Annotated in this window: 51 protein-coding genes and 15 pseudogenes (1 of these 66 cut by a window edge); 34 read left to right on the plus strand and 32 right to left on the minus strand. The window is 68.5% G+C overall.

Going from position 1 to position 56665, the window contains the following annotated elements:
• Positions 1-741: 741 nt before the first annotated feature.
• Together E5082_RS29955 and E5082_RS32535 are read right to left on the minus strand one after the other, a co-directional pair.
• A complete protein-coding gene (locus E5082_RS29955) occupies positions 742-1356 on the minus strand; it encodes a hypothetical protein (protein ID WP_135794395.1) in 615 nt (204 codons plus the stop codon).
• A 502-nt stretch (positions 1357-1858) separates the two neighbouring features.
• Positions 1859-1996, minus strand: coding sequence for a hypothetical protein (locus E5082_RS32535; protein ID WP_167514181.1), 138 nt, complete (start codon positions 1994-1996; stop codon positions 1859-1861).
• A gap of 260 nt (positions 1997-2256) precedes the next feature.
• Between E5082_RS32535 and E5082_RS29960 the strand changes: the two genes are divergently transcribed.
• Complete coding sequence (locus tag E5082_RS29960; RefSeq protein WP_135794396.1) at positions 2257-2748, plus strand: hypothetical protein; 492 nt, start codon at positions 2257-2259, stop codon at positions 2746-2748.
• Positions 2749-3772: 1024 nt separating this feature from the next.
• Here the strand turns inward: E5082_RS29960 and E5082_RS29965 are convergent.
• Positions 3773-4097, minus strand: a pseudogene (locus E5082_RS29965) (helix-turn-helix domain-containing protein); the annotation flags it as partial.
• A gap of 132 nt (positions 4098-4229) precedes the next feature.
• On the opposite strand from E5082_RS29965, the gene E5082_RS33140 reads away from it, so the two are divergent.
• On the plus strand, positions 4230-4733 hold the full coding sequence (locus E5082_RS33140) for a glycosyltransferase (protein WP_350884932.1): 504 nt from the start codon (positions 4230-4232) through the stop codon (positions 4731-4733).
• A gap of 69 nt (positions 4734-4802) precedes the next feature.
• Here E5082_RS33140 and E5082_RS29980 read toward each other — a convergent pair whose 3' ends face one another.
• Positions 4803-5552 carry a hypothetical protein gene (locus E5082_RS29980; RefSeq protein ID WP_135794397.1) on the minus strand — a complete coding sequence of 250 codons (750 nt, stop codon included), beginning with the start codon at positions 5550-5552 and terminating at the stop codon, positions 4803-4805.
• Between the two features lie 191 nt (positions 5553-5743).
• Between E5082_RS29980 and E5082_RS29985 the strand changes: the two genes are divergently transcribed.
• The 6 genes and pseudogenes from E5082_RS29985 (at position 5744) to E5082_RS30000 (ending at position 11477) form a co-directional block, all read left to right on the plus strand.
• A complete protein-coding gene (locus E5082_RS29985; RefSeq protein ID WP_244321645.1) occupies positions 5744-6055 on the plus strand; it encodes a peptidase inhibitor family I36 protein in 312 nt (103 codons plus the stop codon).
• A 545-nt stretch (positions 6056-6600) separates the two neighbouring features.
• Positions 6601-6738 (plus strand): transposase family protein, encoded by a 138-nt coding sequence (locus tag E5082_RS33145; protein ID WP_244321658.1) that lies wholly within the window; start codon positions 6601-6603, stop codon positions 6736-6738.
• Complete coding sequence (locus E5082_RS33150) at positions 6710-6913, plus strand: transposase family protein (protein WP_244321660.1); 204 nt, start codon at positions 6710-6712, stop codon at positions 6911-6913. The genes E5082_RS33145 and E5082_RS33150 overlap by 29 nt, the downstream gene beginning before the upstream one ends.
• Before the next feature lie 62 nt (positions 6914-6975).
• Positions 6976-7506 (plus strand): annotated as a pseudogene (locus tag E5082_RS33155) (ISAs1 family transposase); the annotation flags it as partial.
• Between the two features lie 538 nt (positions 7507-8044).
• Positions 8045-8503, plus strand: a complete 459-nt coding sequence (locus E5082_RS29995; RefSeq protein ID WP_135794399.1) for a hypothetical protein — start codon at positions 8045-8047, stop codon at positions 8501-8503.
• Complete coding sequence (locus E5082_RS30000) at positions 8496-11477, plus strand: tetratricopeptide repeat protein (protein WP_135794400.1); 2982 nt, start codon at positions 8496-8498, stop codon at positions 11475-11477. The genes E5082_RS29995 and E5082_RS30000 overlap by 8 nt, the downstream gene beginning before the upstream one ends.
• 297 nt (positions 11478-11774) lie before the next feature.
• Here the strand turns inward: E5082_RS30000 and E5082_RS30005 are convergent.
• Positions 11775-11972: pseudogene (locus tag E5082_RS30005) on the minus strand (site-specific integrase); the annotation flags it as partial.
• Between the two features lie 340 nt (positions 11973-12312).
• On the opposite strand from E5082_RS30005, the gene E5082_RS30015 reads away from it, so the two are divergent.
• The 3 genes and pseudogenes from E5082_RS30015 to E5082_RS30025 form a co-directional block, all read left to right on the plus strand.
• Positions 12313-12945 carry a DUF6461 domain-containing protein gene (locus E5082_RS30015; RefSeq protein WP_135794402.1) on the plus strand — a complete coding sequence of 211 codons (633 nt, stop codon included), beginning with the start codon at positions 12313-12315 and terminating at the stop codon, positions 12943-12945.
• Positions 12946-13084: 139 nt separating this feature from the next.
• Positions 13085-13585: pseudogene (locus tag E5082_RS30020) on the plus strand (PP2C family protein-serine/threonine phosphatase); the annotation flags it as partial.
• 60 nt (positions 13586-13645) lie between these two features.
• Positions 13646-13864, plus strand: a pseudogene (locus E5082_RS30025) (IS110 family transposase); the annotation flags it as partial.
• Positions 13865-14010: 146 nt separating this feature from the next.
• Here E5082_RS30025 and E5082_RS30030 read toward each other — a convergent pair.
• On the minus strand, positions 14011-14706 hold the full coding sequence (locus E5082_RS30030) for a DUF4190 domain-containing protein (RefSeq protein WP_244321647.1): 696 nt from the start codon (positions 14704-14706) through the stop codon (positions 14011-14013).
• A 440-nt stretch (positions 14707-15146) separates the two neighbouring features.
• Between E5082_RS30030 and E5082_RS30035 the strand changes: the two genes are divergently transcribed.
• From E5082_RS30035 to E5082_RS30055, 5 genes and pseudogenes are all read left to right on the plus strand, one after another.
• Entirely contained in the window at positions 15147-15734 is a 588-nt protein-coding gene (locus E5082_RS30035) for a hypothetical protein (RefSeq protein ID WP_135794404.1), read from the plus strand.
• A 288-nt stretch (positions 15735-16022) separates the two neighbouring features.
• Positions 16023-16223 (plus strand): hypothetical protein, encoded by a 201-nt coding sequence (locus E5082_RS30040; RefSeq protein WP_135794405.1) that lies wholly within the window; start codon positions 16023-16025, stop codon positions 16221-16223.
• Between the two features lie 69 nt (positions 16224-16292).
• Positions 16293-16412: pseudogene (locus E5082_RS30045) on the plus strand (IS110 family transposase); the annotation flags it as partial.
• 215 nt (positions 16413-16627) lie between these two features.
• Positions 16628-17371, plus strand: coding sequence for a hypothetical protein (locus tag E5082_RS30050; RefSeq protein WP_135794406.1), 744 nt, complete (start codon positions 16628-16630; stop codon positions 17369-17371).
• Between the two features lie 395 nt (positions 17372-17766).
• Positions 17767-18012 carry a hypothetical protein gene (locus tag E5082_RS30055; protein WP_135794407.1) on the plus strand — a complete coding sequence of 82 codons (246 nt, stop codon included), beginning with the start codon at positions 17767-17769 and terminating at the stop codon, positions 18010-18012.
• A gap of 9 nt (positions 18013-18021) precedes the next feature.
• Here E5082_RS30055 and E5082_RS30060 read toward each other — a convergent pair whose 3' ends face one another.
• From E5082_RS30060 to E5082_RS33170, 5 genes are all read right to left on the minus strand, one after another.
• Positions 18022-18396 (minus strand): fic family toxin-antitoxin system, toxin component, encoded by a 375-nt coding sequence (locus E5082_RS30060; protein WP_135794408.1) that lies wholly within the window; start codon positions 18394-18396, stop codon positions 18022-18024.
• Positions 18393-18629, minus strand: coding sequence for a UDP-N-acetyl glucosamine 2-epimerase (locus E5082_RS30065; protein WP_135794409.1), 237 nt, complete (start codon positions 18627-18629; stop codon positions 18393-18395). Before E5082_RS30065 ends, E5082_RS30060 begins: the two co-directional genes overlap by 4 nt.
• Positions 18630-18848: 219 nt before the next feature.
• Entirely contained in the window at positions 18849-19220 is a 372-nt protein-coding gene (locus E5082_RS33160) for a helicase associated domain-containing protein (protein WP_244321648.1), read from the minus strand.
• Positions 19221-19236: 16 nt separating this feature from the next.
• Positions 19237-19635: a helicase associated domain-containing protein gene (locus tag E5082_RS33165; protein ID WP_244321649.1), complete on the minus strand. Its 399-nt coding sequence runs from the start codon at positions 19633-19635 to the stop codon at positions 19237-19239.
• A complete protein-coding gene (locus E5082_RS33170) occupies positions 19524-20051 on the minus strand; it encodes a hypothetical protein (protein ID WP_244321661.1) in 528 nt (175 codons plus the stop codon). The genes E5082_RS33165 and E5082_RS33170 overlap by 112 nt, the downstream gene beginning before the upstream one ends.
• Here E5082_RS33170 and tpg point away from each other — a divergent pair.
• From tpg to E5082_RS30090, 4 genes and pseudogenes are all read left to right on the plus strand, one after another.
• Positions 20010-20217, plus strand: a pseudogene (gene tpg, locus E5082_RS33175) (telomere-protecting terminal protein Tpg); the annotation flags it as partial. The gene E5082_RS33170 and the pseudogene tpg sit on opposite strands and share 42 nt — an antisense overlap.
• A 98-nt stretch (positions 20218-20315) precedes the next feature.
• Positions 20316-20735 carry a PPOX class F420-dependent oxidoreductase gene (locus E5082_RS30080; RefSeq protein ID WP_135794410.1) on the plus strand — a complete coding sequence of 140 codons (420 nt, stop codon included), beginning with the start codon at positions 20316-20318 and terminating at the stop codon, positions 20733-20735.
• Between the two features lie 253 nt (positions 20736-20988).
• Complete coding sequence (locus E5082_RS30085; protein ID WP_135794411.1) at positions 20989-21201, plus strand: hypothetical protein; 213 nt, start codon at positions 20989-20991, stop codon at positions 21199-21201.
• Complete coding sequence (locus tag E5082_RS30090; RefSeq protein WP_135794412.1) at positions 21198-21395, plus strand: hypothetical protein; 198 nt, start codon at positions 21198-21200, stop codon at positions 21393-21395. Before E5082_RS30085 ends, E5082_RS30090 begins: the two co-directional genes overlap by 4 nt.
• A 90-nt stretch (positions 21396-21485) precedes the next feature.
• On the opposite strand, the gene E5082_RS30095 is transcribed toward E5082_RS30090, so the two are convergent.
• Positions 21486-23318 carry an AMP-dependent synthetase/ligase gene (locus tag E5082_RS30095; protein ID WP_135794413.1) on the minus strand — a complete coding sequence of 611 codons (1833 nt, stop codon included), beginning with the start codon at positions 23316-23318 and terminating at the stop codon, positions 21486-21488.
• Positions 23319-24137: 819 nt separating this feature from the next.
• On the opposite strand from E5082_RS30095, the gene E5082_RS30100 reads away from it, so the two are divergent.
• Together E5082_RS30100 and E5082_RS30105 are read left to right on the plus strand one after the other, a co-directional pair.
• Positions 24138-24461, plus strand: coding sequence for a peptidase inhibitor family I36 protein (locus E5082_RS30100; RefSeq protein WP_244321650.1), 324 nt, complete (start codon positions 24138-24140; stop codon positions 24459-24461).
• Complete coding sequence (locus tag E5082_RS30105) at positions 24455-25354, plus strand: hypothetical protein (protein WP_135794415.1); 900 nt, start codon at positions 24455-24457, stop codon at positions 25352-25354. Before E5082_RS30100 ends, E5082_RS30105 begins: the two co-directional genes overlap by 7 nt.
• Positions 25355-26119: 765 nt before the next feature.
• Here E5082_RS30105 and E5082_RS30115 read toward each other — a convergent pair.
• Positions 26120-26656, minus strand: a complete 537-nt coding sequence (locus tag E5082_RS30115; protein WP_135794416.1) for a GNAT family N-acetyltransferase — start codon at positions 26654-26656, stop codon at positions 26120-26122.
• Positions 26657-27007: 351 nt separating this feature from the next.
• On the opposite strand from E5082_RS30115, the pseudogene E5082_RS33185 reads away from it, so the two are divergent.
• Both E5082_RS33185 and E5082_RS33190 read left to right on the plus strand, forming a co-directional pair.
• A pseudogene (locus E5082_RS33185) lies at positions 27008-27145 on the plus strand (lamin tail domain-containing protein); the annotation flags it as partial.
• A gap of 865 nt (positions 27146-28010) precedes the next feature.
• Positions 28011-28355 carry a hypothetical protein gene (locus tag E5082_RS33190; protein WP_244321651.1) on the plus strand — a complete coding sequence of 115 codons (345 nt, stop codon included), beginning with the start codon at positions 28011-28013 and terminating at the stop codon, positions 28353-28355.
• 310 nt (positions 28356-28665) lie between these two features.
• Here the strand turns inward: E5082_RS33190 and E5082_RS30130 are convergent, their stop codons facing one another.
• The 10 genes and pseudogenes from E5082_RS30130 to E5082_RS30185 all read right to left on the minus strand — a co-directional run.
• Positions 28666-29208 (minus strand): phosphatase PAP2 family protein, encoded by a 543-nt coding sequence (locus E5082_RS30130; RefSeq protein WP_135794418.1) that lies wholly within the window; start codon positions 29206-29208, stop codon positions 28666-28668.
• A 35-nt stretch (positions 29209-29243) separates the two neighbouring features.
• Positions 29244-29456 (minus strand): annotated as a pseudogene (locus E5082_RS30135) (IS982 family transposase); the annotation flags it as partial.
• A 73-nt stretch (positions 29457-29529) separates the two neighbouring features.
• Positions 29530-30039, minus strand: a complete 510-nt coding sequence (locus tag E5082_RS30140; protein WP_135794419.1) for a DinB family protein — start codon at positions 30037-30039, stop codon at positions 29530-29532.
• Between the two features lie 139 nt (positions 30040-30178).
• Positions 30179-30703 carry a hypothetical protein gene (locus E5082_RS33195; protein ID WP_244321662.1) on the minus strand — a complete coding sequence of 175 codons (525 nt, stop codon included), beginning with the start codon at positions 30701-30703 and terminating at the stop codon, positions 30179-30181.
• Positions 30704-30875: 172 nt separating this feature from the next.
• A pseudogene (locus tag E5082_RS30155) lies at positions 30876-31028 on the minus strand (Tn3 family transposase); the annotation flags it as partial.
• A gap of 63 nt (positions 31029-31091) precedes the next feature.
• On the minus strand, positions 31092-31952 hold the full coding sequence (locus E5082_RS30160; RefSeq protein WP_135794420.1) for an alpha/beta fold hydrolase: 861 nt from the start codon (positions 31950-31952) through the stop codon (positions 31092-31094).
• A 9-nt stretch (positions 31953-31961) separates the two neighbouring features.
• Positions 31962-32396 carry a hypothetical protein gene (locus tag E5082_RS30165; protein ID WP_135794421.1) on the minus strand — a complete coding sequence of 145 codons (435 nt, stop codon included), beginning with the start codon at positions 32394-32396 and terminating at the stop codon, positions 31962-31964.
• A 310-nt stretch (positions 32397-32706) separates the two neighbouring features.
• Positions 32707-32829 (minus strand): annotated as a pseudogene (locus tag E5082_RS33810) (DUF6879 family protein); the annotation flags it as partial.
• The gene (locus E5082_RS30175; protein WP_135794423.1) at positions 32786-33064 is read right to left on the minus strand and encodes a hypothetical protein; all 279 of its coding nucleotides are present in this window, start codon (positions 33062-33064) and stop codon (positions 32786-32788) included. The gene E5082_RS30175 and the pseudogene E5082_RS33810, both read right to left, overlap by 44 nt.
• 396 nt (positions 33065-33460) lie before the next feature.
• Positions 33461-34069: pseudogene (locus E5082_RS30185) on the minus strand (phage integrase central domain-containing protein); the annotation flags it as partial.
• Between the two features lie 291 nt (positions 34070-34360).
• Here E5082_RS30185 and E5082_RS30190 point away from each other — a divergent pair.
• Positions 34361-35682 (plus strand): annotated as a pseudogene (locus tag E5082_RS30190) (MFS transporter).
• An 872-nt stretch (positions 35683-36554) separates the two neighbouring features.
• Here E5082_RS30190 and mscL read toward each other — a convergent pair.
• Positions 36555-36998, minus strand: coding sequence for a large conductance mechanosensitive channel protein MscL (mscL, locus tag E5082_RS30205; RefSeq protein WP_135794424.1), 444 nt, complete (start codon positions 36996-36998; stop codon positions 36555-36557).
• Positions 36999-37833: 835 nt separating this feature from the next.
• Here mscL and E5082_RS30215 point away from each other — a divergent pair.
• From E5082_RS30215 to E5082_RS30240, 6 genes are all read left to right on the plus strand, one after another.
• Positions 37834-39036, plus strand: a complete 1203-nt coding sequence (locus E5082_RS30215) for an ATP-binding protein (RefSeq protein WP_135794426.1) — start codon at positions 37834-37836, stop codon at positions 39034-39036.
• Entirely contained in the window at positions 39033-39434 is a 402-nt protein-coding gene (locus E5082_RS30220) for a roadblock/LC7 domain-containing protein (protein ID WP_086694231.1), read from the plus strand. Before E5082_RS30215 ends, E5082_RS30220 begins: the two co-directional genes overlap by 4 nt.
• A complete protein-coding gene (locus E5082_RS30225) occupies positions 39431-39808 on the plus strand; it encodes a DUF742 domain-containing protein (RefSeq protein WP_135794427.1) in 378 nt (125 codons plus the stop codon). Before E5082_RS30220 ends, E5082_RS30225 begins: the two co-directional genes overlap by 4 nt.
• Positions 39783-40370 carry a GTP-binding protein gene (locus E5082_RS30230; RefSeq protein WP_135794428.1) on the plus strand — a complete coding sequence of 196 codons (588 nt, stop codon included), beginning with the start codon at positions 39783-39785 and terminating at the stop codon, positions 40368-40370. Before E5082_RS30225 ends, E5082_RS30230 begins: the two co-directional genes overlap by 26 nt.
• A gap of 121 nt (positions 40371-40491) precedes the next feature.
• Entirely contained in the window at positions 40492-41802 is a 1311-nt protein-coding gene (locus tag E5082_RS30235) for a cytochrome P450 family protein (RefSeq protein WP_135794429.1), read from the plus strand.
• Positions 41803-42230: 428 nt separating this feature from the next.
• Positions 42231-44102 (plus strand): acyl-CoA dehydrogenase family protein, encoded by a 1872-nt coding sequence (locus E5082_RS30240; protein WP_135794430.1) that lies wholly within the window; start codon positions 42231-42233, stop codon positions 44100-44102.
• A 793-nt stretch (positions 44103-44895) separates the two neighbouring features.
• On the opposite strand, the gene E5082_RS30250 is transcribed toward E5082_RS30240, so the two are convergent.
• A complete protein-coding gene (locus tag E5082_RS30250) occupies positions 44896-47511 on the minus strand; it encodes a fibronectin type III domain-containing protein (protein ID WP_135794431.1) in 2616 nt (871 codons plus the stop codon).
• 806 nt (positions 47512-48317) lie between these two features.
• On the opposite strand from E5082_RS30250, the pseudogene E5082_RS30255 reads away from it, so the two are divergent.
• Positions 48318-48629 (plus strand): annotated as a pseudogene (locus tag E5082_RS30255) (4-hydroxy-3-methylbut-2-enyl diphosphate reductase); the annotation flags it as partial.
• Positions 48630-48763: 134 nt separating this feature from the next.
• Here E5082_RS30255 and E5082_RS30260 read toward each other — a convergent pair.
• Entirely contained in the window at positions 48764-49162 is a 399-nt protein-coding gene (locus tag E5082_RS30260) for a VOC family protein (protein WP_135794433.1), read from the minus strand.
• A 93-nt stretch (positions 49163-49255) separates the two neighbouring features.
• On the opposite strand from E5082_RS30260, the gene E5082_RS30265 reads away from it, so the two are divergent.
• Positions 49256-50245, plus strand: a complete 990-nt coding sequence (locus tag E5082_RS30265) for a helix-turn-helix transcriptional regulator (protein WP_135794434.1) — start codon at positions 49256-49258, stop codon at positions 50243-50245.
• Between the two features lie 58 nt (positions 50246-50303).
• On the opposite strand, the pseudogene E5082_RS30270 reads toward E5082_RS30265, so the two are convergent.
• Positions 50304-51584 (minus strand): annotated as a pseudogene (locus tag E5082_RS30270) (IS701 family transposase).
• A 722-nt stretch (positions 51585-52306) separates the two neighbouring features.
• Between E5082_RS30270 and E5082_RS30280 the strand changes: the two are divergent.
• Positions 52307-52948 (plus strand): carbonic anhydrase, encoded by a 642-nt coding sequence (locus tag E5082_RS30280; protein WP_135794435.1) that lies wholly within the window; start codon positions 52307-52309, stop codon positions 52946-52948.
• Positions 52949-53388: 440 nt separating this feature from the next.
• Here E5082_RS30280 and E5082_RS30285 read toward each other — a convergent pair whose 3' ends face one another.
• The 5 genes from E5082_RS30285 to E5082_RS30305 form a co-directional block, all read right to left on the minus strand.
• Complete coding sequence (locus E5082_RS30285; protein ID WP_135794436.1) at positions 53389-53760, minus strand: STAS domain-containing protein; 372 nt, start codon at positions 53758-53760, stop codon at positions 53389-53391.
• A complete protein-coding gene (locus E5082_RS30290) occupies positions 53760-55022 on the minus strand; it encodes a PP2C family protein-serine/threonine phosphatase (RefSeq protein WP_135794479.1) in 1263 nt (420 codons plus the stop codon). The genes E5082_RS30285 and E5082_RS30290 overlap by 1 nt, the downstream gene beginning before the upstream one ends.
• A 143-nt stretch (positions 55023-55165) precedes the next feature.
• Positions 55166-55411: a hypothetical protein gene (locus E5082_RS30295; protein WP_135794437.1), complete on the minus strand. Its 246-nt coding sequence runs from the start codon at positions 55409-55411 to the stop codon at positions 55166-55168.
• 34 nt (positions 55412-55445) lie between these two features.
• The gene (locus E5082_RS30300; RefSeq protein WP_135794438.1) at positions 55446-56069 is read right to left on the minus strand and encodes a transposase; all 624 of its coding nucleotides are present in this window, start codon (positions 56067-56069) and stop codon (positions 55446-55448) included.
• Between the two features lie 156 nt (positions 56070-56225).
• A protein-coding gene (locus E5082_RS30305; protein ID WP_135794439.1) for a TetR/AcrR family transcriptional regulator crosses the window boundary here: on the minus strand, positions 56226-56665 show its 3' portion. It continues 127 nt past the right edge of the window; 440 of the gene's 567 nt are visible here — the last part of the coding sequence; its start codon lies off the right edge, out of view; it ends in the stop codon at positions 56226-56228.

A 56665-nucleotide genomic window follows, 5' to 3' on the forward strand; every position in this document is an offset into this window, starting at 1 on the left:
ATCACGCTCAGATCCAGCCATCGGCAGCAAGGTCAACTGCCCGAATGTGCCCGTCTTTCTGCCGTCTTGGAACGCCGCAGGAAGGAGACCCGGAAGATCGACCAGCCGTTGTGCAACAGCCTTTAGAAGCGCTCCACGTCCTGCGGGCGCTCGATCGGAGCATCCCCGCGGGCGCGGGGCCGACACGGCTTTGTCCTTCGGCTGGTGTCGGCTCTACGGACCATCCCCGCGTGCGCGGGGCCAACACTTTCTGATCAGGCAATTTACTCGGCAGTGGAGCCGTTCTCATTCAGTTGCGATGACCCCACCTGTCGACTCAGTTGGGCATGGCGACACCCTGCGCGCAGGGGCATTGGGAGCATCCCTGGAGGCGCGGGGGCGACTGCACGCGCAAGGTGGCGTCGCGCTGAGCGAGCGGAGCATACCCGCGAGCGCGTGGGCGACGCGGCGGCCGCGAGCATCACCGTGGCGGTGAGAGTCCAGATCGTGGTTCCCATGCGCTGCTCAGCGGCCCCCGGCTCCCTCGGGCAACGGGTGATGATCAGCGGCCCCGGTCACCGAGCACACGGCGGGCGGCGGCGAGACGGCGGCGCCAGCCGTGTGCTCGGCGGCGGCCGCCTGGTCGGGCCTTGACCCCGGATGTTGGACACACGAGACACTGGGTCCTGGGGACCTGAGAACAGACATCTCGTGGTCGTGAAGAACTACCCAGCCGCAGAGCCGTTGCGACTGTCGGGGCCGTCACTGCTCCCGGTTGTGCAGCTCCAGTGCGTTGCCGAGGCGAGCGCGCGATGAGTCTTCTCCCCGCATGGCGGAAACGCGGATGCGTTCACCGGGCAGCAGGACGAGGAGCGTCAAGGGGCCGGTCATGCCTCGTCTCAAGGGTGCCGATGTCTCGGGAGAGGCCGGTGAGAGGCGTTCGATCTCGATGAAGTCCACTTCGCTGCTCATCAGTAGCTCCGAGATCCGTACGAGTTCCCCGTCGTCGCCGTTCGGGTCGCGCCCGGTGTGGACCAGGGATTCCGATTCGGCGACCACGGACATCGGAGCCCCGGCAAGCGCATCTTTGACGGCGGCGGGGTCCGCCATCTCCGTGCCGACGATGCCCCCGCTGAGATGGTCGGGGCGCTCCCAGGCGCCGTCCTCGCGTCGCACGGAGTAATACAGCTCTTCCGCTACGAGACCATCGCCCCTGCGGTGCAGCAGGAGGACGAAGCCGAGGTCGCCGTTGATCCAGACATCGGCGACGAGGGGAGTGTCAGCGGGGACGGTCAGGTGGTCTGCTGTCGCCTGGGCCGTGGTTGTGCCTCCTTGTTGGAGGGCGGTTCTGGCAGCCTCAGCCAGTGGTTCTCTCATGATCCCCTTGCTTTCTCGGCGCGCTGGATTCGCCGTATCGCTCACGGCGGAGTGGCGGGTGTGGCGCGCCGCGGGTGCGCGCCACACCGTTTGGAGCGTCGGGTGTGTGGGCCGGCCGGCTCATGTCGTGCGGTCCGGCCGACCCGCACGGGGAGTTACCTGGCGGCCATGCAGGAGTTGGACATGTCGGCTACATATCCGTTCCAGCCCGAGACAAGGACCGCGCCGTAGGTCCAGATCCTGGTGCCCGGTAAGACGCGATCAGCGACCAGTAGTTACGGGACAGCCCTTAACCATGCCCCCGGGAGGTCGGCGGCTCTATCAGGGAACCACGAAGAATACGGGAACGAGGTGCTATTGGCGCCGCTTTCGAGCTACGACGATGGGAGTCACTACGCAGGCCACCGCAGTGAGGAATAGTACGATCCCCAGGGCGCCTCCTGGGGTTACGCCTCGATGCCCGAGTTCCATGACGGAATCCTTTCTGTTCGTACGCGGTGCTCTACCGGCGCTGCGATCGGAAGGAGAGCCATACGGCGACGCACAGAGCGTCCACCACCAATGCCACGAGTAGCAGGGGGCGCTCGTACGCCCTGACGGCGTCGGCGAAGTCCACGAGTTCAACAGCGGTGGTGGTCATCCGGATCGTGGACGGATCGCTCTGTCCGGGGGTCCGTCATCTCCGTCAGGTCCGCGTGCAGGGCGAGGAGGTTGATGTTATCGACGGCGGCCATCGAGGGTCTCCGCAGGTGTGTGGTGGGACTGACGGCCGTCAGCAGTTCACGGCTAGATCACGACTCGGCCGTACGTGTAGATCCCATGTACGTGTCATGCATACTCTGTGCCGCCCGACTCCTCGTGCACGACGTAGTTGCCGGTCAGGGCTCCAAGGAGGCTGTCGTGGAGAACGCGTCGCCACTTCCCCCGAACGTTCCCCCGCGACCGTCCGACGCTCCTACGGCGCGCACCACGGCCAACTCGACGGATTCGCCGGACGGCTGGCGGGACGAGTACGAGAACGACCCCGAGTACCAGCGCATCCTCGCCAGGGCGGAGATGCCGTGGTGGAAGCGGCCGGTGGCCCTGTGGGGCGGCGTTGTCGCCGTTGCTGTGGGTTCGTTCTTCCTGGGTGGTGCGGTACTCGGCTCCGGCGACAGCTCGGGCACTCCTTCCCAGGATTCCTGGGTGCAGGATCAGATGGACAACCAGTCGCAGGAAGACCAGCAGCACGACAACCAGCCGGCCGGGATATCCCCCGCCCAAAAGAGTCAGATCCTGAGCAAGTACTGCAAGCAGCAGGCTGGCGGTCCGTACAACGTGTCGGAGGCTGCGCTCCTGGCGTGTCTACAGAGCTACGAGGTGACGGATCAGGGCATGGTCATGCCGAAATAGCCCAGGCCTGACGTCAGGCAGCAAGTACTTTAGTTCCGGCGGGGCAATGGCGGGGGCCAGGCACCGGGGAACGCAGCCCATATGTCGTCCGGGAAGGGCCAACGGACTCCTCACAGCAGCCCAGGCAGTCCGGCATCGACTGGTACCTGTTCACGTACTCCCCCTTGGAGCGCGGGGGCTGACCTCTTGTGGCCAGCCCGTCACCATGCTCGTGCACTCCGAGCCCCAAATGGACGACAACGAATTGCCCCGAATTTCGCAGCAGGTCGACCGAAGGTCGTTGCCCTCACACGACACGTCGGTGCGGAGGCAGGCGCTCCGACGCCGTCCACCGGACCCTGCGGCACGACGCTCATCGCGCCGGAGAGCGACTCACAGCACTCGACATATCATCAACTATTCTGGCGCCAGTCGCATAAGCCGTATCCAAGGTCAAGGACCAAGTCCCGGCGCGTGTGTGCTAAAGGCGGTCGGCTTCGGGTCGCTGCCCCCGGCTCGAAGGTGTTTTCCCGCGAAGAGAAAGCGAGCGACCGTACGTGACGGCTTTCGGTATATCTGAGGCCCCGTCACGCGAGGACGCGGAGATCGACGCCTGCTTCCGCGACGTGGCGGACATCAGCAAGGTTGCCGCTGTCTTCCTCGCCGGCTCGCCTCGTCGCCACAGTGTCCTGGCACTCTGGCATCCCGATGCGCCCCTGCCTCCCGACCACCCTGGACGGCTCCACCCCCTCAACGTCCTTGTATGGGAAGGCGATCGACTCCGGGAAGTCACGGTGGGCGCGCAGTTGCCAGTGCCCACTGAGTTCTCCGGGTGCTCCGCCCTGTCTCCACATGGACGCCGTGGCATTGGCCGCAGCACGCCAAGGATGATCGATGCCGCGGCGGCAGTTGGCAGCTCCCCGAGAGCCCGGCGCCGATCAGCGCCGTCTGAGAGCGGCCGGACATCGGGGGCCGACGGCCGTTGCGAGTAGCACAGCAAGAAGGAAGGCGCTGGCCCGCAGAGTGATCAGCGCCCCACCGGCTCTTGGCCGTTCGGATCGGTGACCACCTGCACGTTCACCCCGTGGCGGCGGTGCTTGTGGGAGTAGTCGGCCCGTCCGTCGCCGACCCGGTCGCACTCGGCGAGCGTGCCGTCCGAGGACGAACTCCGCGTCGGCCTCACGCAGGACTTTCAGCAGATCGGGGGCGCGTTCGGCGAGCAGCGGGACGACCGCGCAGGTGTAGGCATGGGCGGTGGACTCGCTGATCCCGAATCCGGCAGCAAGCTTCGCCAGGGTGATGTGTTCGCGCAGGTACACCAGTGCCACCATCGCGCGTTGAGACGGGCGGAGCTTGCAGCGCCGGTCGCCGCTGCTTCTCGCCGCCCTCGAAGAGCCTCATCTGCTTGAGACGACTCCGAACCTCATTCTGAAACGATCAGTAAGCTGCGCGCGTGCCTCCTGCTGTTTCTGATCCAGTGGGAGGAGCCCTTTGGGACGGTGATGATCGAGGCGATGGCCTGCGGCACGCCGGTCGTCGCACTCCGCCGTGGATCGGTGCCCGAGATCGTCGAGGAAGGCTTCGCCGGCTTCATGTGTGATCATCCCGCCGAACTGGCCCAGGCAATCGGCTCGGTGGACCGGCTGGATCCCCGCGCCTGCCGAGGACGAGTCCGCCGTCACTTCGACACCGATCAGATGGCGGCCGCCTATGCCGCCCTCTACCAGCAGCTTTGCTGGGAGCACCCGCGCAGCGAACCGGCCGCCGCATGGCCCCTCGTAACGTGTGGCGACAACAAGGAAGTTCCCGAGTCAGGTTGGTGGTCCGCTCGACCTCGTCGCAACGCCGGTACCGGCGCTCGCGCAGCGTCACGCCCGCGGCCGAGAACTCCCATGCGCGCGTGGGGACCAGCGCGCCGATCGCCGCTCCGAGGCCCATCGGCTCACGCCCGTTACGGCGTACCGAACGGACCAGTTTCCCCTTCGCCTTCCGGCTGCCTCCGTTAGTGCGTGCCGCCTCCACTGCGGACCGCAGCACGAGCCGGGCCAGGTCGACGCCGGACGTCTCGCTGCCGCTCATGCCGGCCTCCACGGGGTGTAGCCGAGGTCCAGGTGACCGAGACCGGCGAGGCGCTGCACGGTCGCGACGAACGACCTGGTGAACAGGCGCTGCGCGGAGTGCTCGCCGTACCGGGCGATGTGGTCGTGGACGATCTGGTGGTCGTGCGCGGCGTGGGTGCGCCAGTCGAGGACCTGCTCGCGGGTCAGGTCCTCGATGACGAGCTCCTGGTCGTCGTCGACGCCCGCGACCTCCGGGGCTGGGGTGGCGGCGGCCGGCCGGGGCGCGGGCAGCACGACCGGGGCCACCGGCGCGGCCGGGCCCTCCGCGTCGGGCTGCGCGGCCGCGGCTTTGGCACGGGCCTGAGCTGTGGCGGCCTGCCGGGCGCGGACATGGTCCCACTCGTGCGCCTTCGCCCATGCCCTGGCCGTCACGTCCTGGTGCAGCTGCTTCTCGGTCGCCGCCCGCCGCTCCGCCTCCGAGGCGCCGGGCATGGCGGCGTCGACGGCGGCCGCGACCGCGCGGCGCTGGTCCCGGCGGTCGGCCTGCTTCTCCGCGCACCGCGGGCAGTCCTGCCCGGAGTCGAGCAGCATCCGGTCGTCGCACCGCACGTCGCCGCACTGCTGACGCTGCGGCAGACCGACGCCGATCAGCCAGCCCACCGGGTCCTTAACCGGCCCGGCCAGCCGCATCTGGTCGGCCAGGCGCCGGGCGAGCCGGTCGGCGAGGACCTGCGGCGCGTCCGCGCGGCCGACGAACCCGACCACCCTGCCCAGCTCCCTGCGAGCGGCGGCCTACCGTTCCGCCTGGACAGAGGGGTGTCATAAGACTTCCGCGCCTGGAGCGCCTCCACACCGGATCGACCTCGCTGCTCCCCGCCGTCATCACGACCGTCCTGGCCGTATCACTGGCCGACCTCTCCCCCGCCCATGCCGCCGCCCCTGCGGGGACCCCGACCGTGGCCCGGGAGCAGATCGCGTGTCCGCGCGGGTTCGTGTGTATCTACCCCGACATCAACTTCAACGGCCAGCCCTACGTCAAACGCGCCGTCGACGGGTCCGTGCGGCACTTGCCCGACTACATTCGCGGCAAGGGCAGCTCCCTCATCAACAACAGCAACCGCACCGCCCACATCTACCAGAAGGACAACTACTTCGGCCGGCACGTCTGCGTCGGACGCGAGGGCAGCACCATCGGCGACCTGCGCTCCTACCAGCTCAACGACACCACCCACAGCCTCCGCAACAACGACGCCCCCTGCGGCGCCTGACCGGCCACCAACCGATGGAGAGGAGCAGTCAGCCGGTGTGTCCGGGATGGCCCCCGGTCAGCAGGGTGTTCCCTCATGTCGTCAGGTCAGGGCGCGGTCCGGCGTGGTCGGGGCTGTGATCGGATCTGTGGTTGCCCCAACCATGGCCGTGTCCGACGTCACCCAGCTGACGAACCGGGCGGGTGCGATTGAGATTGGGCCACTAGCCTGCGAGTGCCCGGCTCTGACAGGCAGCCAGGCACCGGTGGCCCTTGCCGAGCGCTTTGGACAAGGGCCACCTCCAGGGCTTCGGCCTCGCGGCGTGACGCCCTGTTCGTGGCGATCTGCTCCTATGGGCGTCCGCGGAACCTGACAGGCAAGGCTTCCAAGATCATGGAGTTTTCTACTCCCCATGATCCGAGTGGAAGACCGTGCCTGCCGACGCATCATCGCTGATCCCGCCTGTCCTTGACCAACTGCGTGAGAGTTCGCGGGTCGGACCCGAGGAGGTTCTGGGCCTGCTGGAGCGGCTGGCCGAGGTGCCCGACCCGCGTGATCCATGTGGGATGCGCCACCGCCTGGCCGTCGTGCTCGCACTGACCGCGTGCGCGGTGCTGGCAGGAGCGACCTCGTTGCTGGCGGTCGGTGAGTGGATCGCCGACGCCCCCAGCGCACGTGCTCGAACAGGTCGGTGCTTCCCCTGATCCGCGTCTGCCCCGGCGGGCTCTGCCCGCCAAGACCACGGTCCGAAGGCTCCTGGCCCGCCTCGACGGCGACGCCCTGGACCGGGCGGTCGGGAGCTGGCTCGCGGACCGCCGGCCCAAGACGACCGGGGCCGCCGGGCTGCGCGGCCTGGCCTTGGGCGGCAAGAGTCTTTGAGGCGGGGCCAAGGCAAAGGACCGCAAGATCCATCGCTCGCCGCACTGGAGCACGCCACCGGCTTGGTTCTTGCCCAGCTGGACGTCGGCGAGAAGACCAACGAGATCACCTGCTTCCAGCCGCTGCTGGACACCGTCGCCGACCTGGCCGGCACCGTGGTCACCAGCGACGCCATGCACACCCAGCGCGAGCACGCCGACTACCTCATGGGCCGTGGCGCTCACTACATCGTGATCGCCAAGGGCAACCAGAAGAAGCTCCGCCGACAGCTCAAGTCCCTTCCCTAGAAAGACAAAGACATCCCGCTCCACGGCCGCACCAAGAACGCCGGTCACGGACGCTCGGAGATCCGCCGCGTCAAGGTCGCCACCGTGAACAACCTCCTTTTCCCCGGAGCCCGCCAGGCCGTCCAGGTAAAGCGCCGCCGCACCGACTGCAAGACCGGAAAGACCACCGTCAAGACCGTCTACGCCGTCACCAGCCTCACCGCCGAGCAGGCCACCCCGGCCCACCTCGCCCGGCTCTTCCGGGACCACTGGACGATCGAGGTGCTGCACCACGTCCGCGACACCACCTTCGCCGAGGACGCCTCGCAATTGCGGACCGGCAACGCACCCCGCGCAATGGCCACCTGGCGCAACCTCGTCATCAGAGCCCTCCGGGCAGCCGGATCGAAGAACATCGCGGCCGGTCTCCGCCACAACGCCCGCGACCCCCGCCGCCCCCTCGCACTCCTCGGCCTCAGGTGATCACAAACCGGATAGTTTATGTCACTTTCGAAGCTCTGGGTCGCGGTTGAGCGCGTCGTTGTCGCAAATAGCCTCGGGGCTCGACGTGAATGGGACCTCCTCGGCGAGGACCGGGTTCTGGATGGTCTGGGGCAGGTGGGGCGGATGATGCGCCCGGCGTCGCCCCAACAGATTTGACTCAACTCCCGTCGACATAAGTCGGGGTCGAGCCACCCTCCCACGTGCGGGGATCTTTGTGATTCGGGCCGCATTCTCATGGGCTGGTCTGCATGATGGTTGCCAGGCTGGACGGTAGGACGGCAGGTTCGAGCCCTCCTGCCGTACCGCTGTGCCGAACAGCCTGCTGGTGGCCGCTCACCCACATGCCATACGGAGACGACGCATGGACGAATCGCTGACGACGCTTGCGATGGCTGGCGCGACGACCATCATGAGTGCCATGGCCACCAGTGCCTGGGCCGCCGCCCGTGCTGGGACGATCCGGTTGTTCCGTCGCTCCGAACCGGAGGACCAGCGTGCTCTCGAAGCTCGGTTGGACCGGGAAGCGGTGCTGGTGCGGCAGGAGCCGGACCCCGACTCCGCCCGCAGGGACCTGGTGGGTGGCTGGCGGCTTCAGTTGGTCGCCCTGCTTCGCGAGCACCCAGAGGCCGAAGCGGAGATCGAGGCCCTAGTGGCGTCCGTGAATGCTCAGCTGCCCAGCGAGGGAAACACGAGCTGGATCCAGAACGTTTCCGCCAAGGACCATGGCATGGCCTTCGGCGCCCAGGGCGGCAGTATCACCGTGCACCACACACCCGCCGTACCCCAGCCGATGCCCGCTCGGGACGGAAACAGTGACTGAAGCGGACGGGAGCGACCCTGTGCCTCCGGGTTCGAGGCAGGTCGTCCACGTCGAATCCGGCTTCGGCTACGGCGCGATCGGCGCGGACATCCACGTCTTCGGGGACGGCACCCCTCTCTACCTGCTGGAGCTTTGGTGCGTGCCCCGAACACCGGAGCCGAACTGGTTGCTGGAGTCACCCAGCCGCATGCTCAACGCACGTTACGAGGTGGCGGACTTCACCGGCCGCGAGGAAGACCTGACCCAGCTGTACCAGTGGCGCGACAGCCGTCCGCGTCTGGCAGCGCGATGGCTGTACGGGCCCGGCGGGCAGGGCAAGACCCGGCTTGCCGCGGAATTCGCCGCCCGGTCCGCCGACCAGGGTTGGACCGTCATCACGGCGACCCACGGCCCCGGCACCGTCCACCCGCTACCGGGGAGCCAGGACCTGCGACTGCGCCACGCCCGCGGCGTGCTCCTCATCGTCGACTACGCCGACCGCTGGCCGCTAACCCATCTGACCTGGCTGTTCAGCAACGCCTTGCTCCACCAGCCCGGCATGCCGACACGCATCCTGCTCCTCTCCCGCACCGGCGACACCTGGCCCGCCGTGCGCGCCACCCTGGCCGATCACGAGGCGAGCACCTCCACCCACCAACTCGCACCGCTCTCCTCCGACGGCTCCGAGGAACGCGCCGAGATGTACGATGCGGCGCGGAGCAGCTTCGCGGCCTTCTACGGGATAGCCGACCCCAGCGACATCCCGCCGCCCGCGCTCCTAGACCGTGAGGACTTCGGGCTGACCCTCGCCGTCCACATGGCTGCCCTGGTCGCCGTCGACGCGCGAGCCACCGGCAGCCGCCTGCCGTCGGACATGGCGGGCCTCACCATCTACCTCCTCGACCGTGAACACCTGCACTGGGCGCGCCTGCACGGTGACGGAACCCATGAGCTGAACCCGGCGGAGCGTATCTACCGGACCTCACCGCAGGTGATGAACCAGGTGGTGTTCGCCGCCGCCCTGACGGGGACCGTCCCCGCACCGACCGGCGCGGCGATGCTGCGCGACCTCGGCCTAGCGCACGATGCGCCGCAGATCCTCGCCGATCACGGCGTCTGCTACCCACCCGTCAACCCCACGATCCCCACCGTCCTGGAACCGCTCTACCCCGACCGCCTCGCCGAGGACTTCCTCGCCCTGACCCTGCCCGGGCACACCGCTGACTACCCAGCCGCCCCCTGGGCCCCGGCCACCGCAGAGACCGTCCTCACCGCAGAAACCGTACAAACCGCAGAGGCCGCGCACACGGCGAGGACTTGGGACCCCACCGGGAACGCGCCCACGGTGGGCGAGGCCGCCCCCCCGCCCTACCTCTCCCGCGCCATCCCCACCCTGACGGCGGCAGCGGAACGATGGCCGCACGTCGGTTCCGACTACCTCTATCCGCTGCTGAAGCAACACCCCCAGCTGGCCGTCCAGGCCGGCAACGCCGCTCTGCTCGCACTCGCCATGCAGGAGAGCGCCGACACCGACGCTCTGGAGGCCATTGAAACCGTGCTGCCCACCGGACCGCACGCAGACCTCGCCGGGGGCATCGCCGCCATCACGCACCGCGTCACCGGGCCGCGCATTGAACGCACCGACAACCTCTGCCTGCACGCCATGTACCGAACCGAGCTCGCTGAACGGCTGTACCGCGCCGGCTTCCACGAGGGGGCCGCCGACGTGGCCCGTGACGGTGTAGATATCTGGCGCCAACTCGCCGATGATGAACCGTTCTTCAGCGCGCGCCTCCTGGCTTCCTCACTGAACTGGTACGGCGCCTACCTCGCAGAGCTCGGCCGGCGAGAGGAGGCGCTGGAGACGGCGGAAGAGGCCGTCGCACTGAACCGTCGGCTGATCGACGGCGACTACGCCACCTCCCACGACGAGCAGAGTCTGGGAGACGCTCTGGGCAACCTCGCCACACGGCTGTCCGAAGTGGGCAGGGGGGCCGAAGCCCTTGCCGCCGCAGAGGAGTCCGCCGCCATCAGGGACCGCCTGGGCGCCGACGGCGTCCGCTTCTATGTGAGTGAGGACGCCCGCGCTCAGCTCAACCTCGGCGCGCGTCTGGCAGATCAGGGGCGTACGGAGGAGGCCCTTGCCGCGACCGAGAAAGCCGTGATCGGGTTCCGAAAGACCGTAGAGGTCAATGCGGCAGCCCACACCTTCGACCTCGCCATGGCACTGAACAACTACGGCAGCCACCTGTTCAAGGCCGATCGGCTCGCCGACGCCATCGCCGCCGCCGAGGAGTCCGTGACTCTATGGCGTCAGCTGGTCCTCAAGTGGAGCCTTGCCCACGAGCATGGGCTCGCCATGGCTCTTTTTAACCTGGGAACCTGCAAATTAGCTGCGGGACACCAGGCCGAGGCATACGCGGCCACTGAAGAATCGGCCGGGATCTACCGCAAGCTCGCCGCCGGGAACCCTGCGGCCAATGATGAGAGGCTGGCGACAGTGTTGGGCCGCGTCACCACCCTGCTGCAGGCCGAGGAACGTTACGCCGAGGCCCTGCCGATTACCACGGAGACGGTGGCCGTATGTCGTCGGCTGGTCGCGGCCGATCCTGCGGCGCACGAAGCTGGACTCGCACATGCCCTGTTCGAGCAAGGCATGATGCTTTCCGGGTGCAACCGGGAACTGGAGGCCCGGTTTGCCGTCGAGGAAGCCGTCGACATCCGCAGACGCCTGGCCGGAGCGGACCCGGCTGCCCACCTGCCGCGCCTCGCCCAAGCGCTGTACGCCTTGAGCTTGTCCAAATACAACATGCATGACGACATGTCGGACGTCCTGAACACTCTCTCGGAGAGCATGGTTATTTACCAGCGCCTCGCCGCCGCCGATCCGGAGACCTTCGCCGACACCGCGCGGGAAGTCAGAGCCACCTTCGCAGAGCTCTTGCCGGAGGCTGAGGGGCGATCACGATCCCGCCGGTTCGGCCGAGCACCGTAAGGTCCGCACCTTAACCTCACCGTCCCGCCTTGCTGCACTGGGCAGCCGTACACCGATGGTATCGCTGTCTTGCTCTACTACGACAAAGCCGCTTCCGGGCCACCCGGAACTGACTGGGTCTTCCCCGCCTCCGGCTTGGAAGTCCGTGCCCGCTGGACGTCCAGGCTGGTCCACCAAACGCAAACCGTGACCACGCACCTCAGGTGCGTTAACCGACCATGCCACTCAGCGGAGTCTGGGGGCTGCCGCCCATTAGCTCGTGCCGGGTGATGACCTGTGGTTGATCCAGGAAGGTGGTCAGCGGCGGCTGTCGGTCGGCGCGAGGAGGCTGGTCAGCTCTGCGATCGCCTCTGACGGTTTGAAGGAGCGGCGGACGTTTTCCGGCTTCTTGTGTCGGGACTTGGCCATCAGCATCAACAGGGACGCGCCCTGCTCGCCGAGGTTAGTCAGAGCGGAGTGACGGTACTCGTGCAGGTTCCAGCCCGGGCCCGGCCCGTGCTGGTCGACCTGGACGGCTTGCCTCGATCGCGAGGCGGACGTGCTGGTGACCACAGGACGTCGTAGCCGAGCTCCTGGGCGTAGGCGACGGTGTGCGTCTGGTACCAGGCCGGGCCCGTCGGCCGGGAGCCGTCCGGCGTGAACGGCGAGGGCAGGCGCGGGTCCAGCTCGGCGGAGGAAGGAAGACTCGGGGAGGAAATGCTGGCTTCATCCCTGGCGGCGCGAGAACTTTGCGAGGACCTACAACGCCGCGGTACCAACTCTAGGACCGCTGGTGTACAGAAGCACCACGGGCTCGCGGCATCCATTGTCAGAGGCGGCGGGCAGGATGAGGGCCATGACAGACGGAACGACCTGGCTCGCTGATCGGCAATCGATCGCTTTCGGGGGCTATCACGTGGTACTCGCCCGTGGGCTCTCCCCGGAGGAACTCGCCAAGCGCCTTGCCGCGGCCCTGCGGTACGACACGGAGCACATCGTCGTGCCGGTCGGGGACCACACGGGAACTTCGCTCTTGGAGCTCATGGACGACTACGACGACGTCGGGTTGCGCCTCGGCTCTGTAGGGGACTGGACATACGCGGTTGCGTACGGCGGCTGGCAGGCCGAGTTCGGACCGTTGACACCGGTCTCGCGGGACGGCGCGCATGTCTGCCTCCTGGAGTACGAGGAGGAGAACGGCAAGCCGGTGCCGCCCCAGTTCGCCTACTTCCACGATGGCCGGCTGCTGGCCGCCTTCAACCTGCACCTGGACGGGTCATGGGGCTACGAAAAGGTCGAAGGCGACCCCGATATAGCCGCTCGACTGCAGGAGCGACTGACGGCTGCCGGTCTCCCGGACCTGGAGCGGAACCGAAGGGAGGTTCACCGTGCCGCGCTTGGTGTTGTCGAGGAGTTCTTCGGGCTCGCGCTGCCGAGGGAACCGATCGTGAGTGGGACGCTGCCGACCGTTTTGCTGGAACCGGCGTGACCCGCAACCAGACTGACACAACTATCGGGTGTTGTCGCTCCTCGACAACCGTTTCCGGTTCTCACCTGCGCAGCCAGCGGGGCGAGGTCGCCGCTGATCGCACCGATCCGGCCTGTCGGGCCTGCGCGAGCCGCACTCAGTCGTCGCCCTGATCCTGGTGGGAATCTGCCTCGTCATCTTCTGCGTGGTACGGGACCGCCGGGCGAAAGAGCTGGAACAGGTGCGGTACGTGTCCGAGACCGCCCAGCGAGTGGTCCTGCCTTCGCTGCCCCGGCGGCTCGGACCGCTGCGGGCCGCCTCCCTCTATCTCGCCGCGGAGGCCGAGGCCCGGATCGGCGGGGATCTGTTCGCGGCGGTCCGTACCACATCCGGTACGCGGCTGATAGTCGGCGACGTACGAGGGAAAGGGCTGACCGCGGTCGATGACGCAGCCTTTCTGCTCGGAGCGTTCCGTGGTGCGGCCCACCGCCAGGCCAGCCTGGGAGAACTGGTGGCCTACCTCGACCGGAGCGTGTGCTGGGACTTGATGGAGCCGGGCGAGACGAGCCGCTACGGAGAACCCTTCATCACCGCCACCATCCTGGACATCCCCGACCACGGCGGCCGCGTCCAGATGATCTCCTGCGGACACCCGCCGCCGTATCAGACACCGGCCTCGATCCGCCGCCGCGGCCGGGCCCGGCTGACAGCCTGGCTGGTGTACAGCCGCCGCCTACGACGGGTGTTCTACATGTCCGCCCAGACCAGCATCATCCGCGATGGCCCGAACCGGAACTTCTACCTGAAGAAGCGAGGCGAAGGCTGCAACCACGTCCAGGCCGTCATCGCCCTGGCCCGGCGGCGCACCAGCGCCCTATGGGCGCTACTGCGCGACAACCGGGCATTCACCAGCGCCCCGCCTGCCACGCAAGCGGCTTGACTCCATCATTGAGACTCGCTCCGCTCCGCCGGGCGCCGTAAGACGCTTGGCGGTACCTCATGGCCTCCATGATGCAGCGAGCCCCGCCGCTGCGAGGTGCGCGGCGAGGCCTGGGGGTGGTGGTCGGCGTCGCGCGCCGTCAGCGATCAGAAGTCAGTTCGCGACGCTTTGATGGTCTTGCATTCGAGCTTCTTGGCGTCCTTGATCTCGTCCGCGTTCACCAGCGCACCAGCGTTCTTGTCGGTGAACTTCTGGCCCGGGGCGAGGTTCTCGGCGGTTGACATGAAGTCGTTGACCTTCTTGCCGTCGGCCAAGACCTCGCCCTCCACGAAGTACGAGTAGCGGCGGTCACCGTTGTTGGCGTAGTCGACGTGGATGGCCATCTCCTTGATGCCGAGGTCGCCGGTGACCACGTCGCACTTAGTGATCTTGAAGTCCTTCATGACCTCGGACTCCTTGGCGCCGCCGGTCTTGGACTTACCGTCGCCGACGGTGGTGGAGTCGTACGACTTGTCCAGCTCCTTACTGGCCTTGTCGACGGCGGAGAAGAACAGGGCGTTCATGGCGAAGAACATGATGATCGCTACGGCCGACGCGACGAGGCCGATGATGCCGGCGCCCTTGCCCTTGCGGACCTTGCCCGCCTTGGAGAGGCCGATGGCGCCGAAGGTGATGCCAAGGATCGCGAGCGGCCAGACGACGACGTTGAGAACGGGGATGAAGCTGACTACGACGGCGATGATGCCGAGGACGAGTGCGGTGGTGGCCAGGCCGTTGCTGCCGGGCTGCTGGGGCTCGCCGTAGCCGGGCTGCTGGGGCTGGGGCGGGTACTGCTGGCTCATGGTGCTCCTCACGGGTTTCTGCTGTGCTTGCGCGTGGGTGACCGGTGAAGGACCTGTGTGGTTGCCTCGCAGATACCTAAAGTGATTAGTTCGTGATTGAACTTTCCTGACAGGCAAAAAATTTGGCGTGCAGGGCGTGGCTGTGGTGTTTTTGGAGGTCATCGGCGGTGACGGCGGGTTCGGGCAGGGGCCTCACCTCGGCGTCGGCGGTGGTGGGCGGCCAAGCACCTCCAGGGCGCCATCGCCGCCGAGGAGCAGATGGGCAGGGAAGACCGCACTGACGAGGTCCTGGCCCATGTCACGGAGATGTCCGTCCGGCTGCTGCCGACTACGCAAGAGGCCGGGCGCGCGGCCGCCGACGGCGGAGTGCTTCGGCTCCTGGACAGGCTTACTGGGCGGAGGGCTGGCTCCACCAGCTCACTGGCCGCACGGCCCGCCGGGTGGACAAGGACGACCTTGAGAACGTGGCGTGGCTGCTGGGTGAGATCTTCGCTGCCTGGTCGCAGCGGGCTGCCGAAGCCGTCGCCGCCTACCGCGCGAGAGCGTACGGCCCACCCACCACCGCGGACGTCACCCGAGCCCTGACCGGGGTCGTGCTCTCCTTCAAGGACGAGCTGCTGCAGGACAGCTCCCTGGCCCCCGACGCCCGCGCCTACACGGAACTGCGACTGCCCATGGTCCCGAACGGACGAGGCCGCTACGGACGAGCAGACGTCGTGGTGTGGGTGTCCGGCGGGCTGAACTTCGTGATCGAGATCGACTCCGCGCCGAACCCGGCCTCCGTCGCCTGCGCCTTCCCGCTGTGGGTCCGCTTCGGCAAGGGCGGCATCGAGAAGATCGACGGCGTGATGGTCCTCGACATCCGCGACGCTGTGCACGGTGTCCTCGGGCGTGTACGTCAAAGCCACAGGAAGGACGGACTGAACTCCGCGGGCTCCGAGAGACCTTGGCCGCCTGTGCCCCGGCGGCGTGGGCGCGTGGGCGGCGGCGGACGGCAGTACGCGTCTAGCCGTACGCCCACACAGTAGCGGCCGACACTGACAATCCGACGAGAAGGAGACAGTGCAGCCCCCCAACGGCGGCGTCGGCACCCGAGGTAGCGTGCCGGGCTATGGCAGATGTGTCCTGGGCTGGGCGCTCCCAGGCAGGAGCGCGCGGCGCTTGAGTACGAATAGAGCCGGGGGTGGCTCTCCAGGAGAACAGGAACGCGCTGCAGGTTGTTAATGGCAGCCTCGGACCGCGTCGACCAGCTCGGTTCCGTGCGGCGGCCGCCGGCCTTGTGGCATCCGGGCCGTGTACTGGGGCAGCATCGCCACATGGTCAACTACGTGCCCTCACCTGACGAGGTCGCCGCCGCGCAGACCCCCAACGGCGCCTGGACGCAGAAGCAGCTTGCGGAATGGGATGTCCCCTGGCCTCCGCCCAAGGGATGGCGCAAGCACCTCGAGGCGAAGTGGCGGGGCGAGGACGTCCGGCCGTTGCCCCGTGAGGAGCCGGACCAGGACGCCTTGTTCTGACCCTGCCCTACCAACAACGCCCGGAGTAGCCGAGGGGCCCGCCGTCGTGAAGACCGGCGGACCCCCTCCGTCCCACGCGATTCCGGCCGCCGCACCGGCAACCTGCACCGGCCTAAGCGATACAGCCGCCGCATGCGCGGAGTCTTCTACCTCTCCGCGCAGACCAGCACCATCCGCGACGGCCCCAACCATGACGGTCGCGCTGGCATCACCGGGAAACCCCCGCGACGACCTAGGATGGTCGAAACATCCTGATATGTACCTTATGGTGCTGAACAGTTCACTGCGCTGCTGAACTACATGCTGAACTCTTTAGTGGGCTGCTGAACTCTTTTGTGCTGTTCAACAGCAGTGGCGGGCCGACGGCGGCGGCGATGTCGGGCCCGTGGCCCAGGACTCTGCCGGTGACCCTCCTGTCCCGGCGCCGGGGCGCCGAACTCCCCGCCGCGCGCTGGGACGCGGGGCCGTGGCGCAACACCCCCATCGCCGCGAGCTACACCAGCTCCATCACCGCGCCGGGTGAACGCCGGGCCCTCTCGACAGCGGCCATGCTGGCGGTACAGGACGGCACAGTGGTGACGTGTGCCGACGTCCTCCTGGAAGACACCGCAGCCTGGGCTGCCGTGCTCCCGGACGGCGCGGGAACGCAGTTGGGCCTCGACGAAGTGCAGGCACTGCTGCTCGCCGCGTGGGAGACCGCTGCCGAGACATTGCCCGACGCGGTCGCGGACCCGGCCCGGATGCGGTGGTGCGCGCCGCCCACCACGGAACTGTGGCTGAGGGCCGAAGGCCCCCATGATCGGCCCTCGCCCGGTCTCGGGGCGCTGATCGACCTGGAGGCACTGGACCCCGGAGAGGACGGCATCCGGCCGGAGATGGCCGTCACGATCACCGCATCGCCCACCATGCACCGCCAGGAGCGCCGGGCCGTTCTGCGCAGGGCACTGGTCCACATGGCACGGCACTTCGGTCACTGTGGGCCGAGGAAGAACTGCTGTAGAGGGGGCGGAGACGCCGGTGCCGTGGTGTCCTCCTCCGGTCCGGTCGCGCGCCTTGCGCGGTGCTTCTACGTGCGGCCGGGGCCTTGGAAGTGCTGCCGGTGGGCGGCGGACTCCTGCTGGGCGTGGTCGTGGGTGGCCGGTCGCTGAAGCCGGAATTGTTCGATGCGCCGGTTGAGCTCCTGCGGGTCCGGCGCCATCAGCGTGTCGAACCCTTCGAAGCCCAGCGTGTCGTCGTCGGTCGGTCCGCCGCGGTTCTGCCGGAGGAACCGCTGCTCGCGCTGATGCCTGGAGGGCGGCGTCCAGTGGACGTCGACCGGGTCGGCCTCGCCGCCGGCCACGCGCCCCACCCCAACCCCGACGTACGGTCCGGGATTCGGACGGACGTGCTACATCAGGTCCTTGCCTCTGATGGCGAGCCGGGGGGCGGCCAGGGCGTCCAGGGTGGTGTCGATGTAGTCGTGGCGGGCCACGAGGAGGTGGTCGGCTGTGTGTGCCATGGCGAGTAACGGCTCGCGGACTGCAGGGTCGCACAGGACGTCGGCGTGCACGGCCAGGACGCCGGTGATGCTGCCGCCCGGCTGCAGAGCTGCCTCGTCAGCGGCGGTGACCGTGTAACGGATGCCGGGCTGCAGAGCGTCGACGAGGTCGCGGATCTCGGTGTGGAGAACCCCGGCCTCGACGATCGTCAGCGGGGTGCCGGTCTCGGCCGCCAGGCGGGCGCCGGCCGCGATGAGTGGTTCCCGGCCGCCGAAGCCGCTGTCATAAGCGTGGTCGAGGTCAGACCGTGAGCGGCCGGTTCAGCGGGTGGCCCATCCCTTGATCTCAGCCGCGACGCTCCGCACGTCCAGAGCGTCGCGGCTGATACGGGCCGCGAGAGCGGCGGCCTGCTTGGGCTGCACGTCCACGATGACGCCGCTCACCGACATGTAGGAGGCGGCGACGACCGCGCCGAACAGCTCATTCGAGTGCACCAGAGCCGGGCAGCGGATGAGCTGCACCATGAGTGCGGCCGCGCGGTGATGCGCCTCGGTGTAAACGGGGGTGTCCATGACCGAGTCGACGTGCCGGGCAGCCGCAGCAGCCAGCGTGCCGAAGTCGGACACGTCGGGATCGCCGGGAAGGTGGCGGTGCGCAAGGTCCAGCAGCCATGCGCGGTCGATACGAACGATCACGCTGCGGCCGCCGACCCGCGGTCAGGGGCAGGGGTCCCGAACTCCTCGGCGAAGGCGTCCGCGAACTCGTCTGCGAAGTGCGCGCCCGCAGCAAGGAAGCGATGCCGCAGGTCGTTGCCCTCGTCGCTGAGTACCTGCTTGGCGTACTCCGGCACGGTCAGGCCTGCGGCCTCGGCCCGCGCCGCGATTCCGGCGGCGGCCTCGTCGTCCACTCGTACATTGATCTGCTTCATGCAAGGAGCGTAGCGATCCGTACACGGCGCTACAACCGATTCCTGAAAGGTGACCCGGGTCGCGCGGCAGGCGTACAGGTTGAACGACACGCAACCCGACACGTAGGCGTCCGGAACGGACAGCAAAGGGACTGGGGCAGGCGGGCACGGGCGTCCAAGCCGTCCACCCCGACCAGTATCTCGGACAGCCTTCCGAGTCCAGGCCACCGGGGGCTGGGCTTACACCAAGACAGCCGGGACGGCGTCCTCGGCCGTCCAGTCCCCCTCGAACAGGGCTGCGACCAGGCGTACGTGATGGTCGGGGAGCTGGTCGGCGCGGTGCCGGTGGCGGGCCTTGGCGAGCCAGGCGCCGAGTTTGACGGTGTCGCCGTCGACGCGGATGGTCTCGCGGGCGGCAGGGATGCGGCCCTCGCGGTGCAGGAAAAGCTCCAGCAGCTGGACGGTCTCCTCGAACGTTCGGCGGGTACGGCGGGCGGGAGCCAGCGGGTTCGCCTCGGGGGTGAGGCCGAGCGCGGTCATCAGTTGTTGCTGGCCGTCGGCAAGGGCCGACCAGGTGGTGAGCTGGCGACCCAGCCAGGAGCCGATTTTCACGCCGGCGAGGACGGTGTCACGGGTGAGGGTGGCGGGGTCGGCGCCGGTGGCGAGGTGGGCGCGCAGGAGGTGGGATTTGCGGTGCCAGTCCGCTCCGTGCGGCAGGCGCCAGTCGGGGGCGAGTGCGGTGAGGGCCTCGGCGCGGGCGGGGGTCGAGTTCGCCCTTGGTGGCGAGGTGGCGTTGTTCGGCGAGCCAGGTGCCGACGGGGGTCGTGGCGGGGGCGGCGAGGTGGCCGTGGGCGCGGTGGTAGTCGGCTGCGGCGGCGAGGCAGGAGCGCCAGGCGGCGTCGTGCTTGTCCCAGATCATGCCGAGCGCGTCGAGTTCGGCGATCCGGTGGGCTTCGAGGCGTCCGGCCTTCGCGGCGTCGCGCATGGTGGTGATGAAGGTGCCGAGCCGGTAGCCGGTGGGGTCCACATGGTCGGCCGGGACGTCGAGGTGGCCGCATGGTCGCGGTAGGAGCGGCCGGCCGCGAGCCCGAGGCGGCGGGAGCGGGAGAAGGCCGGGTCGCGGGAGTCGAAGGAGACCAGGTCCATCGCCTGGGCGATGCGTTCGGGGTGGACGGTGAAGTCGAAGTGCCAACAGCGGGCGATGACGTCGCTGGTCTCCTTCGGCAGGCGGTTGGCCTTGTCGGGGAGGCGTTCGAGGATGCGGTGGTCGTGGCTGGCCAGCGAGCAGGCGATCGCCCAGACGGGTTCGTAGGCGGTGCCGAGGATGTTTTCGCCATCTGCGCCGGGCGGGATGTAGACGGGGACGATGAGGCTGGCGGTCTTGCCGGAGACGTCCAGGCGCCCCGCATCCGCCACCTCACCCTCGCCCTCCCCCCGCAGCACGCCGCCCGCCTCTTCTCGGCCCAGGAAGAAGGCGCCACCGAAGACCAGCTTCGCCAGATCGCCGCCGAGGCCCCTGGGCGAGGTCTACTTCCGCGACAACGGCCACCGCGCCCACGGCCTCGAAGTCGAACTCACCGACCTGCTCGACCTGGAATTCGAGCTGTAGTCGGCCACGGGACGTGGCCCGACGGCTCCGGCGAGGTGCGCCGCACCCCGTTTCAGGGAACTCGGCGGCCAACGACAGGGAGACAGGAAGGAAACCCCATGTCCAAGCCCCCGCTGCCGCCCGCGGCCGAAGAGATGCTGCGTCACCCCAACCCGTGCGTGATAGCCACCCTGCGCAAGGACGGCGCCCCGGTGACCACACCCACCTGGTACCTCTGGGAGGACGGCCGCGTCCTCCTGAACATGGACGAGGGCCGGGTCCGCCTGGAGCACCTGCGCCGCGACCCCCGGGTGTCCCTCACCGTCCTCGACCGGGACGACTGGTACACGCACGTCACCCTCATCGGCCGGGTGACCGACATACACGAGGACAAGGGCCTGGCCGACATCGACCGCCTCTCCACGCACTACACCGGACGGCCCTACCCGGACCGGGGGCGCACCCGGTTCAGCGCCTGGGTCGAGGTCGAGCGCTGGCACGGCTGGGGCGCGCACAAGGACACCGACCAGGCAGGGTGAGACCCGGTGGAGGGCCGGGATCACCGGCCCGCGCGCACCCACACGCCCCCGGCGAAGGATCGGGATCACCGGCCCGCGCGCACCCGCCCGCCCCCGGCGAAGGATCGGGATCACCGGCCCGCGCGCACCCGCCCGCCCCCGGCGAAGGATCGGGATCACCGGCTCGGGGGCACCCGCCCGCCCCGGGCAGCGGGTCCGGCACACCGCCGCTCCGCATGTCCGGGCACCCGTAGCCGAACGGAAGGCCCGACACGTGATCGACGAAACCCATGTCGCAGAGCTGCTCCCCGCGCGGGACGACGACGCCGGGCTGATCCTGCTCGAGGGCACGGCCCAGGTGGTCGACGCTGCCTCGCTCACGCAGGAGGACCACGCGGGAGCCGCGGTCCTCCTCACCCAGGCGGAGCTGGTGGACCGCCTGGGCACGGTGGACCGGAAGCAGGAAAGAGCGTCGGGAGAACTGTGACAGCAGGAGTGTTACGGACCGTGCCGCCGGCCGGGGAGCTGACCGCGTCGCTGATCGGCCGGGTCGCGGACCGCTACGGCCTGCCCGCCGCCAGCCTGATGCGGCTGTGGACGTGCCGCAGCTCCCCCGCCCGCAACGATGGCGGCGGCGTGCGAGCCGACGCGGAGATCGTGCTCAACGAAGCGCGGGGTTGAGCCGACGGTGCCGGCCCGGGCCCTGCCCGCTTTCACCGTGGATGATCCCAAGATCAGCAGCGGGGCCGTCCGACCGCCGGTGAGGGGGCCTCAGGAGCCGTACAGCGCTTCGATGTCGGCCGTGTACGCCTGCACGATCGCGGCGCGACGCAGCTTCAGCGACGGCGTCATGAGGCCGTTGGCCGTGCTGAACTCGTTCGGGATGATCCGGAACGCGCGGATCGCCTCCGCCTGGGAGACCGCCGCGTTCGCCATCGTCACGGCCCGCTGGATCTCGCCACGCAGTTCCTCGTTGACCGGCGCCTCACCGGTCCGGGCGTGCTGCTGTGCGCGAAGCCGGCACCAGTGCTGGGACGCCTCGGGATCCAGGGTGATCAGCGCCGCGATGAAGGGACGGTTGTCGCCTACGACGAGGCACTGGGAGATCAGGGGATGTCTCAGCAGCCGCTCCTCGAGCACCCGGGGATTGACGCTCTTGCCGCCATTGGTGATGAGGATGTCCTTCTTGCGTCCGGTGATGACCAGGAAGCCGTCGTCGTCCAGCCGGCCCACGTCGCCCGTCGCGAACCACCCGTCGCGCAGCACCGACCCGGTGGCCGCCGGATCGCCGAGGTAGCCGGAGAAGACGACGTCCCCGCGGACCCAGATCTCCCCGTCCCGTGCCACGTGGACGGAGCAGCCGGGCAGGGGTCTGCCGACGGTCCCGAAGCGGGGCCGGCCCGGTGGCTGGCTGGTCACGGCGGCGGTCGTCTCGGTGAGCCCGTATCCGTCGTGGATGGTGACCCCGGCTCCGGCGAAGAACAGGCCGAGTTCCCGGTCGAGACTCGAACCGCCGGAGGTGGCATAGCGGACCCGGCCGCCGAGGACGGCCCGCAGCCGCCCGTACACCAGACGGTCGAAGACGGTGTGCGATGCCTTCAGCAGCGGTCCGGGCCCCGAGCCCTCGCCCCTGTCCCGGCGCTCCACTTCCTCGGCGTAGCGCACCGCGACGTCCACGGCCCGGTCGAAGAACGCCTCCCGGCCGGCTGCTTCGGCCGAACGCCTGGCCGACTGGAAGATCTTCTCGAAGATGTACGGCACGGCGAAGACGTACGTCGGCCGGAACGACGCCAGGGCGGGCAGCAGCGCGGCGGGGGACAGGTCCGGCTGATGCCCCAGCCGGATGCCGCCGCGCATGCAGAGGACCTGCACTATCAGGCCGTAGATGTGGGAGAGGGGCAGGAAGGCCAGAACGGCCGGCTGCTCACCGGGCTCGGCGAGGACCTCCCGCCAGCCCGCGTTCAGGGTGTCGCATTCGGCCGCGGCACCGGCGTGGGTGATCAGGCAGCCCTTGGGGTGGGGGCCGGTGGTGCCGGAGGTGTAGGCGATGGTGGCGACCGAGCCCGGCTGCACTGCCCTGCGGTACTGGTGCACCACGTCGTCGGGGATGCCCCGGCCCGCGTCCGCCAGCCACTGGACGCAGTTCGCGTCCAGTTGCCATATCGCCCTCAGCAGCGGCAGTTGGTCGCAGACCGCCCCCACGGTCATGGCATGGTCCTCATGTTCCACCACGACGGCCACCACCTGCGCGTCCGACAGGATCCAGCGGACCTGGTCCGCCGAGGAGGTGGGGTAGACGGGGACCACCTGGGCGCCGATGGACCACAACGCGTAGCTGAAGAGCGTCCACTCGTAACGGGTGCGGGACATCACGGCGACGCGGTGACCGAACTGGATCCCGCCGGCCAGCAGCCCCTTGGCCAGCGCCAGGACCTCGTCGCGGAACTCGGCCGCGGTGACCGCACACCACCTCTGCTCGTCCAGGGGGTCGCGCCGCGCCAACTGCTCCAGTTTCGGGTCGCGTTCCGCCACCTCGTACACCGAGTCCGCAAGGCCTCCCGCCGACAGGGTTTCCACCAGTGCCGGAAGGCTGAAGTCGCGCACGCTACCCCCATGATGAGCCGTTCACCGTGCCCGCCTCGCAGCGGGGCAGGGGCGCAACATACCGGCCGTCATCGCGGGAGCCTAGGTGCTGTCCGCCGATTCTCGTTGCATTGGTGCGCGGTGTCCGGTGCCGGGGGTTCTCCCCCGCCGTTCAGGCCTCCCCACCACTGGTGCTGTGATCCCGGGCAAAGCGGCAGCACCTGCAGGCCGCTTGCCGGGAGGCGCGTTTGAGACGAGAAGATCGACGGCTGCTCCCCGGACGCGCGCCGTCTGCGCTTGTTCTTTCCCGGCTTGCAGGGGTTCGCCGTGAGGGAACCCCCTTTGTCCTCACCCTGTCTTCACCGTGTCTTTGATCTTGCAGTCAGAAGGGTTGCCGGATGTTCTGACTCTGGCTGAGCGTTCTAACTCAGGGCGCGGTGGGGCTCGCAGCCAGGGCCTCAATCACGGGATTGAACATGCTTTTCCGCCTGCGTTGGCGCTGTCTTAAATGCAAGATTTATCGCGTGCGTAAAAATTTGCGTGTCCGCGCACTTGAGGCCTTGTCTGACAAAACGGTCATGGCAACAGTTTTTATGACCGGAGGCCCTTGCCCCGGTTGGGGAAATCTCGGAGAGGTACTGAAGGTCGCTTGCTGCATCCAGCGATGCCCTGGCACGGTCCAAGCCACGAGGGGAAGCCCGACCGGCACACCGTGCGGGGCAGGGCGAAACACCACCTCGACGCTGCCTTTCCCATCGTGACCCGCTTAGCAGCGCGGCCACCAACCGAAGGACAGATATGCAACGGTTACTTCCCAAAGCCGGCGTCGTCCTGGGTGCTGTGGCACTGACTGCCACCACGCTGATGATCGCCAGTCCCGCCAACGCGGCGTACTCCGACTGTCCTGCCGGGGCGCTGTGCGCGTACCTGGGCACCAACGGCGCGGGAGACCCCGGGACGGTCTACGGCGACAACACCAATCTGTTGCAGTACAACAAGTTCAACAACGCCGAGTCGCTGTACAACAACGGAAACAACTGCGACGTCCGCGTCTACTCCGGCCTGAACTACACGGGTTCGGTCGCCCTGGCCCAGCGGGGCTGGTGGTACTCCCCCCTGTACAGCCCGTGGAAGGACAACGTCGCCTCTAACCGCTGGTGCTGAGCCGATACCACGGGCGGCTCACTTGCCTGGCGCTGATCACCGCGCTGGCTACGGTCGGTTGTTCCTCTTCTGAGGAGCCCGACCGCAAGCCCGCAGCCCCCGATGTCCGCCCGCTTTCGGGAGCGACCGCGTTCAGCCACGTCGACTCTGTACGCCTACACAACCGCGAGGAGCGTGCCGTCACCGCCTGCATGACCGCCCGTGGCCAGCAATACACGGCACAGCCGGCGATCGCCTCCGCACGCGGCGAGGAGACGAACCCGTACGGACTGCTCACCCCGCAGCGAGCGGCGGCGGACGGTTACGGCATCGTCGGTGAATACCTCCATCTGCGGTCCACGCCGCTACCTACAGGTAAGCCGCGTACGAAAGCCTGGCAGCAAGCCCTGACCGGAACCGCGGAGCAACGGGTGACGCTGCATCTCCCGGGCGGAACCAACGTCCAATACTCCACAGACGGCTGCATCGCCCAAGCGAACGCGGAAGTTTATGGACCTGACTGGAACACGCTGGAACCGATCACCATGAAACTGGCGAATTCGGTCCTAGCCACGGTCGAGGAAGAACCCGCCTACCGTAAGGCGCTCCAGCGCTGGTCAGCCTGTATGAGGAAATCTGGGCATCCGGCAGTGGACCTTCAGGCCGCCCGTGCGCCGTTCAACGCCCGTCTGCCCACGGCAGCAAAGGACGAAGAGGAATTGCGGGCGCTGGGTCGTGACGAGATCGAAGCCGCGAACGCCGACGCCCGGTGTCAGAGGGAGATCGGGTTGGCCGAGGCCGTCGCGGGCGTCCAGCAGAAGGTCGAGCGGAAGGTGCTCACGGCGGATAACCGGGAGACCATCGCCCGCTATCGGCAGGCCAAGGAGCGGGCGCTTAACGAGGCCGCCGAGTGAGGTGCGAGACGCTCCCTGGTGCCTACTCTTGAGAGCAGGAAGCGACCCCGGCAACCCCATGCCGGGGATCGTTTCAGCGCCCGCGAGGGCTACTCCGCTCTGGCGGCCGCCACAACCCGGATCCAAGGGGTCGCCCGCGTCGGGCGCACCGGTGCGGTGCGGAGCATCGGGTGCGGAGCATCAGCGCGCGCGAGTGCCAGGCATCGTCGGGTGGTGCGGCGCACCGGGGGCGGTGCGCACCACAGTGGAGTCCATCGTCATCCAGCGCACCAGAGGGGAGTCCACTCGGTGGAGTCCATCGGGTGGGCTCCACTCGGTGGACGACGCCCGGCATCGTCACCACAGCCAGGCGTTGGAGTGCCGCAGCCGGGACAGGGCGCGGGCGTCGCGGCGCGCGGCCGTGTTGCCGATCCGGTTCTGCCGGGAGCGGGGCCGGCGCGACTGCGAGGGGCGAGGCGGCGCTTGCCGGCGTCCTGGAGCCGTCGGCCCTGCTTGCGCAGCTCCTGCTTCTTCGCGGCCTTGGACTTCGGCTTCCGGGGGCGCTTCCAGATCGGCTGCCACCCCAGGGGCTCATCAGGCTCGGGCTCCTGGTCCTCGTGGAGCGCGGCGACCATCTTCGCGCGGGCCGCGTGGGCGCGTGCGAGGGCGTCGTCGGGGTTGGGCGTGCTTCCGGGGCGCTCATGCGACTCCCCTGCGGTCCGGCCCGGTGGGTGCTGGATGCCTGGCTGCGGGGCTGTGTCCGGGGCGGGCTGCGGCCGACGCCCATCACATAGGGAGTGAGAGCAGCCGTACTGGCCCTGAGGGCCACCGGGCATCGTCGCGCAGGGGCGTCACCATGGTCCGCAGCGGCATGGTCACGAGGCGGCCTTCGGGTTGTTCGACGAGTACGTCCTTGTCGAGCGGGTGCCATCCGAGGCGCTGGTAGAGCGACACGAGGGGAGGCCGGCAGAAGAGGAGTGCGTGTTGAGGACCCATCGTTCGGGCGTGCACCAGGGCAGCTGTGACGACGAGGCGAGCGAGGCCCTGACCTTGCATGCCGGGTGAGACGGCCACCCCGCCGACGCCCACCACCTCTGTCTCGGCGTCACCGATCGCAACAGGCAGCCGCAGCAGGCCGGCGTGTGCCACGAGGCGGCCGTGGTGCCGGATGCCGAAGTGCTCTTCTTTCGGCAGCCAGGCAAGACCGGTCCAGGCGACACCGAAGGGATCATCGCTGTTGCCAAGGATCTCCTCCTGGTCCGCCTTCGTGTACTGGGTGAGCCGCACCACCGTCGGTGCCACAGCGGATCGGTTCTCAGACATTCCCACATGATGATCTCTCCGCCGAGCACTGGCCAAGCGATTCCCCAGCCGATCTGTGCCGTCCAGAGCAGGGAGTTCAGGCCACGGGGGCATGGTTCGCTTCCGGGGCCGGAGCCCTTCCTCGGCGCCGTGATGATGGCCGAATCTTGCCGAAACTGTTATAGCCTCCGCATTCCGTCACACACTGCGGGGTTGGGCTGCAGGGTGTGGTTCGTGCCGCCGACCGGCTGCACCACCCGCACAACGCACCCACCAGCCTCGTGGTTTCGATGCACTGCGCCAGGGGCTGGTGCGCGCACGAAGGGGGACCCGCGTGTCCGCTTCCTCGCTCCGTCGTCTGACCGCCCTCGCTGGACGCTGGCCGACGAGGATGGCCACACCTATACCTTCGACCACCACCGCCTGGCAGGCCGTGCAACGGTCCGCGTACACACGGGTATTGGCCGCGACACCCGCACCGACCTCTTCCAGGACCGTCGGGCCTACGTGTGTTCCCCGGCTGCAGTGGTGCGGTTACGCGGGTACTGCCATGACCCCGCCCCCTGGAGGAATCACATGTCCGCTGTCACGCAGGCCGCCTTTACCGCCGACACCGTCCGGGCCGCCGCCGCCCGCCTGGCGCCCGGCGAGTGGCCGATCCGGCCGCCCGCTGCCCGCGCCGCGATGGATGCGGCGGTCGCCGCAGCGGCCCCCCAGACCAAGCGCATCTTCATCAGACCCACTGAGTCTGCCCCTGTGTTGCGTCAGGCCGGGTCGAAGCACGCTGACGGCGCCCATTGCGTACCTCACTAGGACTGCGGCGCGCCGAGAATGTAGCGGATTGGCTCAGAAGCCTTTGTTCCAAGGCACGGGCGCGGTCGAGTAGTTGCTGGTGAGGTATGAACTCCGTCTCGAGGGGAGAGACGGGCCCTTGTGCTTCCTCGGTCTGCCGGGCAGATCACGGACGTACTGCGCACGACCCCTCACAAAATGCCGCTCGTGGGCATCGGACTGAGTCAGCAGCTGAAGAAAGAATCGAGACGTGCATATCCGAATCGCTTGTCGCTCAGCGCTCGTCGCCGTTCTGCTCTCCTTCGCGGCCGTTCCGGCGTCCGCGGCCGGCGAGGGGACACGGGCCGACCGCTCCTGTGGCGATCTGCAGTTGACGGGCTCACTGCCCGCACCGCCCGTGGGTATGGCCGTACAGCAGGCGGTCTCGATCGGCGTGGACTGCAGGCCACGGCTCGGTGAGGTGCGGCTGACGCCGCTCGGCCGGGCCGGTGGAACCGCAGCAGGGGCCGGGACCAAAGACACCGAGAGCGGCTGGCATCGGCTCTCCAGCTGGAACGAGATGTACGACTGCTGCCATATCCGCATGACTGCCCTGTACTTAACGTCGCACTGGGCCACCGAAGGCGGTCGCGTCGTGAGCGCGGGCGCCGACGCCACCCAGCAGTGGAATCGTGAGCCGTGGGATGCGGGTTGGTCGCGGAAGTCGGCCACCGAGGGCGTCGACTGCGCCACCGGCTGCCCCGCCTCCCGCAGCGAGGCACACGCGGACTTCACCTACCGCGGCATCTTCGATGCGACCGGAGCCTGGTACGCCAACACCCACCACTCGTACGTCGACCTCAAGGCCGACGGCACCGCCTTCTGCCACTTCGAGGTGAACCTGCGTCACACCTTCATCGGCTGGAACTGGCAGCGCGGCTGCGCCTGACCGGCCCCTACGACAGCCGGAGCGCGCCTCACCCCGCAGCAATCGTCACCTGGGCTTTCGTCCCTCTTCCTGGCTCCCGTAGGACAGGGGTGCCTGCGGCACGCGCACCCCGGCCAGTGTGCCGCAGGGTGGGCGCCATCGCGGAGGCGAGGCTCGCCGGGATGAGCACACGTTCGGCGGCGGCCGCGGCCCGGCCGGCTCCACTGTGGGCAGGCCGGGGGCGGAGCCCCCACACAGCAGGGAGGGCTCGCCTACGGGCGGCCGCACTTGCTGCGTCGCCCGAGTGTCAGCCGCCCCGGTGCACGTCCGGTTACGGCCAGTGGCGCAGCACCAGACGCGGGACGCTGCGGGTGAGCCAGGCGCTGGCCAGGCCGATGACGGCGCCGGCGGCAACGTCGCTGGGATAGTGGGCACCGCTTTGCACCCGCTCCAGCGCCACCAGTCCGGCCGGCAGGGAACACGCAGCGCCGACGGCCGGCCAGGCGGGCGCGACGGCGGCAGTGAAGGCCACGGCGGCGGCGGTGTGTCCGGAGGGGAAGGAGTCGGGCCGGTCGTCGACCTCGTCGTGGGGGAACCACTCCTTCGGCGGCCGGGGCCGGTCGGCCACCTGCTTGCACAGGCCGTTGGAGACCAGCTGCGCGACCACGAGCGCGGCCATGCCGGTGACCGCCGTCCTGCGGCCCCGCCACCCGCCCAGGCACGCCATCGCTGCGGCTGCACCGCACCACAGTTTCGTGCTCTCGGCCGCCTCCTCCACCGCCGACAGCACCTTGCCGACGCCGGGTGGGATACGCGAGGCCGCCTGCTTGGTGAGCAACCGATCAATGTCACGCAATCCCGCCAGAAGCTTCATGGAGAGCGGATATCCCGCGGGTCAACGGCCTACACCCGCAGGTGAGCGCGGGCGTGCCGCAGCCACCGGGCCTCGGAGGTGAAGCCCAACATGGCTTGCATCATCGCCAGCGTCACCAGCTCCGCGTCGCTGAGCCGTAGCGCGATGCCCACGGCCGGCCGCCACGGGGCCCACTGCGGCGATTCCTTCAGCAGATCGTCGGCCTTCACATAGAGTGCGGTGGCGAGGGAGTCCCACTCTGTCTTCACACACTGACGTTGGGCTCCCTTTTTCCAGCCGCGCAGGCGATTCTCCGGAAAAGATCGGCACGCTCCTGCGGACTCAGGCGCCCACGGTCCCGTCGACACCCTCACGCAGAAAGTCTGCGTGCCCGTTGTGACGGCCGTATTCCAGGAGCACGTGCACCATCACCATCCGCAGTGAGACCTCCTGGCCCCATCGTGGCTGATACCCGGCCTGGTCCAGGGATTCAGCCTCCCGCTCGATGCGGCGCGAGTTCTCCACCTCGGCCTCCCAGGCTGTGAACGCCTCGTCCCTGGTCGACGCGCTCGCGTCGTACGCCGCCTGGAAGTCGATCTTGTCGGACCAGACCAGGGGCACGTCGTTGTCCTCGAACACTCGACGGAACCAAGCACGCTCCACCTCCGCCATGTGTCGCACCAAACCGAGCAGCGAAAGCGTGGACGGCGGCATCGACTGCTGTCGCAGCTCCTCGTCGGTAAGCCCTTCGCACTTCATTGCGAGGGTCGCGCGGTGGTAGTCGAGGAAAGCCCGCAGCGTGTCACGTTCGCTTCCAAAACTGGGCGGTCCTATGCGACTGTCGCTGGTCACTGGCCATGCTCCTTATCGGTGCCTGCATGCATGCAGGGCCAGTATCTACTCCCGTCGGCTGTCCCCAGACGAGGACCGTCAACCCGACCTGACCGTCACAGCGGAGGTCACCAGTCACAGGATCAGCAAGGCTGATCGCTCACCCGTAGCCAACCACCCCCTCGATGTGCTGCTGGAGGAGCGGGTCGCTGTCCCCCCGTGCCCACTGGTCGGTGATTGTTTCCAGCCGGACCAGAATCGACGCGCACTCGGCAGGCCAGAGGTCGTCACCGCCGTCATCTGGATGATCGAGGAGTGGCTCCAGAGCGGTGGACACCTCGCTCCACGGGCGCTTGCCGCCGTAGCCCCACAGCTGGGAGAGAACGGCTCCTTCGGCCTCGGTCAGACGCCGCCGGAACGCGGCAAAGCCGCGGTATGGAGGACATGGGGCAGCCTCGGCAACTGAGATGATCTTGCTATTGGCTGGTGGGATCACGGCGTCGGGGCTGTCCTGGATAGCGCCGTTCAGCGGGCTGAGCCCGAGGCAGTTCAGGGGGCGGACGCCGTTCCCAGCCTGGCCGGAACAGTGATCCACACGCTGTTGCACGCCTACCCCGCGATTCGGGACGATCTCATCCCCGGAACGGCTGTCGCCCCGGACTTCACCCACGCCGTCAAGCGCCACCGAATCCGTTAACGCGACGTACGGTCCGCCGCAACAAGCCAAGGAGAAGGCCTCGATCCTTAGGCGCGTAGCCAGTCGATTTCGACACTGTCCGACATCACTTTGTACAGGTCTCAGTGCAGCGTCTGCGACACCACCACCTTGTTCTCCGCGCGCGGCACGGTCAGTACTGCCAGAGCACCACGGCGCTCACGATCAGGCCGAGCGCGCCGACTTGGCCTTCCATCTCGTCCCGGTATGCCATGGCGCCCTTCCTGCCGTGGCAGATGTCCCTGGCGAGCTTATGCCGGGACGCCGGGACGGTGAGCTGCTTGTGCATCTGCCGGTGGCAGGCAAGTGCAGCGTCTTGGTGACGTGGGTGAGGGAGACACGGACGTACGCCGTGGCCTCAGGAGCCGGTCCGCTTCTCGATCCGCTCCAGGGCCTGCCCCAGGTATTGGGCGAAGCGCGGGTGGTTCTCGCTCATCGGGAAGTGGCCGATCTCCTTCATCTCGATGAACTCCGCTCCGCGGATGGCCTCTGCGGTCCGGCGCCCGTCCTCGGGGGTGGTGAGGTAGTCGTACTCGCCGGTCAGCATGATCACGGGACACCGGTCGCCGTCGATGTCGTCCAGCCGGTCCCTCAGATCGTGGTCGACGGAGTAGAAGTACAGGTCGCCCTTGAACGCCTCCGATCCCTGGGTGTAGTAGAACCAGGTGGCCCAGCGGTCCTGCTCCGGGGACTGCGGCGCCATGAGGTCCCACACGCCGCTGGCGCACACCTGGGCGGCATTGGCGTGGGGATGCTGCCACCAGTCGAGGTAGAAGCCGGGTGAGTAGTCCGCGCCCTCGACGGGGATCACCGCTTTGAACCGGTCCGGGTGCCGCAGGGCGAGTTGCAGGGCCACGTTCCCCCCGAACGACGACCCCATGAAGATCGGGGCCTGCAGTTCGAGGGCGTCGCAGAAGGTGACGATGAAGGACGTGAAGTGGTCCGCGGTGAGCCGGTACTCCTCCTTCCACCACTCCTGGTTCGACGGCGGGTCCGATTTGCCGTGCCGGGGGAGGTCATAGGCGATCACCCGGTAGCGGCCGGTGATCTCCTCGTCCTCGAGCAGGCCCCGCCACTGGTGGTTGTGGCAGCCTGCGGTGTGCTGGCACACCAGAGGCGTGCCCTGCCCGTTCTCCAGGTAGAACACCCTGTACTGTGCGTCCTCCACGTCGATGGTGACGTAGTGGCCGGTGACCGGCGAGATCCTGCCGCTGGCCATGGGGAGCTCCTATGTCTCACGAGAGGATGGGGTGGTCCCGGTCTCGTCCGTCGGACCGAGGGGGCCCGTGACGCGCAGCAGCTCCAGCTGCCGGGTCACGCAGCGCAGGTTTTGCATGAGCACGAGCAGGTCGCCCTCCAGCCGCATGCCCCTTCGGAATGTGGCCGCCCAGATGCCGTGGCACATCGGCGGAGGCGTCTGCCGGCAGAAGCCCTGCCACGTCTCCGCGTCCGCGCGGATCGCGAAGTCGTAGGCCGCCAACGGCTCGGGGTCGGTGATCAGTTCCTCCACCTTTCCTTTGTGCATCCGCACGAGGAACTGGTGGGGGTCCATGTCCAGCAGGAAGCTACACGAGTAGTACGTGCCGTGGGCCTGCAGTTCCGGATCGTCGTCGCTCAGCCGGCGGAACTCCTCTGCCGCGTCGGTCGTCGTCGCTGATGTCATGTGCCACCTCGAGACGTGTCGTCGCTGCGGTACGCCGGGGCGTCGTACCGGCACGGTGACCGGCCGGTCGCCGGCCTCCCTCCTTCCAGCCTGGGCATCCTGTCGGCGGCCTGCAATCCGGGTGCGGGGCCCCGGGCAGACCGAACCCTTTGCACCGGTCCTCTTCCTGCTCCGGGTCGAAGACCTCTTCGAAGGCCAACTGTCGCGCTCAGGCACAGCTGGTGTGACTGAGGGCCTCACTTGGCGGATGAGCGACTGGGGTGGCGGGATTCAGCGCTTCAGTTGGCGGGCGCCTAGCTCCGGTCTCGGAATCCTCGGTTTCGTCGCCGACCGCGTAGACGTCGCGCATCTCCAGATGGACCGCCGTGCGGTGGGTGTCGGCGAGCAGCTCAGCGAACGTCGCGGTGTTCAGCGCCTGCGCGTTCAGCGGCATCGCACGCCTCCCTCAGAATCGACACCATGCGGGCCGGAATCCGGATCACCCGCTCGTGCGCGAGGATCCCCGTCTTGTGGCCGGCCACCCACTCGGTGGAGCCGACCAAGTCCTGCAGGAGGTCGTCGGCTTCCTCGCCCTGGAGGACCAGGTCCGCGCTCTCCTCTTCCACCCACACCAGGGGCGATCCCTCGCCTCCGGTGTTCGGGTCGATCCCGACGAACCGCAACGTCATGGCGCTCTCCCCTGCGCCGTGGTTGCGCGTAGTTGCGCGCACGGACCGTCCCGCAGCCAGGAGGGCCGGTCAAGGGGACGTCGGTGAGGCTGACCCACGGGTCGCGGAGCAGGTCAGCCCTCGCAGGTCAGTTCTTGTCGACGGTGACCGGCCGGGCGCCCAGCGCCGTGCGCAGGCGCTCCGCGACGGCCTGGTATCGCTGGACGAAGCAGGGGTCCTTCATCGGGTCCACGGGCAGTTGCCTGTGCCGGTCGGGCCACCGGCCGACCGCGTCCAACCCAGTGGGCGCAGTCCGGCCCGGTCCATGTCCCGGTCTCCACGGGCTGCCGACGGGTACGACTGCCAGTTCCTGGAAGCACACGGCTGTCGCGCTGAAGTTCCAGCTGTTCGCGGCGTGAGGACCACGGCCACGAACTCGTCGTCGCGGCCGGACAGCAGAGCAGCACGCTCGGTCGTCAGCAGAATGCCGAGCGGGTCCGTGACGACCTTCTCCGGGCTGCGGTCGCGAGAACGGCCGGCGCGCTTGCCGCGCCCGCGGCGCCCTGGCCGCCGGGTTCGACCTGATCAGACCCTCGTCGATCGCGTCCTCGAAGATCAGGTGGAGCGTCGAGCGCCAGGTCTTGACGCTGGACGCCGCGTACAGGGCCCTCCTTCCTCTCCCCCGCCTCGACGTCCTTGCGCAGGACGCCGGCGAGCGCGTTGTCACCGAACTCGGGGAGCAGGTGCTCCTCGACATGGCGCGTGTAGTTCTGCATGGTCGACGCGGCCAGATCCTGGGCGGCGTACCAGCGGTTCGCGTACTCGCCGAACGTCTCCTGCCCGAGCGCGAGATCATGACAGTCGCCTCGCCGGTATTTGTTCTCGGCCTCGCTCGCAGCGCGCTGGGCCTCGCCCTAGGTGGCGAACTTGATCGTCTTGCCGATGTCCTGGACGACCGTGAGGTGCTTGCCGGGCGCGATCTTGTACCGACCGCGCCAGTAGTTTCCCCCGCTTCTCCGCGAAGCCCTGTTGCTTCTGCCTGCTTCCGCCGCGGTACGGCTACGCGACGGCCCCGTACTGCTTCCGACGCGGCGGCCGGGCTTGCATGCCTCCCCGCGAGGCCGGCGCCCGAGTCACGCCCGCGCCCGTGTGGACAGCCCCGCGCCCTGTGCAGGCAAAACTCACGGCGCTCAACCCGTTGACGTACATACCGTCCGGTCAGTACGTTCCCCGGAACCCGGGCCCCCGTTACACCGTTCCCTCCGATTCGCCCTGTTCCGCCTGTTCCGTCCCCGCACCCATCGGAGCGTGCACCGCATGGACACCACACCTTCCGCCCAGCCGCTCACCTCCACCACTCCCGCGGTCCCCAACCGCCGCCGGGTCGCCACGGCAGCCGCCCTGGCCTCGGCCGTCGAGTGGTACGACTACTTCGTCTTCGGCATCGCCGCGGCCCTGGTCCTCGGCGATCTGTACTTCCCGGCCGGGAGCCCCACCGCCGGGGTCCTCGCGTCCTTCGCCACCTTCGCCGTCGGCTTCCTCGCCCGTCCGCTCGGCGGCATCGTCGCCGGTCAGCTCGGCGACAAGCGCGGCCGCAAGCCCATGCTGGTGCTCGCGCTCACCCTGATGGGCGTGGCCACCATCGGCATCGGCCTGCTCCCGACGTACGAGACGATCGGGGTCGCCGCCCCGATCCTGCTCGTCCTGCTCCGCATCGTGCAGGGCGTCGCCGTCGGCGCGCAGTGGGGCGGCGCGATGCTGCTGGCCACCGAGTACGCCCCCAGGGCAAGCGCGGCGTCTACGGCAGCGTCGTCCAGCTCGGCGTCCCCATCGGCGTGGTGACCGCCAACAGCGTGTTCCTGCTGGCCGGTGCCTTCACCTCGGACAGCGCGTTCGCCTCCTGGGGCTGGCGCCTGCCCTTCCTGGTCGGGCTGCTCGTGCTCGCCCTCGCCTGGTACATCCACACCCGGGTGGAGGAGACCCCGGAGTTCCGGGAGGCCGAGCGGGCGCTGGCCGAGAAGGAGAAGGGCGAGAAGAACTCACCCCTGCGCACCATCCTGCGCGGTCACCTCGGCACCGTGCTGCTGGCCGGCGGCTCCTTCGCGGTGAACACCGCGACGTTCTACATCATCATCACCGGCGTCCTGGACTACACGACCCGTGAACTGGGCATGGACAAGGGCGCTGTCCTCGCCGTCTCCCTGTGCGTCAGCCTCACCCAGCTGGTGCTGATACCCGCCTCCGCCGCCCTGTCCGACCGGCTCGGCCGGATCAGGATCTACGCGATCGGCGCGATCGGCATCGCGCTGTGGGCCGTGCCCATGTTCCTGCTGATCGACACCGGGTCGCTGCTGTGGCTCGCAGTCAGCACGTTCGTCGCGAGCTGCTTCCTCAGCATCATGTACGGCCCCCAGGCGGCACTGTTCGCCGAGCTGTTCACCCCGGAGATGCGCTACACCGGAGCCTCCCTCGGCTACCAGATCGCCGCTGTCGCCGGCGGCGGGCTGGCACCGTTCGTCATGGTGCTGCTGCTGGAGGCGACGGGCACCTCGATGGCCGTCTCCGGCTACATCCTCGGGCTGTCGCTGATCGCCCTGGTCTCCATCAAGGTCCTCGCGGACCGGGCCCGCTCACACTGAGCCGGGCGTCCGGCTGGGCCGCGGTTCCCCTGCCTCCGTCTGCTCCGGAGCCGGGACCGCGGCCGGCCGGGCCGTCGCCCCCGACCGGGGCCGGGACCGCGACACCCGCCAGCCACAGGGTGCCGCCCACCAGCGTGAGCGGTCCCGGCACCTCGCCGAGCGCGAGCCACGACATGCCGCTATTCACGCGGCCACCGGATTCGTCGTCGAGTCCCCGCTGGACGAGGTCGACCGGCCCCGCGGTGGCACTTCGGCGAGGCTGCGGATCCCGCCGCCGGAAGGTGAGATCGCCGCGCTGTTCGGCGGCCGGCGGTGCCACGACATCATTTGTGAGGTGCTGGGCTGCACACCCGCCGACCTGGTCGTCCCGGAGAAGCGGGGCGACTGTGGGGCCGCTCCGGCAGCGGAGGCGGAGAAGCAGGTCGTCGGTGGCATTCCGATCAGTCACCAGCGGCGCACTGGCCGTTCGGGGCCGCCGCTACGAGCCGGCCTGTTCGACGCTCACGGCCTTGGGCCACCCGCAGCTGCCGGGACTGCCTGGGACGAGGCTGGTTCGACTGCCCCCGCTGCAAGGCATGCTGGGGCTTTGCCGCGAAGGCGACGAGCCAGCACTGCGACAAATGCCAACGCGACATCGCGGCGATCGAAGGCGTCTGCCGGCTCTGCCGCCGCCAGACCGGTCTGATCGCCGGCCCGGACAACAAGGTGCGCGTGCCAATGTCAGCGACGTCAGGGCTCGTCGGCGAGCGCGACCGCCGTACCGTCGGCCGTGAAGCCACGTAGCCGCAGGCGTCGGACGCCGTCGGTAACTCCGGTTATTACGGACGTGGCCCGCGACGGGCCCGTCAACGCAGGCCGGGTCATGGAGCGGGTCAGCCGGCACGCTGGGTTGTCTCTCCAGTCTGAGCGGGTACGGCGGGCAGGGGGACGGTGCAGGAAGCGCAGCGTCGGGCCTGGGCGGGTACAGGGCTGAGGCACTCGGGGCAGTCCCGTTTGGGGGCCTGGACGTCTTGGTGGGGGGCGAGGCGTTCGTGAAGCTTGTTGATCGGGAGCACGACCAGGAAGTACAGGGCGCCGGCGAGAAGGAGGAAGCTGATCGCCGCGTTGACGAAGGCGCCGTAGGGGAACGTGGTGGCGCCTACGGTGAAGGTCTTGCGACTCATGTCGCCGGTGGCGCCAGTGGCCAGCCCGACGAGTGGTGTCAGAAAGGCGCTGACGAAGCCGTTCACCACGGCGGTGAAGGCTGCCCCGATGACGATGCCGACGGCCAAGTCCACCACGTTGCCGCGCAGGATGAAGCTGCGGAAGCCCTTCACCTTCTCACCCCTAAGAGGCTCTTGACGTCGACGGGCGGCACCGGAAGCGCGGTCAGCCCACCCCTTCACCCCGGATGCCCTGCCGCCCCTCACCCATGCCGGCTCCGCCACGCTACGCGGTGTACAAGTTCACCTAGAGGCGTGACAACGGCAGACCAACATGACCTGCTGCGCCGGCCGGTGCGCTGTGACCGCTGGCGAGTACCGGGCCGGCCTGGGCAGAGAGTGTCTGGTGCTGCCTGCCGCCTGGAATCAGGCGCAGGTGTCGGGAGCAGGCGTGAGATCCTCGCGCGTGCGGGGAGCACATCACCCTCGGCATGAGCGCCGGGGTCGCCGGGGTCGCCGGGGTCGCCGGGGTCGCCGGGGTCGCCGGGGTCGCCGGGGTCGCCGGGGTCGCCGGGGTCGCCGGTGGACCATCCCCACGCGTGCGGGGAGCAGACTCGCCTGCGCTGCGGGGCCGACCCGAGCCGCGCGCCTAGTTCTCTGGTCCCCGTGCCGGTGTCCCCTCTGGTTCCCGAAGGATGTGGCATCGGGCAGCAGCGGGTTGCCAGTTCTCCAGCCGGCCCATGTCCACACGTCCACTAGACCTTCACCTGATGCAGTGTCAATTAGTGGCGCTTGTCGCGGTATTGCTCTATACCCCGCTGTTAAGATCATCTGGCTTTCAGTAGGCTGACGCTGCGTCATGCACGTGTCACGGGGGATAGTTTCTGCTCACCGCGAAGGAGTAGCCGTTGGTCCGCGTGTGAGCCCGCGGCGCGGTGTTGGGTCCGCGACTTCGGCCACCGCCGCGCGGTCCTGCATATACCCCCGCGATGCGACTGAAGAGAGTCTGATGACCTCATTGATGAAGGATCCACTACTGTGGATCTTGCTAGGAGTACTGATTGCTGCGGTACTCGCAGTGATGCTCGCCCGGAGAACCAATCTGGCGCTCCGCAAGCAGACCGCCGATCTGCAGGCAACCCAGGGCCGTCTCGAAGCGGAGCGCCAACGGCTTGCCGACGAGTGCGCCACTCTGCGTTCCGAGCACGATCGCGATCTGGCGCAGGTCCGCAGCGACGCCGAAGAGGAAACCAAGGCAGCTCTCCGTACTTGGATGCGTAGCCTGCAGGTCCTGGCTGATGAGCAGCAGGGCGTCATCAGCGATCTGGCCCGAGTCAAGTACGGCAATGACAGCGAGATCCTCGCGGATTTCATGACGATCGACCACACCAACAGCCAGTTCGGCCGGCGAGCTCAGGGCATCGCGGCTCTGTGCGGTGGCTGGCTCGGCCGACGTGACCGCGCAGCCCCTGTCCTTGACGTGGCGCGCAGCGCTCAGGGCCGCATCAAGCTCTTTGACCGGGTGAGGATTCACAGCCAGGTCAACGTCGCCGTTGCCAGCACCGCCGTGGAACCGGTGGCGGTCGTCTTGGCCGAGCTCCTGGACAATGCCACGAACTACTCGGCGCCCGGCACGCCCGTCGAGATCAACATCCAGGCCGTTCCGACCGGTGTGTGCCTGATCGTCGACGATGCCGGTCTGGGTATCAACGCAGAGGAGAGGGAGCGCGCTTCCGCCTTGCTGAACACGCAGGGCTCTGTGTCGATCACCAGCTTGGGCAGCCCGCCGCGCGTCGGCTTCGCTGTCGCAGGTGTGCTCGCTGCCCGGTACGGGTTCAAGGTTTCCGTCGATTCCGTCTCGCCGTACGGCGGCGTCCGCGCGGTCATCCTCCTACCGGAGACTCTCTTGACCCACGATGTCCCCGCACCTGAAGCCGAGACCGGCTCCACCACTGCGAGTGAGGGGTTGCCGCGCAGCGGGCCCGTCACGGCACCGGTGGCCATTGTTGGGACGACGGCTGGCGGTTTGCCCAAGCGCCGCCGTGCGGTCGCCGTGGTACCGCCTGCACCATCGCTGGCAGCCGAGCCGGACCCGGTGCCGGTGCCGGAGCACAGTGACGTGACCACCACCGCGACACGACTCACTGCCTTCGCACGCGGAACCGTCCGCGGGCGGGACACGATCATCACGGAAGGATCTGAAGACCAGTGAAGCCCGACCTGTCCTGGGTGCTGGACGACGTAATCAGCGTCCGTGGTGCCCGGCATGCGATCCTCGTCTCCGCTGACGGCCTGCTCCTGGAGCGCTCCAGCGAGATCCCCCGCGACGAGGCCGAGACCAACGCCGCGGCGATGAGCTCGATGCAGTCCCTCAGCCGCGCCGTCGCCGGGTTCGTGGCAGGCGGTAAGGGCGTCTGGAAGCAGACCCTGCTCGAGTACGACGGCGGCTGGATCTTCCTGATCGCGGCAGGCAGCGGCGCCTACATGGCGGTCTCCGCGGCCTTGGACGTCGACATGGAGGTCATGTCGATCCGCATGCAGCAGCAGGTAGCCGCGCTGGGCCGCGCACTGAGCACCCAACCGCGTCAGAGCACTGGTGCTGAGGCATGAGCGTTCCCGGCGAGGAAGCTGCTCCGGTCTCCAGCGAACTCGTCCGCTCCTACGTCATCACAGGCGGCCGGCGCCTGCCCTCCGCAGACGACCTCTCCTTGCACATGCTCGTCACCTTGGCGCCCGACCGGGAACTGCCGCTGGGTGCCAGCCCAGAAGTACGCGCCATCTGGGAGCTGTGCGCAGGGGGATACCTGGCCGTGGCAGAAGTGGCCGCACACCTGGGCCTACCGGTCGGCGTTGCCCGCCTGCTTCTGACGGATTTAACGGAACAAGGCCATCTGCTGCGCCGCTCCGCGCCGCCACCTGCCAAGTCTGAATCGAGACTCGTCATCGAGAAGGTGCTGCATGGACTCCAAAGCCTCTATGCCTAAGCCGAGCTACGTCTCGGGCTCGGTGACGACAGCCGCAAAGATCCTCGTGGTGGGGCACTTCGCCGTAGGCAAGACCACTTACATCGGCTCGCTCTCCGAGATTCCCCCGCTGCGCACGGAGGAGCGGATGACCCAGGCTTCCGCTCACGTGGACGACCTGGCGGGTGCACCGGACAAGGTGACGACCACGGTCGCCCTGGACTTCGGCCGGCTGACCCTGGGCGACGAAGTCGTGCTGTACCTCTTCGGGACGCCCGGTCAGCAGCGGTTCGTCCAACTTTGGGAGGACATGGCCCGCGGGGCGCTGGGAGCGCTGATCCTGGTGGACCCGGCGCGGCTGGCCGACTCCTTCCCGGTGATCGAGCTGGTCGAGAAGTACGGCCTGGAGTACTCGATCGCGGTCAACTCCTTCACCGATGTCCTGTATGAAGAGGCTGAGATCCGTGAGGCCCTCGACCTGCTGCCCGACACCCCAGTCTCGTACTGCGATGCCCGCGACCGCGCGTCGTCAGCAAGGTCGCTGATCACGCTCGTGAAGCATCTCCTTGTACGGACGGCCTGATCCGCCGCCCGCCCCCTGCTCCTCCACTCGCCCGGACCGCCAAAGACGCCGGGCCCAAAAAGGATCCGATCCCATGGACAGTCAGCAACCAACGGCGCCGGGCGCCCCCGCACGATGCCCGATGCACACAGCGGAGTTTGCCGCCGATCCGCATGCCGCCTACGACAAGATGCGCGCCGAGGGGCCTGCGGCTCCGGTCGAACTAGCCCCCGGGGTGGATGCCACTCTCGTCGTCGATTACCAGACGGCGCGGAGCGTGCTGCAGAACACGACCGATTTCAGCAAGGACGCGCGGCACTGGAAGGCCCTCATGGAGGGCCGCATAGCGCTGGACAGTCCGGTGGTGCCGATGATGGCATTCCGCCCCAACGCCATGTTCACCGACGGGACGGTCCACCTCCGGCTGCGTAAGGCCGTCACGGATAGCCTCGACCGCCTCAACATCGGCCGGATCCGGCGGGACGCCGAGCCCATCGCCGCCTTCCTGATTGATCAGTTCAGTGAACGCGGCCGCGCCGATCTTCTGAACGACTACGCGAAGCTGCTGCCGCTGCTGCTCTTCAACAAGCTTTTCGGCTGCCCGGCCGGTATCGGTGATCGCCTCACCACCTCCATGTCGGCGATGTTCGACGGCAGGGACGCTCTGAAGGCCAGCGAGGACATCACCACCTGCCTCATGGAGCTGATCGCTCTCAAGCGGCGCGAGCCCGGCGACGATGTCACCTCCTGGCTCATCCAGCACCCCGCCGGCCTGAACGACGAGGAGTTGAAGGACCAGCTCGTCATGATGATGGGCGCCGGCGTGGAGCCTGAGCGGAACCTGATCGGCAACGCCCTGCTCCTGCTGTTGTCCGGCTCCTCGAGCCGAGGCGCGGGCATGCTGCCCGAAGAGGCCGTCGACCACGTCCTGTGGAACAACTCGCCCATCGCCAACTACGCCACGCACTACCCCCTGCGTGACGTCGACCTCGGCGGCGTCCGAGTGGAGGCCGGCACACCTCTCATGATCAGCTTCGGGGGCGCCAACTCCGACCCCGCTCTTGGCGCGGCCCGTGAGTCCCTCAGCAAGGGGGCTCACCTCGCTTGGGGCGCCGGGCCGCACGCCTGTCCGGCGAAGTCCCCGGCGACAGTGATCTCCCTGACCGCGATCGAGGCCGTCCTCAACGCGCTGCCCGACCTGGCGCTCGATGTCTCGGCTGAGGAGCTGCAGTGGCGGCCCGGCCCCTTCCACCGGGCCCTGGCGACGCTGCCGGTACGCTTCACGCCGACCCCCGGCACCCGAGTGGCCGCACTTCGTACCCCCGCATCAACCACCCCGCGGCCGCGCACGATCGCCCCGTCCCACATCCCCGTGGCACCCTCACCACACTCTGACCTCAAAAAGGCGCGAAAGGGCTTCTGGAGCACCTTCCTCGACATTTTTCGCGTGTAGAGGTCGGCGGCGACGGGAATCGTTCTCTGCGGCATAGAGCCGAGGAGCGGAGGGTGGGCGGTAGCGGTGCCGTCCGGTTCCGTGGAGGAGCTCCACGCGACCACGGCGGTTGGTAGAGATGGTGCGGCATCATCCCAAAGCGCCGTCGCATCAGTTCCGCCGCGGGCCGAATCACCCGCTCTAGGAGGCATTACGGCACTCCGGTGTCACGGGTGACGTCGTCCCCGCCCCCTAGGGCGGGTGCTTCGTACCGGCTTGGATGCCTGCAGCCAGGTCCTGCGCGGCGGGACCTGGCTCGTGCCCGAGATCAACTTGACGATGTCGACGACCGGTGCCGGCCCGCCGTCAAGGATCACTCGATCTCTCCAACTACGTTGATCACCACGCGGTGACTTTGGGTATCTTCCACACTCCTGAACAGCCCAATCGTGTTGATCATCACGCCGTGCGGAGTAATCAACTCCTCTTCTTTCAAGTACTTTCAAGCCGTGACTGCCACTCCACTCCCCCGGACCCAAGGTATATCGGCGGACCTCGCCCGGATCCTCTTCGGGCCTCATGCAGAGCAGATCCACCAGCCCTGGAAGTCCCTGTTCAGCGATCCGCGGTTCAGCTTCCAGGAGGGCCTGAACCCGCATGAACGGACGGCGCTGTCCTACGAGCGACTGCGCCTGATCAACGAATTTGTGGCTGACCCGATCGGACTCGCCTCCGACATCGAATCCCTCACCGCGATGCACGAATGGGCCGGCGTCGTGGACGCCGGCATGGCCACCATCGCGAGCATTCACTGGAACCTCCACATCGGCAGCCTGGTGGACCATGACACGGATGGATGGGACCTGTCCGCGTACGCCCGCATGGACCGCATCGGCACATTCCTTTGCACCGAACTGGACCACGGCAACGACGCCGCGTCGCTGGAGACGACGGCGACCTTCGATCGTGAGACGAACCGTTTCATCCTTCACACCCCGAATCCCGGCGCCTGCAAGTGGATGCCGAACACGTCGTCAACCGGTGGCGCCAAGAACGCCGTCGTGGCAGCACGCCTGGTCGTCGACGATCTCGACCACGGCGTCTTCCTCTTCCTTACTCCCCTGACCGACAGTGCCGGCCACCACTACCCGGGCGTGGAAGTACGGCCCCTCCCGCAGACGGCGAGTGCGCCTGTCGACCACTGCGCCACGTACTTCCATCAGGTGCAGTTGCCGTTCGAGGCGCTGTTGCAGGGCGAGCACGGCCGCCTGTCTCGTGACGGCACGTTCACCAGCTCCCTGGGCAACCCACGCAAGAGGTTCCTCCAGTCCGTACGCCGCGTCCATACAGGCAAGCTGTGCATGACCGCCTACAGCCTCGGTGTAACCCGGCACGCCCTGGCCGTCGCGATGCGGCACTCCCATCTGCGGCTCACGTCGGGGATGACGACGGGTCGCAAAGTCTCGCTGATCGAGCACCGCAGTCACCACGCCCCCCTCCTGGCAGCTGTCGCCACCACCTATGCCGCGACGCTGCTGCACCGCGACGTCGTAAGGCAGTGGACAGGCGAGGGGGAGGCCGAACAGGAGGAGACCGAGCGCCTGGCGGCCGTGGCCAAGGCCTGGATCACCTGGCAGGCCCGCTCGGTGATGACAGAGTGCCGCGAGCGGTGCGGCGCACAGGGCCTGCTCCTCTCGAACGGCATCGCCTTCCAGTTGGCCGCGAACGAGGGGACGATCACGGCAGAGGGCGACAACCGCGTGATCTGGGTCAAGGCCGCGGGCGAGATGCTCCTCGGCGGATTCACCCCGGCACCACCCTCCGACGTGCCGCCCGCCGGCCGCACCCTCGACGACCCCAGGTATCTCCAGGACCTGCTGGCCGACATCGAACGGATCTGGCACAACCGGGCCCGCAGCCGACTGCGCGGCGGCCGCCGCGGAGACCCCCTCGCGCGGTGGAACGGCACCGTCACGCCCGCGCTGAACCTGGTCGAAGCACACGTGCACCGCCGCGCGGCACAAGCCCTCCTCGTCGCCGCCGGACGACCGTCCGACCCGCAGGCACGGGCGGTTCTCGGGCGCCTGCACGCCCTGTTCGCACTGCGCCAGGTGAAGGCACACAGCGGGGACCTGCTTGCCGCCGGTCGCCTCACACCCGACCATGTGCAGCAACTGCCGGACGTGGAGGAATCGACGATCGAGGCACTCGTGCCGTACAGCCTGCAGTTGACCGAAGGCTTCGCTGTCCTGGACGGATTCATGGGCGAGCATCCAATGCTGCGTGCCCCGTCGCCTGCGGCCGAGCTGGCCCCCGCCTAGGGCCCGTCTTCAAAGTGGTCTAAGGGGCTGCTTCCGCGAAGTCGGCCGGCCGTTTCTACCTGCTGTCCTGCGCCATTTCGTAGACAGCCAGTTCCTCTGCATTGCCGATGAAGGCCGGGCCGCAGTGCGGTGGCAAGCGATCGATGACCATCGCTACTGCAGCTTGGGCGCTGTCCACGCAGGCTGGTTCGGCTCGGCCCTTCGACGTAGTACCGGCCGTCTCCCAGCGTGCCGATGTAGGGGATGTCCCAGGTGTGGCGGATCTCTGTGCGCCTGCTGCAGCTCCCACATACCGGTCCACGGAGCGAAGAGCGGCGATTCTTCTGGTGGGCGAGGTTCGCCCGCAGTGGTCAGGATCTGGCGCCAGGCTGCTTGAACCCGCTCATGGTGCCTCCTCTCGGCTGTCCGCAGTGGCGGCCGCCGGTCCCTGCCGGCGGATGCCGGGCGTGACCGGCGTGCCGTCAGTCCGGGTGCCACTGGCCCGCTGTCGGTGTCCAACAGCGGACGCTTCCGTGTGGACGTGGTCCGCGTACACCTGGACCCGGACCGAGCGGCACGGCCGGTGCCGTGAGTAGCCCTACGTCCAGGAGGTGGAGCATGCCCATGGCGTCCACGGCCTCCGGTTGCAGTGCAGCGGCTGGCACGCGACCGGCAACTGGGCGAAAGACGTCACGGCGTCGGAGGCGGCCGCACTTCCGTCCCAGAGGCAGCGGCACCCGTTGAGTGCACCTGCGTGCCCCGGCGGCGAGCCGGGACACGCAGGGCGCGTGCTGATACGGAGGGCGGCGAGGAATTACATGTGAGGGTGTGCGGTGGGCATCGGGCTGAGGAAGGTGGTCGGGGCCTTGCGCAGCCGGGCGAGATCCTGGCCGACGTCCGGACCAGAGGCGCCGCCCGTCCTGACAGCCTTACGGAAGGCGTCGCTCGTGCCCGTGCCGGAGGCGCCGGAATTGCCGCCCCCGGTGGTCGGCGGGGCCGGGACGGAGACCGTGTCGGACCGCGCCGACTCCATCTGCCCGTTGACCGCCGTCACCGCGAACTCGAAGTTCCAGTTGCCGGGGAAGAGGAAGGCTATGCCCCGCTCGGGGGTGTCCGAGATGGTCTCGTCGGACAGCCAGGGGCCGTTCGTCGTGCGGTTGCGGTACCAGACGCGGTATCCGGCCGCCTGCTGGGAACCGTTCCAGTCGAGCTGGACTGTCGTGGCGTCCACGGACTTGATGTGCAGGTCCGTGGGGACTGGCGGAGTGCGGGCGCCGATGGTGACGGGCCGGGCAATGGTGGGCATGCCGCCGCCCACCGAGTTCCAGGTGGCCACCGCGACCAGGTAGTGATGGCCCGACGTCAGCCCGGAGATGTGCGCCGAGGTGCCGCGCACCGCCGTGCTCTGCAGGACGGCGCCCGGCGCGTCCTTGTCCCAGGTGATGATCTCGTAGCGGTCCACGCTGTCGCTGTACGGCCCCGTCGCGGGCTCCCAGGAGAGGTCCACGCCGTCCATGGTGGGGTTGGTGAGGATATGCGTGGGTGCCGCGGTGGTGTGGGGGTGTGCAGTGGCCCGGACGACCGGGGACCACGCGGAGGTGCCGTCGCCCGCGTCGTCGACACGGACGGAGTACTCCCAGTCCCAGCCGTCCTGGGTCCAGGTCGTGTCGTAGCGGTTCGCCTGGACCGGTGTCTCGGTCCAGGCGGTGGCACCCACCAGCCGGGAGCGGACCGTGTAGCCGCGCGCGCCGTAGACCCGGTCCCAGGTCACCGTGACACCCAGGTCGCTGGAGACGGCCCGGACGTTCGCCGGGACGCCCAGCGGGCGATCGGGGACCGTGGGGGGGACGTCGGGGACGGTCTGGCCGATGCCGCACCGGTCGTGGAGGGTGGTCTCGAAGGCGTGGGCGATCTGGAACTCGCCGACCGCGTTGGGGTGCAGTCCGTCGTAGCCGGAGGGGCAGGCGTCGCGGGCACAGGTGTAGTTGCCCGACCAGTTCACGAGCTCGACCGGCGATACGGGGGTGTTCCACTGCGGGACGGCCTGGCGCAGCATCAGGTCGTAGGCGGTGGTGCTGAGCGGCAGGTCGTCCCGGCCGCCGATGTAGGTGCGCTGGGGGACGTCCGCGACGGCGAACTTCACGTCGGGACGGGCGGCACGTGCCTCGTCCACAAACGTCTTCATGCTGTCGAGCGTTTCCTGCGGGCCGCTGACGAACCAGCCCAGGTCGTTGAAGCCGAGGCCGACGAGGATCACGTCCGGGTTGTACTGCGCCACCATGCCCCGGATCAGTTTCTTGTCCTGCATGGCCTGACGGCCCCAGACTCCGAAGTGGTCGCTGTCGAAGGCGGGGTCGACGCCGGCCGCGTAGCCGCCGGAGGTGTCCGGGTCGTCCAGCGAGGCGCCGGGAGTCTCGCCTTGCAGAGCGGGCCGCGCCGGGGGCTGGGGCCTGGCCTGTGCCTTGGTCCCCTTGTACGGGCCGACGAAGTCGACGTCGATGCGCTGGTCGCGGAACCACTTCCACAGGCGGTAGCGCCAGGTCCAGTCGCCCTCGTACCCCTGTGTCATGGAGTCGCCGACGACCATGACGCGCAGGGGTGCGCCGTTTCCTCCGACACCACGCTGGAGCTCGTTCAGGCGGCGCAGCAGGGCCGGCACCATCTCGTTCAGGCGGTCGCTTATGTACGTCAAGGGGTTGCCGAGGTTGCCGATCTTGGCGGCGAAGGCGCGCAGGCTGAGTTGGAGCCTGGTGACGAAGGCCCCGGCGGCGTCGCCGGCCCACTTGACCATGTAGCCCGAAGCGGCACCCGACACCGCGCCCCAGAAGGCCGCGCCGAGCAGGGCGCCCCAGGTGTCGGGGTCTCCGAAGGACACGTTGTCGAAGGCCGCGTTCATCGCTTCGGTGACGAACCCGCCGGTCGCGCCTCCCACGCCCAGGCAGACGGGGGCGGCGAGCGCGGCCCCGGGAGCCGTCAGGGCGAGGCATATGGCGCTCGCCCCGATGCTCACGGCCCAGCCGACCCCGTTCGCGATGAACTTCTGCCACCATGTGGCGCTCGTGCCGACCTCTGCCGTCGGCAGGACGAGAACGATGCTGTCGCCCGTGGCCGTGATCCGGCCGTCGTAGTCACCGGCATCGGTCGCGGGGTAAAGCCCTACCGCGTTGTCCCGCGCGTAGTCGTAGAACGCCTGGGCGAGGGTGTGCCCGGTGTCCTGGTCGGCCTGGACTGCTGCGACTGCGTCCCGGGCCAGGGTGCGGGTCTCGTCGGGGCGCTCGGGCACGTTGTAGTCAAAGGCGACGACGAGGTCGCTGTCGCTGTGGGCGAGCGTGCGCAGTGAACCCGCGTTTCCGGCGCAGCCCATGCGGATGCTGATGGCCGGGGCGTCGGCCGGGGCCTCGAACGAGGTGGCGTGCGTCGCGCACGCCACGCCGGAGTACTGTTCCCTCGCAGCGGCTGCCGCCGCGGGATCCGCGCTGAGCGCGGAACCGGTCACCACCATGGCCAGAGTGAGCAGCAGTACAACCAGGTGATCGGCGAGAGCACGGCGCGGGCCGACCCCGCGTCGCGCTCTCCCTGATCTGTGTAACGCACGCATCGTGAACCGTGTTTCCTTCCGGGTCGTCAAGAGGTAGCGCCGCCGGGGCAACCGCATGGCGGAGGCGCACAACGGGGCACACCTTGCGCGCATGGCCGGCCCCCAGGGGAGAGTCCCCAGGCTCCTTCGGGGCCACCAGTCTTCGCACGCACCCGCCCTGCGCCGCAGTGCAGAGAATGCACCGGCTGGCTTTGTGATCATCATCGCTCCTCGGAGCGGGCGCTGGAACGCTCTTACGTGAAGAAGGCACAAGCGCTGTCAGCGCTGAGCTGCGACCAGACCTCAACAGGCCACCAACGCGCAGAACAACTGGGACGTCAACACGCAGAAGACCATCCCCTCCGCCGGCAGCGGGGGCTCGCCCCGACGCCTTACAGACCCTGGGCCTCCCCCGCCCACCCTGTCCCTGACCCGCGGTGCCAAGTAGCGGGACGCTCATGCGCTGGTCTGCGTGTGCCGTCGCTCCTCGCACTCCTCCCAGAGGACCTCGTAATTGATGCCGTGGTTGGCACTGGCGCCGGAACATGCACGTGTCGCGGTGCCGCGAGCACGGTCCCTTGCCGGCGGCGCCGAAGCGGCAGCCGGGGACGGTGCAGTGTGCGAGCTCGCCCCGGCCCCGGAGCGGAGGGGTCGGCTAGGTCGGCTCCCGCAACTCCTCCAACTGCCGCCGCCTGGTGGAGGTCGCACTGGCGGCCGACGCCTGGGACGCCCGCTTGGTCGACTGCGCCGAGGACGTAGACGACGCCTGGCTCATGGATGTGACCACCGTCGGCGTGACCTCGGGCGCCTCCGTTCCCGACATCCCCGTTCAGGACGTCCTGACATGGCGGGCACAGCACGGCTGGGATGACGTGCAGACGATCATCACAGCCACGGAGTCGATCGCGTTCTCCCCGTCCAAGGGACTCCGCCGGGACCTGCGCGCCGAGACGGGGCACCGGGAAGAGTGAGCCACCCGCGGTGTCTCCCCTGCGGAACCGAGTTCGGTGGCCACCGCTACATCACCGGGAGTACCGGATACGACAGCCTCCCGTATGCAAATGGTTCGGCTGGGATGCAACGGTCTTGACGGCTGTGCGTGGCGTCAGCGTGCGAGCTTTTCGATGGCCGCCGGAGTGACGGGTGTGAAGAAGTTGACGAGGTTGCCGTCAGGGTCACGGAACAGCAGCGAACGGTTACCCCAGGGCATCGTGGTGGGCTTCGCGACGAAGTCAGTGACGAAGCCGTTCAGGTTGTTGTAAACCCTGTCCACGTCGTCGACGAGGAACTCGGTGATCACACTGTGGTTTTCCGCAGGGCGGGCAGAACCCGGGGCGAACAGCGGGACGGTGCGGGTGCCAGCGATCGCGAGGGTGGCGCCCGCGGTCCTGAGCTCGGCGAAATCTTCGGTGGCCCACATGGCGCGGGCCCCTGTGACTCGCTCGTAGAACTCGACGAGGCGCGCCACGTCGAGTGTGATGATGCGGATCGAGACGAAGTCCATGGGAATCTCCTTGGCTGCGCTGGAGGCGTACACGCCGCAGGTTAGAAGGAATAGGGGACAGAATCGGTCCTCTATTCACGTTAGGGTGCGAACATGCCTCGACCCGCCGCCCGCGTGCTGACACTCCTGGAGCTGCTGCAGTCGGGCGGCACCCGGACTGTGGCCGAGCTCGCCGACCGTCTCGGCGTCGAAGGACGCACTGTGCGGCGGTATGTGGACCAGCTGATCGACCTGGACGTGCCGGTGGAGTCGGTGCGCGGCCGCTACGGCGGGTACCGGCTGGCTCCCGGGTACCGTTTGCCTCCGCTCATGCTCAGTGACGACGAGGCGCTGGCCGTGCTGCTCGGCCTGGTCGCCGGCCGCCGGGCAGGGCTGATGACGACCGAGCGCACGGCGAGCGAGACGGCATCGGCGAAGATCCGCCGGGTGCTGCCCAAGCACATCGCCCGTCGGCTCGACACACTCCTGGAAACTCTCGCCTTCACTGATGAGCCCGGCCAGTTCGACACCCCGGACACCGGAGTCCTGCTCACCATCGCCGACGCGGTGCGCCACCGCCGACCGGTCTCGATCCGCTACACCGACCGCGACGGACGGCGCAGCGAACGCACACTGCACGCATACGGGATCGTTGCCCACGCGGGCCGGTGGTACGTCACGGGCAACGACCCCCAGATCGGCGAGAACCGAACCTTCCGGCTCGATCGCATCGCGGACGCGCGGACCCTGCCCGGCTCATTCGAAGCGCCCGTGGCTCACGCTCCTGCACAGCGCGTGTTGTCAGGTTTCGCCACGGCCGGGTACCGGCATGAGGTGACCTTGCGGATCCACGGGACAGCCGATCAGATCCGCGCCCACCTTCCCGCCAGCGTCGCGAGCCTGCAGGAGGACGAGCCCGCGGCCCACGAGGACCGGACGACCAAGCGCTGGCTGCGCGTCGAGCTGCGGGCGGAGCGGCTCGACTGGTTGCCTCCGGTACTCGCGGCACTCGACCAGCCGTTCATCATCGAGCGCCCCGATGAACTCCGCGACCTCGTCATCGCGCTTGCCGATCGCCTCACGTCCCACGCCCGCCGAGCCTGACAGTGAGGAACCAATGTCATGAGATGACACGGCTGATACTCCAGTGCGACTTCGTGATCTATCCGCCGGTCTCGTCGGCTGACCGTCGTCGGTAGTGGCTGCGCCGGGCTGTTGCCTGGTGGCGTCTGCGCCAGTTTGACCAGTGCAGCATTCTGGCCGGGGACACAACTGCTGGGTTGAGGACCGCGGCGAACAGGTGGCGGATTTCCGGGACGGTCAGGGCGATCGGGTTGCTGCCGTGGGTGTAGTGAGGCGGTTCTGCCGGTCGGCTGGGAGCTGTGTCGGCGGTGACGGCAACGAGGAAGGCCAGCGCGAGCATCGCGAGTGTGACGTGCCGGTGCCAGCCGTTCCAGTGCCTCACCTGGTAGTGATCCAGGCCGACTTGGCCCTTGGCGGCCTGGAAGCACTCTTCGACGCTCCAGCGGCTGCCGGCCACGCGGACGAGCTCGGCCAGGGGTACCGCAGTGGGTGACCAGCACAGGTAGAAGGCGAGTTCCCTCGTGGTGGGGTTGCGGCGGATCAGCAGGTGGCGGTGGCTGTTGCCGATGCCGATCCAGGCCCAGTCGTAGTAGCGCAGGCCCTATACCCCGGCTCCGGCGCTTTGCCGGTGCCAGGCGGCTTCGGGCAGGCGACCGGCGACCGTGTCCGCGCGGACCGGGGTGCGACCGGAGTTGATCCGGACCCGGACGGAGCAGGCGACGGCCAGGACATAGCCCGTCCCGCGTGCCTCCAGGGCGGCACGAAACTGCGGGTCCTGCCCGTATGCTTCGTCGCCGGTCACCCACGGTGCCTCCACCCCGGCGTCCAGTGCGGCGGCGATCATCTCCCAGGCCAGGCGGGGCTTGGTCGCGAACTGCACATCGCCAGGCACTCCGGCCGCGTCCCGGCGCTCGGCATCACAGCACCAGGAATGCTCAGGCAGGTAGAGCCGACGGTCGATCAGTGCCTGCCCCCGGCTGGTGGCGTAGGCGAGGAAGACACCGACCTGGCTGTTCTCGATGCGTCCCGCGGTGCCGGTGTACTGCCGCTGCACGCCCGCCGAGGACCGGCCCTTCTTCACGAAACCGGTCTCGTCGACGATCAGTACTCCACCATCGGTGCCGAGGCGCTCGACGGCGTAGGGGCGGACCTCGTCGCGGACGGCATCGGCGTCCCAGCGGGCGGTTCGCAGCAGACGCTGCATCGGCCCGGGACGGGCGTGACCGGCCTGTTCGGCCAGCCGCCAGCAGTTCTTGCGCTCGACGCCGGACAGCAGCCCGAGCAGGTACGCGCGGGCGGTTGCTCTCGGTTCCACCCGACGGAACCGGCCAGCGATTCGTGCCATGGCCTGGTCGAACATCGAGAGCCACCGGGCAGGGTCTACGCTATGGCCTGCGGCCACCGCACGATCTTCAGGAGTCCACACAACCCCCGATGATCACGCAGTGGCCGTTCCTGTTCTTCGACGCACCCGGCACAAGATCGCGGAGTATGGACAAGAGAGACTTATGACCGACTGGGCAGACGCCATCAGCCGCATGGTCGCAGCGCAACGCCAGGTTCACGAGATCGATCGGGAGCATCTTTGGCGCCACGAGCAGCCGGCTCCTCCGGCGAGCCGAGAGCTGCTCGGGCTGGTGGAAGCGCGGCCACGCCGATGGTTGGCCTGCCTTTATGCAGGACGTGGACCTCTTCGGTACGTCGGACCTCTTGGGGGAACCGTTCGACGAAGCGGTCCAGTTGCTGTCCGTCACCGCGTAGGCTGGCAGACGTCGCCCGTGCTCTGCCCGACCACCAGGTCGGCGACCTCCTCCAAGCGCTGTCCACCGACTGAACCGGCTACCGCCAGAGCCGGCCCGGCGGGCCGGTTCCTGCGCCGTCGCCCCACCCGGCACGTTGCTAGGGAGCGCCCGGCGACGCACCGCCCTCGCTGAGGTTCGGCATTGGATTGCTTGTCCCCCTTGCCGCCCCCGTAATGCCGATCTCAGCCCGTTCCAGTCGGCCACCTCTCCCCCTCTCTCCACGCGCGCTGAGAGGAGGCCCGGCCGAGCAAGTGCACCAGACGCGCCATAGTCTTCGGCCATGACCGAGATTTCGAGGCCCACGCCCCACGACGCCTTGGAACTGCTCATGGCCGGCAACCAGCGCTTTGTCGCTGGCGCCTCCGAGCACCCCAACCAGGACGCCGCCCGCCGCACCGAGACCGCACCGTCCCAGCAGCCATTCGCCGTGTTGTTCGGATGCTCCGACTCCCGGCTGGCAGCTGAGATCATCTTCGACCGCGGTCTGGGCGACCTGTTCGTGGTCCGCACTGCCGGCCACGTCGCCGGGACGGAAGTGCTCGGGTCCATCGAGTTCGGCGCGGCAGTCCTCAATGCCCCGCTGGTCGTCGTTCTGGGCCACGACTCGTGCGGCGCTGTCGCCGCCGCCTGTTCCGCCCTGGAGAGCGGGCAGACGCCGGGCGGCTTCGTCCGGGACGTTGTCGAGCGGGTGACTCCCAGCGTGTTGGCAGCCCGCGCCGCCGGACGCGAGAGTGCCGAGGAGATCCTGGCCGAGCACATCGAGCACACCGTGGACCTGCTGCTGGAACGCTCCCGCGTTCTGGCCGACCGGGTCGCCGAAGGCCGCCTCGGCGTGGTGGGCCTGTCCTACCGCCTGGCGGACGGCAGCGCTCAGCTCGTCGCCGCCCGCGGCCTTCACGTCGCGGGTGACACCGCGTCCTGACGCCCACCCAGGTGGCTTGTCTCGGGAGGTGCTACCCGTCCCGCTGGCGGGAGCGCTCGCTCCCGTCCACACAGAGACACGGGGGCGCCCTTACGCCAGCCATTGAAGGCAGGCCAGGCGGGTCCGAGCACGAACGGTCACCCACATGGCACCGACAAGGGCGCCAAGGGCGGAGGAGTGCCTCCGGCACAGCAGCCGGGCCATCCCTGAGCCTCCTTCGACGTCCCTGCTCAACTGCCCCCTAGGGGGCAGTCGGTGTGTCCGGGAGCTGAGAGGACGGGCGGTCGGCCAAGGGGGCAGGCGGCACCACCGGCCGCGGATAGGCGAGGGGCGACGCTGAGCGGCCGATGAGGGCGGCGAGCGAGCAGCTAGTCGGGGCGGAGTAGAGGCTTCTTGACGTCCCATGGGGTGGCCGAGATACGCGCAAAAAGGGGCCGCGGTCACTCGGTGGGCGGGGTGCCGGAGGCGGGGTGTGTCTGCCAGGCTTCGGCCAGGCTGCCGTGGATGGTGAATACGCTGTCGGCGCCGGTGATGCGGAGCATGCGCATCATCTGCGGGGGCGGTGCGGCCAGGATGAGCTCGCCGCCGGAGTGCTGAGCGCGGCGGCGCAGGCGGATGAGGGTGTTGAGGCCGGAGGAGTCGCAGAAGGTGACGCCGGTCAGATCCAGGATCACGGTGGGGTGGTGGTTGAGGGCCTCGTCCACGGTCTGCTCCAGGACGGAGGCGTTGGCCAGGTCGACAGGCCCGGTCACAGTGAGTGCAGTGGCTTGGCTGCGGGTGTCGGCCGTGTCGATGCGCAGGAGGGAGTTCATCACAGGCTGCTCCCGTCCCTGGTGGTGCTGGACATGGGCGGTGGATCGTGGCCCAGCAGTCCTATCAAGGCCGCCGCTGGTTCGGTGTCCTCGGCGGTGGGGCCCAGCCATTCGCACATCAGCACGGTGGCGTCGTCGTGGAGGTGGCCTTCTTGGTAGTCGAGGACGGCCTTGATGAGGCGGCGCAGGGTCTCGGGAACGGGCAGGCCGTCGGCGTGGCGGCGGATGAGGAAGTCGGTGAAGCGTTCCAGACCGAATTCGCTGTCGTCGGCGCCGCGGGCTTCGGTGATGCCGTCGGTGTAGAGGACGATGCGGTCACCCGGTTGCAACTGTTCGTGGCACACGGTGCTGGGCAGTCCCAGGTCGGTGCCCATAGGGTGGGCCGGTGGGCACTTGAGGTGGCTGCTCCAGCGGTTGTCGCGGATGATGATGGGCGGGTGGTGTCCGCGGTTGACCCAGCTCAGCACTCCGGTGCGGGTGTCGAGGGTGGCGAGGATGCCGGTGGCGTAGCGGCGGTGGCCGTACTGCTCGATCAGGGCGGCTTCGACAGCGTCGCCTTTGGCGGCCAGGTCGGCGCCCTGGCGGCGGGCCTGGCGGCATGCCCCGAGCGCGAGGGCTCCGCATAGCCCGGCTGCGTTGTCGTGGCCCATGGCGTCGAAGATCGTCAGATGCACCAGAGGGCCGTCGAGGGCGTACTCGTACACATCGCCGCTGATCCGGTAGGCCGGCTCCAGCGATGCCGAGATCACGATGCGGCCGTCGGCATAGGTGGCGGGCGGCATCAGGTTCCACGCCATTTCGGCCCCGATGTTCAGCGGCTCTGTGCGTATCAGCTTCGCCAGCGTGTCACTGGAGGTCCGCTTGGCGACGATCAGCAGCGCCAGAAGCGCGGCGAGACGGTCGGCGTCCTCGCGGGCGCGGGCATCGTCGTAGACGGAGTGCACACGCAGCACTCCGATGCGCTCGGCCCCGTCCACGATGGGCAGCCACCAGTGGACGCCGGCCGCCTCGTTCGGCGAGGAAGAGGTGAGCCAGCCGTACTGGTAGGCCCGTCCCGGCGTGGTGCCCTCGATACGGATGTCCCGGGGGGTGTCCGGCGGGGTCCCGTTCGGCCCGGTCAGCAGGTGCAGTTCCCGGTGCTCCAGATCCGTCACGTAGATGAGCAGGTCGGTGAAGCCCGCGGCCCGGGCATGCTCGCCGGCCGTTTCCGGCAACATGTCCAGGGGCATCAGATGGCTGGCGTGCAGCAGGCCGGCGAGCATCGTCCGCCCGCCTGCTTCACGGTCCACGTCCACGGTCTTCCTCCGCTGCCGAGACGGCCGAGTACCCTTTCGGGCCGGTTACCCCTTCGACCGCAACACAGGAAGGCCGCGAGCGCCAGGGCAGAGCACGGCGCCGCCGTCGCTCAACGGCGGCACTTATGGGAGCCGGCCGCTCGGCGGCCTGCATGCACCAGCCTCGGACTTCGGCACAGCGGTTGCCGGTGGTTGTCCTCGGGCCGTCCGACTTGGCTGGGAGCCCACGGCACCTGCCAATCAGCGGCTCGGGCTCGCAGGGCCGCCAGGAAGGCGAGTTCGGCCTCGTCGAAGTCCCAGGACTCCTCGCCGTACTCCTCCGGGTCCTCGACCTCGAACCAGCCGTTGACGTCCACAGGGAGACTCTAGAACCACAGGGTGCCTCGTAGATCACAGGCGAAGCCATAGGCGGATTGCCGCGGTGGTGACGGTGCCGTGGAAGATGTAGGCCCTCTTGTCGTAGCGGGTGGCGACGGCCCGGGAGTTCTTGAGCCGGTTGATGGTGCGCTCGACCTCGTTGCAGCGTTGGTGGATCTCGCTGTCGAAGCTGGTGGGCCGGCCGCCCTTGCTGCCGCGTCGTTTGCGGTTGGCCCGCTGGTCCTTCGGTTCGGGGATGGTGTGCTTGATCTGGCGTCTTCGCAGGTAGCGGCGGTTGCGGCGTGAGCTGTATGCCTTGTCGCCACCGACGTGATCTGGCTGGGTGCGTGGGCGACCGCCCTGCGGGCGGGGGACGCGGATGCGTTCGAGGACCTCGATCATCTGTGGCGCGTCGCCCCACTGGCCGGTCCGGTCCCACGTGCCGTCCGCCGACCAACGCCGGTGCCGTTCATAGACGCTCTTCCAGCTGCCAAAACGCTCGGGAAGATCCCGCCACGGTATGCCCGTTCGGACCCGGAACAGGATCCCGTTGATAACTCTGCGGTGGCCGTTCCACTGCCAGCCACGCCGTCCCATCGCCGGCAAGTGCGGATCCAGCCCGACCCACTCGGCATTCGTCAGATCACCCCGCCCCATGCCGGGAACAGCCTCCTACCGAAGACGGTCAGCCGGGCATTACGGTGGGGCACGAAGACCTCCGTGCGGTGAGTTCCTAGACAGCTCCCACCACACCGGAGGTCTTCGCCATGTTCAAGACCCCAGCCGTGTCAACAACGCTCGTGATCAATACACCTAGGCGCCCGGAGTGCGCAGGCCGTCAATGATGAGGTCGAGGATGCGTGCGGCGCGTGCCTCGCCGGTCTCGCCCGCAGGGATCCGCCACAGCACGCTCAGCTGGAGCAGGACGTCCTCCGGATCAAGGCCCGCCTTGAGAGAGCCGTCTGCCGCGCCGGCGCGGACCAGCGTGTCGATGGCCGACACGAACGGCTCGTAGTGCTCGTCGTCCCGACCGCCGTTGGTTGCGGCATGGACCACCTGGGCCACCCCGGCCTTGAGTTGTCCGTAGCGGGCCACCTGTGCACACCACAACGTCAGGGCCTCAAGCGGCGGATGCTCCTCAAGCAGTGCGGGGGCGAGGTCGATGAGCTCTTGGAGATGGTGGCGGTAGAGCTCCATGATCAGGGCTTCACGCGTGGGGAAGTGCCGGTACAACGTGCCGATCCCTACGCCCG

It is taken from the genome of Streptomyces griseoluteus (genome assembly GCF_004784465.1).
In the GTDB taxonomy this organism is placed as follows: Bacteria; Actinomycetota; Actinomycetes; order Streptomycetales; family Streptomycetaceae; genus Streptomyces; species Streptomyces griseoluteus.

Bases quoted from the DNA above. Each gene is read 5' to 3' on its own strand.
- E5082_RS29955 (WP_135794395.1), bottom strand. From the start codon at position 1,356: ATGAGAGAACCACTGGCTGAGGCTGCCAGAACCGCCCTCCAACAAGGA.
- E5082_RS32535 (WP_167514181.1), bottom strand. From the start codon at position 1,996: ATGACCACCACCGCTGTTGAACTCGTGGACTTCGCCGACGCCGTCAGG.
- E5082_RS33140 (WP_350884932.1), top strand. From the start codon at position 4,230: ATGATCGAGGCGATGGCCTGCGGCACGCCGGTCGTCGCACTCCGCCGT.
- E5082_RS33145 (WP_244321658.1), top strand. From the start codon at position 6,601: ATGCGCCACCGCCTGGCCGTCGTGCTCGCACTGACCGCGTGCGCGGTG.
- E5082_RS29995 (WP_135794399.1), top strand. From the start codon at position 8,045: ATGGACGAATCGCTGACGACGCTTGCGATGGCTGGCGCGACGACCATC.
- E5082_RS30015 (WP_135794402.1), top strand. From the start codon at position 12,313: ATGACAGACGGAACGACCTGGCTCGCTGATCGGCAATCGATCGCTTTC.
- E5082_RS30030 (WP_244321647.1), bottom strand. From the start codon at position 14,706: ATGAGCCAGCAGTACCCGCCCCAGCCCCAGCAGCCCGGCTACGGCGAG.
- E5082_RS30040 (WP_135794405.1), top strand. From the start codon at position 16,023: ATGGTCAACTACGTGCCCTCACCTGACGAGGTCGCCGCCGCGCAGACC.
- E5082_RS30065 (WP_135794409.1), bottom strand. From the start codon at position 18,629: ATGAAGCAGATCAATGTACGAGTGGACGACGAGGCCGCCGCCGGAATC.
- E5082_RS30080 (WP_135794410.1), top strand. From the start codon at position 20,316: ATGTCCAAGCCCCCGCTGCCGCCCGCGGCCGAAGAGATGCTGCGTCAC.
- E5082_RS30115 (WP_135794416.1), bottom strand. From the start codon at position 26,656: ATGTCTGAGAACCGATCCGCTGTGGCACCGACGGTGGTGCGGCTCACC.
- E5082_RS33190 (WP_244321651.1), top strand. From the start codon at position 28,011: ATGACTGCCCTGTACTTAACGTCGCACTGGGCCACCGAAGGCGGTCGC.
- E5082_RS30130 (WP_135794418.1), bottom strand. From the start codon at position 29,208: ATGAAGCTTCTGGCGGGATTGCGTGACATTGATCGGTTGCTCACCAAG.
- E5082_RS30160 (WP_135794420.1), bottom strand. From the start codon at position 31,952: ATGGCCAGCGGCAGGATCTCGCCGGTCACCGGCCACTACGTCACCATC.
- E5082_RS30165 (WP_135794421.1), bottom strand. From the start codon at position 32,396: ATGACATCAGCGACGACGACCGACGCGGCAGAGGAGTTCCGCCGGCTG.
- E5082_RS30175 (WP_135794423.1), bottom strand. From the start codon at position 33,064: ATGACGTTGCGGTTCGTCGGGATCGACCCGAACACCGGAGGCGAGGGA.
- E5082_RS30215 (WP_135794426.1), top strand. From the start codon at position 37,834: ATGACCTCATTGATGAAGGATCCACTACTGTGGATCTTGCTAGGAGTA.
- E5082_RS30225 (WP_135794427.1), top strand. From the start codon at position 39,431: ATGAGCGTTCCCGGCGAGGAAGCTGCTCCGGTCTCCAGCGAACTCGTC.
- E5082_RS30230 (WP_135794428.1), top strand. From the start codon at position 39,783: ATGGACTCCAAAGCCTCTATGCCTAAGCCGAGCTACGTCTCGGGCTCG.
- E5082_RS30235 (WP_135794429.1), top strand. From the start codon at position 40,492: ATGCACACAGCGGAGTTTGCCGCCGATCCGCATGCCGCCTACGACAAG.
- E5082_RS30260 (WP_135794433.1), bottom strand. From the start codon at position 49,162: ATGGACTTCGTCTCGATCCGCATCATCACACTCGACGTGGCGCGCCTC.
- E5082_RS30265 (WP_135794434.1), top strand. From the start codon at position 49,256: ATGCCTCGACCCGCCGCCCGCGTGCTGACACTCCTGGAGCTGCTGCAG.
- E5082_RS30280 (WP_135794435.1), top strand. From the start codon at position 52,307: ATGACCGAGATTTCGAGGCCCACGCCCCACGACGCCTTGGAACTGCTC.
- E5082_RS30285 (WP_135794436.1), bottom strand. From the start codon at position 53,760: ATGAACTCCCTCCTGCGCATCGACACGGCCGACACCCGCAGCCAAGCC.
- E5082_RS30290 (WP_135794479.1), bottom strand. From the start codon at position 55,022: ATGCTCGCCGGCCTGCTGCACGCCAGCCATCTGATGCCCCTGGACATG.
- E5082_RS30300 (WP_135794438.1), bottom strand. From the start codon at position 56,069: ATGGGGCGGGGTGATCTGACGAATGCCGAGTGGGTCGGGCTGGATCCG.